Origin of the sequence: Brachybacterium sp. (genome assembly GCF_036379615.1) — a bacterium.
GTDB lineage: Bacteria > Actinomycetota > Actinomycetes > Actinomycetales > Dermabacteraceae > Brachybacterium.
This window is the reverse complement of record NZ_DASVGJ010000040.1, coordinates 57672-102104: the sequence shown is the minus strand read 5'-3', so window position 1 is coordinate 102104 and position 44433 is coordinate 57672. Positions and strand designations below refer to the sequence as shown.

The following is a 44433-nucleotide window of genomic DNA, read 5'->3' as shown; positions in this document are numbered from 1 at the left end:
GATGTCCTGGGCGACGGTGGTCAGTTGAGGGCGCATCCAACGGCTGACGGCCATGTCATCGAATCCGATGACAGACATCTGTCCCGGTACGTCGATACCGCGGTCCAGCAGCTCTCCGACCAGCTCAGCCGCCAAGGTGTCGCTCGCCGCGACCACCGCCGAGGGCTGGTCGGGCCGGCCCAGCAGCTGCTCGACCACTCTTGCCGCCGCCCGAGGCTCATGATCCGCGGGCAGTACGCGCACCGTGTCGATCCCTGCCTCCGCGGCAGCCTCACGGAGCCCCGCGAGGCGGTGGGCGACGACACCGTCAGTGGAATTCACAGGACCGGCGAAGGCCAGATGGCGGTGGCCGAGCTCGATGAGGTGCTCACCGGCCAATGCCCCGCCCTGGTGGTCGGCGACTCCGACAGTCCGCACGTGCTCGTCCCGCGAGTAGTTGTCGAGGAACACCAGCGGCCGGGCCTGGGTGCGCTCGAGTTCATTGATCTCATCGGACACCGAGCCGTAGACGATCAGGCCGTCCGTGCGCCAGGAGCCGAGTGTCCGGGCCGTCCCCACGACGTCAGCGCTGGACGCGGTGATGAATGCGGAGCCCGACGCGGAGACCGCCCGCTCGACCGCGCCGACCAGTATCGCGTCGTGGGGGTTCTCGAAGAGTTCGCGACGTTCGTCCGGGTGGTGCACGACCAGTCCCAGCAACCTTGATCGGTTCGTGGCGAGCGACCGTGCCTGCGCATCCGGGACGTACTCGAGGCCGGCGATGACCTTCTGGACTCGCGCGATGGTTGCTGCCGAGACTTTGTGCGTATGACCGTTGATGACGTTGGAGACCGTCATCCTGCTGACGCCGGCGGCTGCCGCGACGTCCCGAAGACTGTTCACACTGGCTCCTCTGGTATCCGTGCGCCGACCTACCGGTCGATGCTTGACCACGTGTGTGGAGGAGCCTACTGTGTGCCTGGTGGACCGGTAAACCTCGTCTGACCTGGCCGACTGGAGGCATCGGGGCAGGGGGGCGTCCACGGGGCAGGCAGTGCCGTCTGTTCCAGCTGCGATGAAGGAGCACCCATGTCGACGCGTTTCGGATCGTCCCGCAGGTACACCTCGCGCCGTGCGCTGCTCGGCGGCGTCGGCCTGGCAGCGTTGTTCCCGGCTCTCGTGGCGTGCGGGGGAGAAGCCCCCGCCGAGAGAGCTGCGAATGATGTCGCTGCCAACTCCGAGGTGCAGCTGCCGACCTATGTCGAGGAGACGGCAGTGACGCCGGACATCCCCGGCAAGAACGGGTCCACGCCCGGGTACACGACCTATCCGGAGGAGCTCCCCCAGACGGTGGATTCCCCTCCGGGATCGGGGAGCAGCTTCGAGCTGATGGTCCCCACCTGGAGCGCGGTGCAGTCGAACCTCGACAACGACTACACCCGAGCTCTCGACGAGGCTCTCGGTGCGACCCTGAGCTATCAGATGACCACCGGCAATGACTACGGTGACAAGCAGGCGGCTGTCTTCGCCTCGCCCGACGACGTGGCCGACTGGGTCTCCGTCTTCGGCTGGAACCCTCCTCCGCGCTTCTCGCAGGCTGTGGAGTCCGTCTTCCAGGACCTCACGCCGTTCCTCGGGGGCGACAAGATCTCGCAGTGGCCCAACCTGGCGAACCTCCCCACGACCGCCTGGGAGTTCGGCGTGTTCGGGGGCAAGCTCTACGGCATCCCCGTGCAGGGCGAGATCGTCACGGATGCGATCTTCTACCGGGCGGATATCTTCGACTCCCTGGGGCTCGATGCGCCGGCCTCGGCCGAGGAGTTCCTCGAGGTCTGCCGGGAGCTGACCGATCCGGGCGCGAATCGTTGGGCGACCAACGATCTGAACGTCGGTGCACCGAATCTGATGTTCGGCGCACCGCCGGCCTGGCGGCTCGACGATGGTGTCCTGGTCTATCGCTGGGAGACCCAGGAGTACCGCGACGCGCTCGAGTTCCAGATCTCGCTGTTCGAGAACGATCTGGTGCACCCCGATGTGGTGGCCGATTCCGGCGATGCCAAGCAGCGTTTCGAGTCCGGACAGGTCGCCATCCATTACGACGGCATCGGTGCGTGGGGGGAGTCCACTAAGCGGGTGCAGGCCTCGAACCCCGACTACCGCCAGGTGCCGATGAGCGATCTCTCGGCGAGCGGGTCGGACCCCGTCCGCTACGCCGGCAATGCCGCGAACTTCTTCAGCTTCCTCAAGAAGTCCGATGACACGGCGCGCATCGAGGAGCTGCTGGGCATCGCCAACTATTTGGCGGCCCCCTTCGGGACGAAGGAATGGGAACTGGTCAACTTCGGGACCGAGGGTGTGCACTTCGAGCGCGGCGAGGGCGGCGTCCCGGAAGCGACGGAGATGCTTGCCGACCAGCACCCCGGAGTGCTGTCCACTCTGGTGACCGGGCCGGTGGCGAAGTTCGACTTCGAGGATCCGGACCATGTCCGCGAGTACTGCGAGTGGATGGCCGGAGAGACCGAGCACATGGTCGAGGATCCGTTCTACGGCTACCAGGTCCCTCGCCCCGCGGAGTACGCCTCCCTGGACCAGCCGATGTACGACCTGGAGAAGGACGTCGTGCGTGGGCGCAAGTCGATGGATGACTTCGATGCGGCGGTGGAGACCTGGCGCTCATCGGGCGGTGACCGGATGCGCGAGTACTACCAGGGCGTCTACGACGAACTCGCGCCGTGACCTCCACACGTTCGGGCCATGGGAGGCCGCACGGTCCAGCAGAGGCGACGCCCGACGCCTCGGCAGCGGGCGCGACCAGACGGCGTGTCCCGCTGTCGAAGCGTCTGCGTCGGGACTGGCCGTTCCTGCTCATGGTGGTGCCTGCAGTCGGGTTGATGATCCTGTTCATGTACGTCCCGATGCTCGGCAATATCATCGCGTGGCAGCACTACTCGCCCTATGTGGCCCTCTTCGAGAACCCCTGGGCCGGCTGGGACAATTTCCTGCGAGTCTTCCGCACTCCCTCGTTCTGGGATGCGGTGGCCAACACGCTGGCGATCACCACGTTCCAGCTGATCTTCTACTTCCCGGTCCCGATCGCCCTGGCGCTGCTGCTGAACTCGGTCCTGACCCCGTGGTTGCGCACCTCGATCCAGTCGATCATCTACCTTCCCCATTTCTTCTCCTGGGTCCTGGTGGTGACGATCTTCCAGCAGATCCTCGGAGGCGCCGGGCTGCTGAACCGTGTGCTGCGGGACGCCGGTATGGAGCCGGTCGAGATCATGACCGATCCCGAGACATTCCTGCTGCTGGTCACTGCGCAGGCGGTGTGGAAGGACGCCGGCTGGGGGATGATCATCTTCCTCGCAGCGCTCAGCACCATCGACCCCGCGCAGTACGAAGCGGCCGCGGTGGACGGTGCCGGGAAGTGGCGGCGGATGTGGTCGATCACGTTGCCCGCGATCCGTCCCACGATCATCCTGTTGCTCATACTCCGCCTCGGCGACGCCCTGACGGTCGGCTTCGAGCAGCTGATACTGCAGCGGGGAGCCGTGGGGCAAGGAGCAGCCGAGGTGCTCGACACCTATGTCTACTACCAGGGCGTGATCGGCGGGGACTGGTCGTTCGCGGCCGCTGCCGGGCTGATCAAGGGAATCGTCTCCCTGCTGCTGGTGCTCGGTGCGAACAAGCTCGCCCATGTCTTCGGTGAAGCCGGTGTGTACCGGAAGGAGTCCTGATGAGTGTCAACGCACCTGGGTCCGGAGTCTCCGATCAGGCGGTTCCCTCTGCACGAAGAGCGCGCGGGGAAACCCGAGAGCCGGGAACCGGGGGATGGCTGGGACGGTCCGGCGGGCCGAGGAACCGGGCCAAGGCGTCTCGCCAGCGGCCCGCGTGGGCTGAAGCGCCCACTGCGGTGGAGAGGGTCGGCAAGAGCCTCGCCGTGGCCGGGATCGTGCTGGTGGTGCTGCTTCCGCTGTACACCGTGGTGCTCACCTCGGTCTCCTCCGATGCCACGATCAACGCAGCCGGTGGCATGGTGCTGATCCCGGGCGAGATCACCTTCTCGGCGTACTCCGCGATCCTCAGCGGGGGAGTGGTGACTCGGTCGATCCTGGTCAGCATCGGCGTGACGGCTGTGGGAACGGCACTGTCGACGGTGGTCTCGGTGCTGGCCGCCTACGGATTGAGCCGCACCAGCACTCTGCTGCACCGGCCGATCCTGTTCCTGTTCATCATCACGATGTTCTTCTCGGCCGGGATGATCCCGACCTATCTGGTCGTCTCCGGGCTGGGGCTGATCGATTCCTATCTGGCGCTGATCCTGCCCGGCGCCGTCTCAGCGTTCAACATCCTGATCCTGCGTGCCTTCTTCATGGGGGTGGACAGCAACATCCTCGAAGCCGCACGCATCGACGGAGCAGGAGAGTTCCGGATCCTGGGTCGGATCATCCTGCCGATGTCGACAGCCGTGATCGCAGTGATCGCCCTGTTCTACGGAGTCGGCTACTGGAACGCCTTCTTCAACGCCATGCTCTATCTGCAGGACAGCGCGAAGTGGCCACTGCAGATGGTCCTGCGCTCCTACGTGCTCGAAGGCGTCGAGCTGCCCGGTTCCGCGCGCACTCCGGCGGGAGTGGGGTCGTCGCAACCTGCCGCGAGCCTTGCGGTGAAGATGGCGATCGTGGTGTTCGCCCTGGTGCCGATACTTCTCGTGTATCCGTTCGTACAGCGGCACTTCACCAAGGGCGTGATCTTCGGCGCGATCAAGGGGTGAACGGGCAGTGCACGGCTGCATCGATCGCGCTCGTCGGGCCTCTACGGTCGGTGGGTTCGACCTGACGGTGGTGCCTTGATACCGTGACTGTTAGACAAGCTAGTGAATTCCTCCGATGACGTCGAAGGGTGTGACAGATGGGGACCCACGACCTCTGGGCCCCGTGGAGCAGTCGGCGGGCCATGGCCGCGCCCGCCCCCTCGAATCGCCCGACTGCCGTCGCCTCGGGACCGGCCCCCGCGGCGCACGGTCCGAGCTGCTCCGTCGTGGTGCCCGTGAAGGACGACGCGCGGCATCTGCGGCACCTGCTCGCCGATCTTGCCGCGCAGACACAGGCGCCTGCCGAGGTCATCGTCGTGGACAACGGGTCCAGGGACGACAGCGCGGAGGTCGCACTGCGGGCCGGCTGCCGGGTCATTGTCGAGTCGGCACCTGGAATCCCGGCAGCGGCGGCCGCGGGGTACAACGCTGCGCACGGCGACCTGATCCTGCGCTGTGACGCCGACAGCAGGCTGCCGCAGGGGTGGATCGCGGCCCATCAGCGCGCTCACAGCACCGGCGGGCGCTCCGTCGCACTGGTCACCGGTCCGGCGGTGTTCCTGCTGCCGCGCCACTGGGGGACTGTCGCCGCGATCGCCTATCTCGGTGCGTACATGCTGTGCACGGGGGCTGCCCTGGGCCATCTACCCGCCTTCGGCAGCACCATGTCGATGCGCAGAGTCTGGTGGGAGCGGGTGCGGGGCGAGGTGTCCTCGGACCCTGGAGTGCACGACGACATGGACCTCTCGTTCCGGGTGGCTCCCGAGGAGGACGTGCTGCTGGACTGGCGAGCGTGGGTGGGGATGTCCCCCCGGGCGCTGCTCCCCGGGCACCTCGCGACGCTGCGCGGGAAGCGAGCGCTGAGCACCCTCCGACGGAACTGGATCCGGCAGCGGCCGTGGGAGCGATGGGCCGAGCGTCTGCACCTCGACCGAGCCGCTGGCGGCGGCGCGGCGCGCAGGTCGATCGACAGGCAGGCCGTGCTCGCCGAACGGACGTCGATCGTCGATCAGGCAATGGACGTCCGGTGAGCGCCGAGCTGCGCGACGAAGCGGGGGGCGGGTCCACGGTCGAGGATGGCCGGGCGTGGGTCCGCGCTCTCGCCCTGTTGCCGGTGCGATGGTCGGGTCTCGCCCTCGCACTCGTCTTCGCGGCGCTCGGCATGTGGGTGGAGTGCGCGGTCTCGATGCTGGTCGCACTGGCGCAGGTCGTCGCCTGGCGCTCGTCACTGACTCTGGCCTGGGAGATCAGCAGTTCCGCCGTCTGCCTGTTCGCCGCGGTGAGCTCGTTCCTTCTCCTCTTCGAGCGGATCTCCTGGTGGGATGTCCCCACGCATCTCGCAGCGAACGGTCTGGTCGCGGTGCTGATCGCACGTGTCCTGAGCTTCGGGGAGCCCTCGACCGCGGCCATCGTGCGGTGCGGCATCGCGGCGGCCGTGGTGTGGGAGGGGATGGAGTCCGCGGCCTCGAGGTGGGTGGACTCCTCGATCTACACGGCGCCGGCGGACACGGCCCTCGACATCGCTGCGGGCGTGTCGGGGTCCATCCTCGCAGCGTTCCTCTGGCGGCGCGGCCGGGCTCGCAGACTCGGCGGGCCGTGACGGTCTACGCCTCGCGCCACCGCGCCCATCCCGCGTAGCTGCCCTCCAGCTCGGCGACGTCGTAGCCGGCGCGGCGCAGCGCGGAGGCGGCCACGGTGTTGCGCAGTCCGGACTGGCAGAAGGTGATGATCTGTCCCGCGTCCGGCTCGGGCAGCTCGCTCTGGCGGAACAGCACCTTGCCGGAGGAGAGCTGCTGCGCGCCGGGGATGGTGCCGCCGGCGTGCTCGGTGCGGGTGCGCACATCGATCAGCGTCCCCGCCTCGCCGGCCTCGATCAGCTCCGCCAGCTCGGCGGGGGAGATCACCGACGGGGCGACGCTCGGCAGGCCCTCGAGGGTGGGGAGGTACCCGATCAGCGCGTCGATGCCCACGCGCACGAAATGGTCTCCGTACTCGGCGGCACGGGCGGCGTCCGGTGCGAGCACCACCAGCTGCGCCTCATCGGTGTCGGGGTCGAAGGCCCAGGCGAGGTGGCCGGCGGCCTTCGACAGCATCGGGATGTGCAGCGCCCCGGGCACGGTGCCGGCGTGGACCTCGGCGACGGGGCGGGTGTCGACCAGAGCCAGGTCGCCGCTGTCCATGCCGCGCGCCAGTTCCTCGGCGGAGACCTCGCGCGGGGTGACGCGCTCGCCGAGCAGGGCCGGGCCCTCCTGGTTCTGGCGCTTCATGCGGGCGAAGTAGGCGTGGGCGTCGGGCTGGCCGTCCAGCAGCTCGTCGAGGAAGCCCTGCTCGTCGTCGTTCTTCAGGTGCTTGCCCCACCAGGCGAAGTGCCGCTCGTAGCCCACGGAGGTCGAGGGCAGGGAGCCGATCGCCTTGCCGCAGGCGGAGCCAGCGCCGTGGCCGGGGAACACCTGCACGTGGTCGGGGAGGCGCAGGAACACGTCCCGCAGCGAGGCGAACAGCTGCTTCGCGCCGGTGAAGCGGGTGTTCTCCATGCCGACCGCCTCATCGAGCAGGTCGGGCCGGCCCAGGTCGCCGGAGAACACGAAGTCGCCGGTGAGGATGTAGCCGGGCTCGTCCGCGAAGGCGCCGTCGGTGACCAGGTAGCTCAGGTGCTCGGGGGTGTGGCCCGGGGTGTGGCGGGCGGTGAGCGTGATCTGGCCGAGGGCGATCGTGTCGTGGTCCATGAGGCGCTCGGCCTCGAAGCCGTACTGCCAGTCCTCGCCGCCGGTGCCGGGCACGTAGGCGGTCGCCCCGGTGGCCGCGGCGAGCTCCCGCACTCCGGAGAGGAAGTCCGCGTGCAGGTGCGTCTCGGTGACCGCCACGATCCGCAGACCGTGCTGCGCGGCGAGGTCGAGGTACACCCGGATGTCGCGTCGTGGATCCACCACGATCGCCTCACTGCTGGCCTGGCAGGCGATCAGGTAGCTGGTCTGGGACAGGTCCTCGTCATAGATCCGTTCGAGAAGCATGATTCCTCCTGGACACGCGGCGGGCCCGGCACGGTCGGGCATGTTCCGAGGGTAATCCGTCGTGCTGGGTGGGCGTGTGCGCTGAGCTGTCGTGATGTGACCTCGCCGTGCGCCTGCGCCGTGTTCGCGCCGACGCGAACGGGTCCGGCGGGCGCCGCGGCCGACACGAACGGTGTCAGGTGGAGCGCACGTCCAGCAGCGAGTCGAAGGCAGTGGCCAGAGTGTCGGCCTGGGAGAGCACGTCACGGAGGAGCAGCGCGAAGGCCCTGCTGTCGTCCTCCAGGGTCGTGAGCACGTCAGGGCGACGGTCAGCGATCGGGTGCTGAGCGTAGTATTCGTCGACGCCGATGAAGAACGTCTCCCGCAACTCCGGGGGGAGGTCGGGGAAAGTCGATTCCAGCCAGACTTCTGCTTCAAGTCGCTCGCTGAAGGTGCTCACTGCTCGTGCCCTTTCGAATGGGGAGGTCACAGGATACCTTTCGCTCGGTGTCCGGGAGAAGTACTCCGCAGCGCGCACTCGCGGAGGGCAGACGGCTGCACGCGCCGTGACGCCATCGTGCGCCACGGACGCGGCTCTCCTACAGCTCGCGGGTGCGATAGGACGCGGTGGAGGTGCCGAGGGCGATCAGGAGTCCGAGAGCTCCGATACCGACGCCGACCGCGACGAGGGCGGCGGTCGGTGCGGGGGCGAAGATGTCCAGCAGGGGCGTGTGCAGCCCGGTGGCCTGGAGGACCCAGGCACCCCCGGCGATCACGATCGTCGGAGCGTAGGCCATCAGGCGGCCTCGCGAGTAGCCGATGCGGAAGAACACCGGCAGCTGGAGCGCCAGGGAGATCCCGACGAACCCAGCCCCTGCCGCCAGCGCGAGCAGGAGGATCGAGGGCGAGATGCTGCTGCCCCGGACGGCGGCGACGGCGACTGTCGCACCGACCGCCAGCGTGGTGGCGACGAGGTAGTAGACCACCAAGGACAGAGCCCGCCCGGCGACGATGGAACCCCGCGAGACAGGGAGGACCCCGTACAACGTGTCGAGACGTCCGCGCTCGTCGCCCAGGAAAGGCGTGGAGACCATCAGGGACGTGACGAGGGCGGCGGCGATGATCGCCATCCCGGGGAGAGGGAGGATGATGCCGACGGCGACGACCAGCAGCAGGGTGAGCAGGGTCTGTCGACGGGGGAACCAGGACTGCAGATCGAAGCGCAGGAAGACGGGGATCATGCGGCAACCTCCTCGGTGGCGTCGGCCAGATGGATGATGACGTCGTCGATGCTCGCGTCATCGATCACGGCGTCGGCGCCGAGCTGCGCTGCGTCCTGTCTCCGGAGCAGAGCTGACCAGCGCCCGCCCGAGCGCTGCAGTCCCAGGAGGGGGCCGGCGGGGGCCGGACCCGACCCGCGGACCAGGGCGAATTCCTCCGCCACGCTGTCGAGGGTGCCGTGGTGGGCGATGGTGCCGCCCACCATGACCACGAGGTCATCGGCCAGATCTACGAGGTCGGTCGTGATGTGGGTCGAGAACAGCACCGTGTGCTCCGGCTCGACCATGAACTCCCGGATCAGATCGCCGATCCGCCGCCGAGAGGCGGGATCGAGCCCGCTGGAGGGCTCGTCGAGGATCAGCAGGTCCGGGCTCTGGGCGAGGGCGGTGGCGACGGAGAGCTTGACCCCCTGGCCCCGCGACAGATCTCCCACCCGACGCGCGGACGGCACGGAGAGCTCGGCCAGCAGTGCGGAGAATCGCGCCTGATCCCACCGGGGATAGAACGGGCCCAGGCGACGACCGAAGCTGTCGACGGACCATTCGGGAGCGGCGGTCGGTTCGTCCAGGGCGATGCCGGTGGCGACCAGCGCCTCCCGGGATCCGGGGGCGTGGCCGAGCACCCGCAGGGAGCCTGCATCTGGTGTGAGCAGTCCGAGCAGGGCGCGGATGGTGGTGGTCTTCCCGGCACCGTTCGGGCCGACGAGGCCGAGCACTTTTCCCCGAGGCACGGAGAGCGAGAGGTCGCGGATCGCGAACCCTGGGCGCTCGATCGTCATGTCGTCGATGCGGAGTGCATGGTCGGTCATGGTGCTCCTGGTCTCGTCGGGCGGCAGCTCTCTCCGAGCTGCAGTTCTCTTCCTTCAGTCGACACCCTGCCCCAGGAGGACGGACACGGCATTGACCGCAGGGCGCTCGTGGAGGGCGACCTTCGACGGCCCTGCGAGGTGACGTGTCGTGATCGACGATCGTCGGTTGACCTTCCTGCACGACCATGTGCTTAGAAAGGCTACGTATATCATCACTGCAGTTGCTCATAGGCGGAGCGAGCTCGAGAAACTTTCGGTGTCGAGGAGGACTTCATGGTTCCCATGAATAGCGTGACCACCAGAGCGATTGACCACGCAAGGGATAGTGCAGAGGGGATTTTCTCTGAACGCGTGGTGCGCAACGGCCCCCTGCAGCAGACCGTGGTGGCGCTGAGAGAAGGTGCGCGCCTGGCGGAGCATGACTCGGATGTGCCTGCGTCCCTGTACATCATGGCGGGAGCGGTGCGCGTCGAGGCGAGTGAGCCGTTCGTGCTGCAGAGCGGGGATCTGCACGAGATGCCGTCACGGCGCCGCGGCGTCACGGCAGTGATGGACACGGTGATGTTGATGAGTGCTGTCACCAGCATTCCGAGTGAAGACTCGTCGGGGAGCGATCTGCACGATCACGTGCTCCCTCCCGCGTAGCCCGTCGAAGCCCTCCTGACCTCGAGCAGACGCCGAGGTTCCCGAGTCCGAGGCCATGACCATATGGTCGGCGCGCGTCTGCGATCTCCTCCCGGCGTGCGCCGACTGACAGGGTGGACCCATGAACGATGCGCAGAATCCTGTCCCGTCGGCTCCCGCACACGGAGTCACGGTGCTGCTGGTCGCCGATCCCGGCCTTCCCACCGCGCGGGCCCGCACCGTGGAGGACACGCTGGAGCGTGAGCTGAACAGCATCTACGGGCCGCCGATCGATCTCCAGGTGCAGACGGCCACCCTCCGGCTGCAGCCGGACGACACCCTGGATCTCTCCCAGGCGCTGGAGCAGTCGAGAACATTCGGGGATCCCGATGCAGTGCTGCTGCTCACCGAGATCCCCCGCGTGCACGACGGCGCGCCCTTGATCGCCGAGATCTTCCCCGAGCACAACATCGCAGTGATCTCCTGCCCCACTCTGGGGGTGTTCACCACCCGGCGCAGAATTCTGGATGCTCTCCTGAGCTGCACGCTGCGCATGCGACCCACGCACGAGCCGCGCGACAGCTCACGCTTCGAGCGCGGCTGGGCGCACTGGCAGGACGCGGACGATGCTGATGACCACCAGAAGCTGACGGGCTCCCGAGTCGTCGGCGGTGTGCGCACCGTGGCTGGCATGGTGCGCGGCAACGAGCCCCTGAGGACGGTGCCGAAGCTCTCCAGCGCGCTGGCGGCCGCCTCGGCGACCGGAGCGTTCGGTGTCTTCTACAGCTCGATCTGGTCCATGTCGATGTATCTGACCACTCAGCGCCTGCTGAGCATCGGCGTTCTCGCCGTGCTCGCGATCACCGGCTGGCTGATCATCGGCAACCGGCTGTGGGATGCGCCGAAGAATCAGGGCCTTGCCCGCGTGGTTCTGCTGTACAACCTCTCCACCGTGCTCACGCTGCTGATGGTCGGAAGTCTGCTCTACCTCGCTCTGGTGGCGGTCATCTTCCTCAGCGCCGTCATCGTCATCGATCCGGACTATCTCGCAGAGATCCTCCAGCGGGACGCCTCAGTGGTGCGCTATCTGGACATCGCGTGGCTGAGTGCAGCGATGGGCGTGGTCGCCGGCGCCCTCGGGGCGAGCTTCGACGAGGACGCGGACCTACGCACTCTCACTCACGGCCAGCGCGAGAGGCAGCGCCGATACGCGGAGGACGAGTAGCGGCGACGTCGCTCGTGCCGCATCGCCCCGGCGACGAGGGTGAGGCCGGGCCGGGCCTCCGGGCGGAGAGGGCCGACTCCTGGTGGACGCAGAGACCCGGCATGACGACAGGGTCTCTTGACGCTCCGTCATCCGCGGCGGCGTCGTCGTAACAGCGCGTATTTCGCCCGCTGGGTGTCGGTGGCCCTGTTCGCCACCCTCTCCTTCGGGTCCAGGGGGTCTTCGCCCAGGACGGGATCGTCCCCGCTCTGGTACCGGTCGGTCCAGACCTGGATCAGCGTCCACGCCATGGCGGTGTAGGGGACCGCGAGGATGGCCCCGAAGATGTTTCCGATGATGGTGCCGATCGTCAGGGACAGCAGCACGATGAGCGGGTGCAGGCTCAGGGTGCGGCCCATGACGACGGGTTGGAGGAGGTTGCCCTCGATCTGATTGACGGCGATGACGATACCGATGACGATCAGGGCTTCCACGGGCCCGGTGGTGACGAGGGTGACGGCGGCGGCCAGGATTCCGGCGACGGTGGCGCCGACGATGGGGATGAAACCGCCGATGAAGACGATCACGGCCAACGGCACGGCCAGCGGCACCCCGACGATCGCGAGCCCGATACCGATCAGCACCGCGTCGACCAGAGCCACGATGGCGGTTCCGCGCACATAGCCGCCGAGGACTCCCGATGCCCGGTCGACGGACTCGGCCAGCTTCGCTCGCGTCTCAGCCCGGAACCATCGCAGGACGAAGCTCCAGATCGTCGAGCCGTCCTTGAGGAAGAAGAACAGCAGCACGATGATCAGCACGATTCCGGTGAGCAGCTCGGTGGCCGCGGTGACGCCGGTGAGGGTGCTGGTGGCGAAATCGTCGCTGGTGACGTAGTCCGTGACCTGCTGGGTGGCATCGTCGATCATCGAGATGTCCAGAGGCAGAGTCGTGGAGCTGATCCATTGCTGGAGCTGCTTCCAGGCGGCCACTGCGGAGGATACGAGACTGTCCCATTCGCTGCGGATCGCGAGCACCACCCCGGTGACGACTCCTCCGACGACGAGCACGATGGCCGAGAACGAGGCGAGTGTGGCCCAGAGGCGTGACCACCCCTTGCTGATCAGCCACTTCACCAGAGGTGCCACCGCAGAGGCGAGGATCAACGCCACCAGCACGGCCACCACCACGACGCGCACGCGCAGCAGCAACCACACCACCCCGGCGACCACCGCGGCGATCAGGAGCAGCTGACCGGCGCGGGACCCGGCCCGGCCCAGATTGTCGGACCAGGGATTCTGCGCCTGGCCGGAGTCCGCCCGATGCGATGGGGACATCATTCTGATCTCCTGCGTAGTAGTGACTGCTCGACCATGTCGGCGAGGCCCGAGGGGCATCTCCTCCGCGGGCCGGCGAGGAGTGGATCCGTCGCCAGGTGATGGCGTGAGCCTGGAGGGTGTTCAGGCTCGTCGCCCGCCTCGTGCGCACGGGCGCGAACGGGTGGGAGGTGTTCTGAGGGGTCAGACATCGTCATCGGCGCGATGCAGCGCCGCCTGCAGTCTCTCAAGAACCTCCAGCTGCGAGGCGGTGAGGTGCTCCGCGCCGTGCTTCCGGAGTTCGGTGTCGGTCAGGACAGGCAGGCCTGGTGCGTCCTCGGTGGTGAGCTCCCTGAGGATCGGCGCGAAGATCTCTGTGAACTGCTCTGTGAGCTGGTCGATCTCGCGTTCAGCGGCGGCGTCGCCGAGGGTCGCCCATGCGGTCATGGCCGCCGCCGTGGTGCGGGCATGTTCGGGCCGACTGATCAGGGTGTACACCGCGGTGACGTATGCCTGGCCCCGGGCGCCGAGAACCTGCGCCAGGATCAGGGAGTGGTCACGGTCGGCCGCTGCGGCGATCTCGGACAGCCCGGACCGCCGAAGCGCGCTATGGGGGGCGGCGATCTCCGGCGGGAGGTCTGGGGGAGCTCCGTGGCGCTTGAGCAGTGCCAGGTGTTCCCGTTGGCGGGTGAGGTGGTCGATCTGTGCGGAGAGCTCCGCCTCCAGGCTGTCGTACAGCTCGTTCTGAGTGGGCTGGCTGTCGTGAAGGATGGTGGAGATCTGTGCCAGCGAGAATCCCAGCTCGACCAGACGACGAATCCGCAGCAGGGTCACCACGGCGGCGGGCTCGTAGTCCCGGTATCCGTTGGAGGACCGGGCCGGCTCCTCGAGCACGCCGACGTGGTGGTAGTGGCGCAGGGTGCGGGTGCTGATCCCGGCGAGGCGGGCGAGGTGGCTGCTACGCACTCGGGGCCACCTGGTGACCATCCTGGGTGTCGACGACGGGCGCCTCGAGGTTCCGCATCGCTCGGGTGAAGAGCGCGATCACGAGCCCCAGTGCCCATCCGGAGGCGAGGATGATCAGCGCCATGTGAACCCCGGTCGCTTCGGTGATCGCACCGGCGAGGAAGATCCCCAGCGGTGAGGCCGCCGTGACGAACGTGTTCTGCGTGCCCAGCACCCGGCCTCGCGTGCGCTCCGGGATCCGTTCGATCGACAGCATCCCGATCAGCGCTCCGAACAGGCCGACGGAGAAGCCGAGGACGAACGCTCCGGCGAGCAGCACCCACACCGACCACAGGGTGGCCACGATGATCAGCCCGGCGATGTTGCCCAGTACCCCTGCGACGAACCACATGCGGCGCGAACCTCGCGTCCCTGCGACCGCATAGATGCCACCTCCGACGAGGGAGCCGGCCGCGATGGCACTCATGACCAGCCCGATCATGCCGGGCTCGCCGATCTGCGTGAAGTAGAGCGGAAGGATGATTCCCTGCAGTCCGCCGATGGCGGTGACGGCCACGATCGTGATGAGCGTCGTCGCGCGGACGAATCCATTGCTGAGCATCTCCGACCACCCTTCCCGCAGCTGTCCCCACGCCCTGGAGGCCTGTGCGCCTGGTGTCGCTGGGCCCTTCTCGAGGTCACCTACTCGGCGAGGGATCGCCAGAGTGATCAGGGCTGCCGCGAGCGACGTGGCCGCGGTGATCCAGAGTGCGGTGGTTCCGCCCCATACTGTCACCAGAACTCCCGCCGCAGCAGGGCCCACCAGGATGGCGACGGCGCCCAACGCTTCCCGAGCACCGGTGATGCGCTCGGCCGAGACCGTCCCGTGGCGGATGATTCCCGGCAGCAGCGCTTCCCGCGCGGTGATACCGGGGACGTCTCCGATGGCGCCGATGATTCCGAACAGCACGAACCAGCCCACGGTCAGGCCTGTGACCATATCGACGATCGGCAGAGCAAGCATGGCCGCGGCAGAGATCAGATCCGTCACGACGGACGAGGTCCGCCGGTTGATGCGATCGATGACCACGCCCATGAACAGTCCGGCGAGGACTGCGGGGATGATCGTGGCCGCGGCCACTGTGCCCGCGGCGAGAGCGCTGCCCGTGGTCTGCAGCACCACCAGGGGCAGAACGATGGCGGCGATGGAGTTCCCCAGGGCCGAGAGCGTGTAGGACGCGAGATAGGCGGTCGGTATCAGTCTCATGGTGCAAGCAGAAACTACGACGCCACGTCGGGGTCAAGCGGCGGCGGACGGCATGTCGCACGGCGAGAAGGGGTACGTCGCCCTAGTTCCAGGCGTACTGCGTGTCTCCGCTGCGCACCACCGTCCAGGTGCCGCAGAGGTGTCCTTCCTCGGGCAGCGACTCCGGCAGCCAGTCGGCCTCGATGCGGGGCTCCGTGGAGACGTCGTCCTCCGTGCAGTGCTCCGAGGTGAACGCCGTCGGGCTGGTCCACCGGAACACGCTCTCGTCGCTGTCGAGCTGTGCGACGAGTCTGATGTCGGTGGCATCGTCGGGCAGGAAGCCCTGGAAGCGGAAGGACTCCTCCGACTCCTTCGCCTCGGCGGCGGTGTCGAAGGTGTATTCCCTCTCTCCCACCTGGAAGGCGTCCTGGAAGACGGTGCAGCCGCTGAGGAGCAGGGCGGCGGCCGCCCCTGCCGCGTAGAGAGGAGCGCGTCGACGTCGGGTGGTGATGGTGTGCCTCCGTGCTGTGTGAGAGAGAGGGGCCCCTCGCTGCGGTCGCGAGGTGACGGGTGGGACGGCGCGGCGCGCCTTCATGCCGCCAGCCCGAGGGCGGGCGGGACGCGGCCGGCGTTCCACATCGGGATCGCCGCGGCCGCGATCGCTGCGGCGATCACTGCCAGGAACAGCACAGCCAGCGTTCCGAGAGGGGGGACCCCGACGGCCATGCCCAGGATGTGGAGGGCCAGGATCCCGAAGAGACCTCCGACGCCGACCCCGGTGCTCGCACCGACCGCTGCGGCGAGGGCGGCCTCGGCACCGATCGCACGGCGTGCCACGGCCCGGGACAGGCCCAGCGCTCGCAGCAGGGAGATCTCCTGTCGACGCTCGGTGACCGAGAGGGACAGGGTGACCATGACGCCGATCAGCGCGACCAGGAGGGTCACCCCGATCATCGCCCCGCCGACGGCCTGGCCGATGAGGATCATCTGGTCGATCCCCGACTGCACATCGGCCGCCCAGAAGACGTCCGTGCCGGGATCGATGGTCCCGAGCACCGCCGACCGCAGCTCGTCGTCGCTCGTTCCCGGGGTCGCGTCGATGAGGATGTCGAGGTCCTCGATCCGTGCGTCGACGGCGGGGTGCTCGTCGAGCTGAGCGACGAGGGCGTCCGGGTCCTCGACCAGGTCGGTGGGGATGATCGCCGGTGCAGGGAAGTTCCGGGCGACACCGTCGCGGGCGTCCTGCGTGGCGCCCGAGACTCCCACGGTGAGCGCTGCGGTGAGGCCCACGCCGAGCGTGAGCACGGTGGTCATCGCGGCGGTGCGCCGTGACGCGCGGCGGGTGTTCGCGACCGCGAGGCTCATCGCCGGGGAGCGGGACGCGAGCGGTCGCAGCATGGCGGCGGCGATGCTCACCAGGAGCGGCCCGAGGAGCACGAGCGCGAGGAACACCAGTGTGCCGCTGAGCGCCGCGAGGGCCAGACCGAGGAACTCCTGCTCGGAGGAGACGAGCACGCCGAGCCCGGCGGCGGCCGCGGCCGTGAGGACGAGAGCAGCGGCGAGCATGAGGCGCGGCCCTCGCCGCACCGGGCGTGCCTCGGTGGCTCGCGAGCTGCCCAGAGCCTCCACGGGAGAGGCCTGTCCGGCGGTGCGGGCGGCAGGCACCGCCGCAGCCAGTGAGGCCGTTGCGGCGAGGGCGACGCATCCGATCAGTCCTGTCACGGGCGCGCTGAACGGGGCGGTCAGCAGTCCCGCATCGCGTGCGATCGCGATCATGACCGCACCGATGCCGGTGCCGATGCCCACTCCGAGGACCCCTCCGATCACCCCGATGCACGCGGCCTCGACGAGCACGAGCCTGCGCACCTGCGCGCGGGACGCTCCGATGCAGCGCAGGAGGGAGAGCTCCGTGGCACGGCGGACGAGCAGGATACGGAACGTCGAGCTCACGATCACCACGGCAGCCAGCATCGCCAGCGCGACGAACAGCACCAGACCGCCAATCACTCCGACGAGGGTGTCGGTCACGGTCCGGGCCTCGGCGTCCCGCTTCTCCTCGCCGCTGGAGATCACGCTGTGCGGTGCGAGGGCCTCGAGATCGGTGAGGGCCACATCGCCGGTCACGAAGATCTGGACCGGGATCATCACGTCTCCGAGCGCGGCGGCGTCCTCCTCGCGCACGAGGGCCGCGTCCCTGCCGAACTCGTGCACCGGGCCGATGCCGGCCACGGTCAGCTCTCGCCCGTCCACGATCATGACGTCCCCGACGGACGCCCCGGTGCGTGCGGCGGTGCTCTCGCCCAGCACCACCTCTCCGGGCTCCGGGGCGCTGCCGGAGGTCAGCTCGGGCACGGCACTCAGCGGGCCCGAGCCCGGATCGCTGCTCAGCTTCCACGTCGAGGTGGTCCCCCCGATCTGCACCTCCGCGTCTCCGAGGGATTCGACGACGACCTGTTCGGTGCCGGGCAGTGCCCGGAGAGTTTCTGCCGTGCGGTGGACCTCCTCGGCGTCGACGTCTCCGCGGGGGACGATCACGGCATCCGCCGCCTCCGGGGTGGTGATCCCGAACGCTTCGAGGGCGGTGCGCCCGTTGGTGGCGAGCAGGAGCGCTGTGGCGGCGAAGGCCGTGGCAGCGACGACGGCGATCCCGATCAGGAGCGCCTGGCGCGGGCGCCGGAGCGCGCTCAGGAGTGCGGTGCGCAGGATCATCGCCCGGCCACCTCCTGGCCGAGCGCTCCGTGGCCGACCCGCTCCAGCACGCTGTCGCGGCTCGCGGAGGTGAACGCGTCGACGGCGCGCCCGTCCTCCAGCAGGATCACCTCGTCGGTGAACGCCGCGGCGGCAGGGTCGTGCGTCACCATGACGACGCTCTGCCCGTAGTCATCGACGCATCCTCGGAGCATCTCCAGCAGCTGCCGGCTCGAGGTGCTGTCGAGAGCGCCTGTCGGCTCGTCGGCCACCACCAGATCCGGGCGTCCCAGCAGTGCGCGGGCGACGGCGACGCGCTGGCGCTGCCCGCCGGAGAGCTGCGAGGGCAGATGGCTGAGCCGGTCCGCGATCCCCAGGCGCTCGACGAGCTCTGTCCGCCAGGACCTGTCGGGACGCCGTCCCGACAGCGAGGCGGCCAGGTCGATGTTCTCCCCGGCGGTGAGGTGCGGGAGCAGGTTGCCGTCCTGGAAGACGAAGCCGATCCTGCGTCGGCGCTCGGCGGTGAGTGCGCGATCATCCAGCGAACCGAGCTCCGTGCTGCCCAGCAGGACCCGTCCGGAGGTCGGCTGGTCGAGGCCTGCCAGGCAGTGGAGGAGGGTGGACTTGCCCGAGCCGGAGGCCCCCATGATCGCGGTGAAGCGCTGCGCCGCCACCGCGATGCTCAGGCCGTCCAGGGCCCGGACCTTTCCGGTGCCGGATCCGTACTCGCGCACGACGTCGAGCACACGGACGGCGTAGCGCGCGTCCGCCTCGTCGAGGGTGTTCAGCTGGTCGGTCATCAGAGGTGCCATGTCCTCATGATGCGCAGCGGGTTGCCGTGCCCGCCTCGACCGCGGGAGCGATCCCTGCCGCGCCCCGTCGTCCTTTCGGACGAGAATCGTGCCGCACCCACCTCTCCTCGGGGCCTCGACCCGCCTCCGCTCTAGACTGCTCGCGTGGCAGAGCGGATCCGGACAGAGCAGACGCGGCGGTCCCCTCGCCCGCTGTGGCTCCGGGGTGCCGCGGTGGTGGCCGATCTCCTGCTGCTCGGCCTGCTCCTGGCGATGGATTTCGAGCTCGGAGTGCGTCTGCTGCCCCCGGATCCCGGCATCGACGCGATCGGAGGGTCTCTGGCGACGGCGCTGGTCGCCGTCATCGCCGCGGTCATCGCGCTCCTGCGCCGGGTGCTTCCCCCGCGCGCCACCGTGGGCACGATCCTCGCGCTCTCGCTGCTCGCCTCGCTGCTGGCCCTGTTCACCGACCACCTCTCGCCGTCCCTGACCGAGGCCGCTGCGCTGCTCGTGGCGACAGCGGTCGGGATCCGGGCGGAGCGCTCCCCGCGCGGGGCGATCGTGGTCGCCGCCGGGACGCTCCTCGCCGTCCTCGCCGCCGTGCTGCTGCGTCTCGCGCCCGATGCCACCGCCACGCTGCTGGGCATCGTGGTGTGGGGGTGCGCGGTGACCGCGGGCATCGCGGCGCGGCACCTCCGTTCGACGCGGGAGACGGCGCTGGAGGACGCCCGACGGGCGGAGCGGATGGAGCTCGCACGGGAGCTGCATGATGTGGTGGCTCACCAGGTCAGCGGCATCATCGTCCAGGCCCAGGCAGCGAATGCCGTCGCGTCCGGAGATGCTGAGCGTGCGGCCGCTGCGTTCTCCGCGATCGAGGCGGCCGGCGCCGAGGCCCTCTCCGGCATGCGACGCATGGTCGGGGCGATCCGCGACGACGCGGAGCACGCCGCCCCGCTCACCGTGCCCTACGGCCTGGCCGATGTCCCGGCTCTCGTGGACAGCTTCGACCCGTCGCGGGAACGGACGTTGCTCACCCTCGAGGCGACGGACGACGCTCTCCCCTCGGGGCTCGGAGAGTCCGCCTACCTGATCATCCGGGAGGCGCTCACCAACGTGCGGCGGCACGCCCCGGGAGGACGCACCCGCATCGACGTGCGCCGGATCGGCTCCGAGCTGGTCCTCGAGATCCGCAACGACGGCGTCCGACACCCTCCCCGGGGCCCCAGGACCACCGGCTACGGACTCACCGGGATCGCAGAACGGGTCGCGATGCTCGGCGGACGCCTGGACGCCGGGCCGGACGCCCCGGGGACCTGGACCGTGCGAGCCCACCTCCCGACAGGAGCGGCACGATGATCGGCGTCGTCCTGGCCGACGACCACGAGATGGTCCGCACCGGCTTCCGCATGGTCCTCGACGCGGAGGACGACATCGCCGTGATCGGCCTGGTCGGCACCGGGCAGGACGCCGTGGACGCGGCGAGGAGGCTGCGCCCCGACGTGGTCCTGATGGATATCCGGATGCCGGGGATGAACGGTCTGGATGCGACGCGGCTCATCACCGCGATGCCGGACGCGCCGCGCGTGGTCGTCGTGACCACCTTCGATTCCGAGGAGTACCTGCGCACCGCGATCCACGCAGGGGCCTCCGGCTTCCTGCTCAAGGATGCCGGCCCGCGGCTGCTCATCGAGGCTGTCCGTGCGGCGGCCAGCGGTGATGCCCTGGTCTCTCCGTCGATCACGGTGAGACTGCTGGGAGAGATCGCCGCCTCCCACCCGGCGACCAGCGCCCCGCACGACCTGTCCGCACGCGAGCTCGAGATCGCGACCGCCATCGCCCGGGGTCGCACCAACGAGGAGATCGCCGCCGACATGTTCATCACCCTCTCCACCGTGAAGTCCCATGCGCGCAACATCAGCGTGAAGCTCGGGGCGCGCAACCGCGTCGAGATCGCCGCGTGGGTCTGGCGCGCACGGCTGATCCGCTAGGTCCAGCGGTGACCAGCGGCCGCTAGACGATGCTCGAGATCACCAGGGGAACGACCAGCGCCAGGGCGTTGTCGACCCCATGGAGGATGACCCCGGGCCAGATCGATCCCGACCACGCGACCAGCGGGGCCGCGAGCACACCGACGACGAGAGCGGCGAACGCCCCGGGGCCTGCGGGGTCCTACAGCAGCAGCTGCTGGAGCGGGTGGACGAGGTACCGCAGCGAGTACGCCTCCCAGAGCGCACCGATGATGAGCAGCACCAGGGCGGGAAGGGCGAGCAGCCCGATCTTCTGCAGGCCGCGCAGGTAGCTCCGGCGGCGGTTCGGCGCACCGGCGGTGCGGGGGAGCAGCCAGTGCGTCCCGTGGAGGTACGCGCCGAGCGACAGCAGGATGTACGCCTGGAACTCGAGGACGATGGTGAGCGAGTGCGGGATGAGCGCCACCCAGCCCGAAGCATCGGTCGGGGCCAGGGTGATGCCGGTCTGGACGCTCCAGGCGCCGAAGAGGGCCAGTCCTGCGAAGGGGAGGATCAGCGAGGGCAGCACGATCGTCAGGAGGCTGAGCCGGAGCACGTTGACGGCCAGAATGGTGAGTGCGAACAGCGGCGGGATGCTCACGAGCCAGGTCACGAGATCGGTGGTGCCGTCATCGACCATCGCGGAGGTGCGTGCTGCGACGAGCTCGGGGAAGGCCAGACCGAGTGCGAACCCGATGAGCCCCAGGCCGTAGGCGGCCGCATTCATGAGCAGATAGGCGCGTCGGTTCTCGCGGATGATCTGGAAGGGTCGTCGTCGCAGGGGGACGCGCGGGGCAGGAGGGAGAGGAGCCGGTGTGGAGGTCATGTCTCCATCGGACGCCGGTGGGGTGCTCGTCGGCAATGCTCCGGTGTCATCGGCCGGGATGACGCTGTGTCACTGTCGCGCGACCGCGAGCGATGGCACCGTAAGGGTCATGAAGATGCTCGATGCCCTGCTGAACCTCGTCCTGGTGGTCTCCGTGACCGTGTTCCTCGCGTATGTGGGGCTGCGCTATTTCGATCACGGGCTCTTCACCGTGCTGCCCGCGAGCGTCGTCGAGTTCTTCACGAGCCATGCGGCCCTGGGCTGGGTCGCGCTCGGCCTGGTCATCGCGACCATGATCGCCAAGGTCCCCGTGGGGCGCGCGATGACTCGAGCGGCCGACGGGAGACGGAGCTGACCATGGCGGGGGACGCCCCGGTCGGCTCGCCGAGCGACCTGCGGATGCGGCGGATGGCGATGGCCACCGCCGTCGCCGCGATCGCGCCTGTCAGCATCCTCGGCGTCGCGCTGACGGCATCGTCCTGGTGGGAGGGGCTGACGATATCGATCGGCTACCTGCTCACCCTCGGTGTGCTGCGCGAATGGAGTCTGGAGGGGTACCCGCGCCGGGCGGTCTTCGCCCTCATGTTCACCGCCGTGGCATGGGGCGTCGGAGCCCTGACCGCCGCCAGCCCGATCAGCTTCGTCCCGCTGTCCCTCGTGGGCGGGCTGCTCGTCGCCCGCACCGGGCACCGCATCCTGTGGATAGGGGCCCTCACGGCGGGTGTCACGGCGATCGGGGCGAGCGCCTTCGCCGCCCACCCGGTCACCGGAGCTCTCGCCGCGACCTACCTCCTCACCCCGTTCCTCGGCACGCTGTCCATCGCCGGGGTCCTCCTCGCCAGCGAGCAGGCCTGGCACGTCGTGCGACGGCTCGAGAGCGCCACCGAGATGGAGCGGGAGCTCGCCGTCGCCGGTGAACGGATGCGCTTCGCCGGCGACCTCCACGACATCCACGGCCAAACGCTCCATGCGATCAGGCTGCGGACGGTTCTCGCCCGTCGGCTGGTGCGCACCGACCCCGACCGTGCCGAGAGCGAGCTCGACGAGATCCGTCGGCTCGCCGAGGCCGCCATCGCCGACACCCGGTCCCTGGCGCATGCCACCTACGCACTGAACCTGGTCGCGGAGATCGAGAACGCCAAGCGACTGTGCGAGGCCGCGGGCATCACCGTCGAGACGCGAATCGAGGACGGGGCCGGCACCTCCGCGCATCCTCTCCTGGCGCAGGTGCTCCGGGAGGCCACGACCAATCTGCTCCGCCACGCACGCCCCACGACGGTCACGATCACCGCCTCGCCGGGTGCGGTCGAGATCGTCAACGACGGCGTGCACGAGAACGGCGAGAGCGTTCTGAACGGCCTGGCGCGGCTGCGCCGGCGTGTGGAGGACACCGGTGGCGAACTGCGGATCGATCGCGCTGCGGGCCTGTTCACCGTCGGCGCGAGGGTCGATCCCGTCTCCGCCGGCACGGCGAGCGGAGCGACACGATGAGCGACAAGGTCCCGATCCGGATCCTTCTGGCCGACGACGAGCACCTGCTGCGTTCGGCGCTCGCAGCACTGCTGCCGCTCGACGGGACCCTCGAGGTGGTCGCGCAGGCGAGCCATGGCGTCGAGGCCGTGGCAGCGACCCTGCAGCATCGACCCGATGTGCTGATCATCGACCTCGAGATGCCGGAGATGGGCGGCCTCGAGGCGGTCGCCGCGATGAGGGTCGAGCTGCCGGAGCAGAAGGTCCTGATGCTCACCCGGCATGCCCGGCCCGGCGTCCTGCGACGCGCCCTGGGGCTCGGCGTGCAGGGATTCATGAGCAAAGGAGCCGACCCCGAAGAGATCGTCCGGGTGGTCCGCGCACTGCACGAAGGGCGCCGATGGATCGCCCACGACGTGCTCGAAGCCTCTGTCATGGACGACTCACCGCTGACCGAACGTGAGGTCGAGGCCCTCCGCGAGACGCGCGAGGGCTACTCGGTGCGGGAGATCGCCCGACGCCTGCACCTCGCACCCGGGACCGTGCGCAACTACCTCTCGAGCTGCCTGCACAAGACCGGCACGACCACGCGTCATGACGCGGCCAGGGTCGCCCGGGACCGCGGCTGGCTCTGACCCACCCGGGCGCTTGCCACGCGTCGAAAGCGTGGTGCGGGATCGCCACCCGCTACGACAAGCACTCGCGCTCTCCGTCCGTCGGCCGTGGGCATTGCCCGTTGCCTTCGACACTGGCGGAGCGATCCAGGGTCCGGAGAGCCCGGTCGAGCCCGGTCTCTGCAGGGCCAGGCCGCCGGACCCGAGTCTGCGACGGCGAGGGGATGAGCGCTCCCCAGACATGACGACATCGCCCCCACCCAGACCGTGAGGCCAGGATGGAGGCGTTCCGCGAACGGCGTATCCAGGGGGTTTCATTCGCTGGGCTAACCATCCCTGACTGTGCACCCTGTCCGAGGTCCATCGGCGTGGAACGGTGCCTCGTGCTCCCAGGAGCCGCATCACGTATCGAGTCGAGGACCCTCACGATCTCGGCCAGAACTTTCGGAGCCACCATGCTCACCGGATTGGACACGACACTGTGCGGTTCGAGACACGAGCTGGGTCCTTCCCCCGCGTCGCGCCGTGGTCTATCTTCCTGCTAAGTCCGGAGGAGTGAGAGTGCTTGGACTCGCGGTGGCGGACAACGCGTCGGCCGGATCCGCCACTCACCCTTGGGAGTCTGCATGGACGCACACTCGCTTGAACTCTCCGATCCAGATCGGGACGGGTGCACCATCCATCACGACGCTGCTGGCGTATGGGTGACCTGCACCAGTGAGGCGATCGAAGTGACCGTCGGTCCGCTGCCGCTGGATGCACTCCGCGAGTGGATCCTCGCGCCCCGGAGTGTGTGAGCCGTGAGGACGGCATAGGTCCAGCTGCGGGCCGACGTCATCGGTGGAGGCGCCGCACGCCGTGTAGCGACACTCTCCAGCGCCAGCTCGCACCTGATCGCGCATCAGTCTTGTTCAGCTGATCGTGAGGACTGTGGTGGCGCTTCTCTGTCGGGTCAGGATCGGGAGGGAGGGTGCGATCGAGAAGGTGATGACGTTCTCTGTGAAGCGATGGCCCAGCGCGTCCTCCATGTCCGGCACGACGCGTTCCATGATCGAGTCCACAGCGCTGGCGAAGTCCGTGCCGGCGTGCATCGTGACCTCGGCGTCGAGGCGCGGGGAGTGCGGGGGCCCCTGGATTTGAAACTGCGCCGTGGCGATCGCCGGCACAGCACGCGCGCGACGCCTTCCTCGACGGGAAGTGCGCCTGATGGTCCGCTCCCACGCGAGTTCCGGTGCGGAGTCAGCGCGCCGCCTGCCGATGAACGGGGTCGCCGAGGGCGAGCCTGGAAATGCGCCGGAGGCTGCATCGGGGATGCCGGCGAGCGGGGGTGCGGCATCGGCAATGGTGCTCATGAGTCCTCTTCGGCCGGGGGGCTCGACGCCCGCTCAACTGGTTGATAGCCTAACTGTTAGCCAGGCTATACGAGTCGTGGACTGGCGGTCAACAGAAAGTTCGGAGGGGGATGTTGACATGAGTGCGGCGATGTCGCCTGATCAGGCGTCCAGTGGCTATTGGTACGCGTCGGAAGGGTCGGAGACCGCGTCATCGGTGGAGCTTCTCCATGAGCTGCGCCGGTACGTCGAATCCAACGCCCGGATGCGGTCGCGGGTGCGCGATGACATGGGTATGGGGGAGAAGGATCTGCTCGCCCTGAGGATCCTGCTGGCGGCCGACTCGACCGGCCGCAGAGTCCGGCAGCGCGAGCTCGCGGTGCAGCTGAACATCACGGCCCCCTCGGTCAGCGCACTGGTGGATCGACTGGTGCGCGACGGATATGTCGAACGCATGCCTCATCCCTCCGATCGCCGGTCGATCGCCGTCGTCCCTACTCAGCGAGGGCACCAGGAGGTTCGGGAGACCCTGCAGGCGATGCATGCGCGGATGATGGACGTTGCGGAGACCTTGACTGCTCGGGATCGCGCAGTGGTGGCGTCGTTCTTCCGGAAGCTCAACCACTCGCTGGAAGTTCTCGGTCCTCACGGCGGCCAAGGTGAGAACCCGGACGCCATCGCACCGGAGGCTGTCCCGGGGCGCGTGGGGGAGCAATGATGCAGCTTCCTCAGGCCCTGGTGGGGTTGTTCGACGCGGAGAATCGGCGTGACTGGGAGGGCCTGGCCGCGCTGCTCCACCCGGACGTCGAGTGGACCGTGACCCCCAGCCGGCGCGGTCGGACTGTCGGCATCGATGCGTACCTGGAACGGCTCGAGGAATCCTACCGGGAGAGCGGCGAGGCCGTGTTCAAGATCCGCCGCATCGTTCGCGGGGATGATGCACTGACGGCGACCGAGCTGGTCGATCAAGCAGGCAACATCTCCCTGGAAGTGTTCGAGCTCGATAACGGTCTGGTGCGTCGCGCCTGGTCGTATCTCTTCGAGGCACCGATCACGGAGCCTCCCGACAGCGACCTTCTCGTCCCGACCCCCGCCTGATGTCGCCGGGAGCAGTCGTCCCACTCAGCGCAGCAGGAGCAGCTGGCGCAGCCACGGCACGTGCTCACCGATCAGCGCGTACACGCCGTCGCCGAGCACCGCGATCCCGCACAGCGCGAGCAGCATCGCCAGCGCCGTCTGCAGGGCGCGGCGGCGCGGGCCGACGACCTCCATCACCCGCGTCACCAGCTGCTCGTGCTTGCCGAACATCGCGGCGGCGATCACCGCGACCAGCGGCGCCTGGTAGAGGAGGTTCCACGCCACCAGCAGCGCCACGTGGCGCAGGAGGTGCTGCTCCTGAGAGGCCATGCCCACGGCGATCGTGAACCCGGGATCGGCCAGCGCGGTCCCCGCGAAGCCCACGCCGGCCAGCGCGAGCGGGGCGATGGCGAGGCGCTTCGGGGTGGCGCGCTGCTCGAGCCGGCCGTGCGGGGTGGGCGGCCGGGAGGCGGCCCGGAACTGGTGCAGGCTTACGGCGAGCAGGGCGAGGCCCACCACGATCTCCACCACGCCGATCGCGTTGTTCGAATCGAGCACCGGCCGCAGCCAGCGATGCAGCAGCGACAGCAGCGGACGCAGGATCAGCGTCGCCGCGATGATCACCGCCGTGTACCCGCCGGCGAAGGCCAGCAGGTGCCGCACCGTGCCGCCGCGCAGCATCACGCTGATCGCGATCACACCTCCCAGCACGTCCACCGCCACCACGGCGAGCCCGAAGAAGGCGAGGATCCCGGCGAAGGTCATGGTGAGAAGGGTATGAGAGGCCGCGGTGCGGAGACGATGGGGCAGACCCCGGGATGGGGGTGGGGATTCCCGCACGGCGCTTCGCGATGGCTCCGCCTGCGCGAGGATGAGGGCCGGCCGGGCGAGGGCCCGACGGAGAGCGAGGACGAGATGAGCGAACCAGTCCCCTTCGAGGTGTACGAGGAGGGCGTCTACCTCCATGGCACCAGGGCCATGCTGGCGCCGGGAGAGCTCCTCACCCCGACCCAGCCCTCGAACTACCGCGAGGACGCCCCGCTGCGACACGTGTACTTCACCCAGACGATGCACGCCGCGGCCTGGGGTGCCCAGCTCGCCCGCGGCGACGGAGTGCCCCTCGTCTACGTCGTGGAGCCGACGGGGGAGATCGAGGACGATCCGAACGTCACCGACAAGCGGATGCCAGGCAACCCCACCCGCTCGTACCGGACCCTCGAGCCCGTGCGGGTGGTGCGCGAGGTCGGGGACTGGTCGCGGCACAGCGAGGAGAGAGTGCGGACGATGCAGGAGGGGCTGGCGGAGCTGCGGGAGGCGGGGCGGAACGAGATCATCGAGTGACGTCCACGATCTGCGTGGACGGTGAGCGAGCACAGGAAGGTCTCGATCCTGTGTGCATTTGGGTACTTTATTGAAGAGTGACTGAAAGTGGCAGGTAGAATTCCGCCGAGCCGTCTACCTGACGCGCACCTGTAGAAGGAGGACTGTGCCGAGCCCACGCAACGTCGTGCGCAATGCGCGGCTCCTCCTCCAATCAGCCGCACAGCACCTGGTGGACGATCCGGCCCTGCTCGTAGTCCAGGCGAGCCGACGACTTCCGTTCCGACTCCGGGTTCGCGCCGGCAGGGTGCTGCAGAACGTCGCAGGCCGGCTCTCCGGCGGGCAGGGGGTTGCTGCCCTGGGTGCCTTCATGGCCGGGAACACGGCTACGGCACACGAGCTCGTCACGCACGCCCCTGCATCGAGGTCGAGGATGCGCGGCGAGGTTGCGGTTCTCCTCGGGCGCTTCGATCTGCTCTCTTCGGCATCGGCACCGTCGACAATAGCGCGTGCCGCATGGAGCCGCGGCGACCTGAGCGGTGCGGCGGAGATCCTGGATCGTGCTGGCCGAAGCGACTCACGCTATGCCCGGCGCCTACGCAGTGAACTGCAGCTCCTCACGCCTGGCTATCGACTGCCAGTCTCCGGCGCACCTCGGCCGATCCGTGCACCCCGCGCCGCAGGCGATCCGATGCGCGTGCTGCACGTGCTCACCAACTCCCTCCCGCACACACAGTCCGGCTACTCGCTGCGAAGTCACCGGATCCTCATGGCGCTGCGGGAACAGGGCATCGAATCCGTCGCTCTGACGCGTACCGGCTATCCCGTGATGGTGGGGAAGTTCCTGGCGGGCGACGAGGATGTGGTCGAGGGGATCCGGTATGTGCGCAGCCTGCCGGCCACACTGCCCCGCACCCAGGAGGAGCGACTTCTGGCGGAGGTGGATCGCGCACTCGAGCTGGTCGAGGAGTTCCAACCGCACATAGTCCATGCCACGACGAACTACCACAACGCACTCGTGGCTCAAGCAGTCGCCGATGCCGCCGGCCTGCCCTGGGTTCTTGAGGTCCGCGGGCTGATGGAGCAGACGTGGATCGCCTCGCACGCCACCGAACAGGCTCAACTCGAGGCCGCTTCCTCGGAGAAGGCGCGAGTGATCGCGGCGCGCGAAGTGGAACTCGTCTCCGAAGCAGACGCCGTCGTGACCCTCAGCGACACGATGGTCGCAGAGCTCGCACGGCGCGGGGCCGCTCCGGAGGCGATCACCGTCGTGCCCAACGGGGTCGATCCGGCTCTCCTGGCCCAGAACTTCTCACCGTCCGAAGCCCGTGCCTCCGTGGGCTTGGACCTGGAGGGGGCTTTCGTCGTCGGAGCCGTCAGCGCTCTCGTGGACTACGAAGGATTCGACACGCTTCTGCGGGCAGTGGCGCTGCTGATGGAGGACCCGGACACCGACGCCGAGCTGCGGGAGCGCCTGCACGTGATTCTGGCAGGTGATGGAACTGCCGCACCTGCCTTGCGCAAGCTCGCGCATGATCTGGGAATCGGGGGGCGCGTGATCATGCCGGGCCGGATCTCTCGCGACAGCGCACGGCACTGGGTCCAGGCGCTGGATGTGGTGGTGGTGCCTCGGCAGGACGTCGAGGTGGCACGCTTGGTCACCCCGCAGAAGCCGGTCGAAGCGCTGGCGCTCGCACGTCCTGTGATCATCTCCGATCTTCCGGCCCTACGGGAGACGGTCTCCACCGACTCAGGCCGCCTGGAAGCCTTGACGTTCCCCGCAGGCTCGGCCCGCAAGCTGGCAGAGAGCATCGATGCCGCATATTCGAGTGGAGCTCAGGCTGCGCAAGCGGGCCGGACGATCGCCGCAGGTCGCACGTGGACTGCCCTCGTCCAGCGATACGGCAGTATTTACAGCAATACCCTTGCCCGGACTGAGGAGGACTGCACGCGTGGCCGATGACGCCAAAGAACCGCAACTGATCGCGCAGGCCCTTCGTGACCGCGGGCTCGACCCCACAGGACTCACGCCGATTGGTGTGCGCCCTCCGCTCCCGGCCTACGTGCGGGGGATCTGGGACCGGCGCCACTTCATCTGGATGGATGCGCGGCACCGGGTCGCGACCTCGAACACCAGGAACCTGCTGGGACGCTTCTGGTTGGTGCTGCGGCCGATGCTGGAAGCCGCGATGTACTACGTGATCTTCGCCGAGATCCTCGGCATCACGCGGGGGATGGAGAACTTCCCCGGATTCATCATCATCGGTGTCCTGATGTTCCGCTCCACGATGCGCGCGATCAGCTCCAGCCCTGCCCTCCTCCCCTCGAACAAAGCGATGATCAGGGCATTCGTCTTCCCACGGGCTTCGCTCGCGGTTTCGGCTGAGCTCCGGGAAGCCATACAGATGGTGTACACGACGGCCACCATGATCGTGATGATCATGGTGGTGCCGTTCCACGAGCGCCCCGAGTGGACCTGGCTCCTCGTGCCGGTGATCTTCGTGTTCCAGTTCTTCCTGAACCTGGGGATATCGCTGACCCTGGCACGGATCGGCTTCATCTTCCCGGACATGTCCAACTTCATGGCGCTGACCGGTCGACTGTTCATGTACGGATCAGGCGTGATCTTCCCGATCGAGAACTTTGTGGACAACAATCCGCTGATTGCCTCGCTCATCCAGGTCAACCCGATCTACCACATGCTGGTGATGTACCGAGAGGTGCTCATGGACGGAACGATCCCGGCTCCGGAGCATTGGATGACCCTGGGGACATGGGCTGTAGGACTCACCGTCTTCGGGCTGCTGTTCTTCTGGCGGGGAGAGGAGACGTACGGTGCCGAGCAGCGCTGAGACAGAACGGTGGATCGCACCGACGGAATCGCCCCTGACGGTGGTCGCGCACAATGTGAGGGTGCGGTACAAGGTGGTCCGCACGGACCGCGCACGGCGCACGAGCCTGATCGGCAAGTTCCGTCGCAAGCAGCTCGTTTCCGTCGCCGCCTTGCGCGGGGTGTCCTTCACCGCACGCGCAGGGGAGTTCATCGGCATCATCGGGAGGAACGGCTCGGGGAAGTCGACGCTCCTGCGGGTGCTGGCGGGGCTCGAACCACCGAGCTCGGGCACCGTGATGACCAGTGCGAGCCCGATGCTCCTGGGCGTGAACGCGGCACTGATCCCCGACCTCACCGGGGCGGAGAACGTCAAGCTGGGCGCGCTCGCCATGGGACTGTCACCCCAGAAGGCTGACGACATCTTCGAAGAAATCGTGGAACTCTCGGCCCTCGGTGACGCGATCGACCTGCCGATGCGCACCTACTCCTCCGGAATGGCCTCCCGCCTGAAGTTCGCCATCTCTCTCGCAGCGGACCCCTCGATCCTCATGATCGATGAAGCGCTCGCCACCGGGGACGCGACGTTCGCCGAGAGGTCCAAGCGAGCAATGGACGGCATGCTGGAGAAGGCAGGGACGGTCTTCCTGGTCAACCACGCGGCGCAGACCATCGAGAACATGTGCTCGCGCGCGATCTGGATGGAACGCGGCCAAGTGGTGCTCGACGGCGACGCCGTGGACGTGGCGCGGAAGTACCGATGGTTCGCCCACAACCTCGCCCAGGGCAATGAGGAGAAGGCAGCGGGCCTCCTTCGCGACGCCATGGATGAAGGCCTGGAGCAACGGCGCGAGTCGGAACTGCTACCGGCCCCGTCCACGCGGAAACCACTCGATACTGCACAGGCTAGACGCGACCGCTCTGCTCCCGAGCTCGAACCGGATCCGTTCATGAAGATCTTCAGCCAGGATTCGGAAGCCCGGAGCTTCCCCAACGCTCCGCACACGTCGTACAAGAACGACTGACCCCCTCAGCGCCGCACACCACCGACTGACCCACTCAGCACCGCACACCACCGAAGGGAACATCGTGGCACTTCGCATCATGACCATCTACGGCACGAGGCCCGAGGCGATCAAGGTCGCCCCGATTGTCAAAGCCATCGAGCAGGACGCCGACCTCGAGAACATCATCGTTGTCACGGGCCAGCATCGAGAGATGCTCGATCAGGTGAACACGATGTTCAACATCGTCCCGGACCATGATCTGAACATCATGGCTGCGGGACAGAGTCTCAACGGCATCGTCGCCAAGGTGATCAGCGGCGTCGACACGATCCTCGAGAACGAGAAGCCGGACGCGGTGATCGTGCAAGGCGATACGTCCACCGTCATGGGCGCAGCCGTGGCCTCGTTCAACCGCCAGATCCCGGTGCTCCACCTGGAGGCGGGCCTTCGCTCCGGTGACATCAACTCGCCCTTCCCCGAGGAGGCGAATCGTAAGCTCACCAGCCAGATCGCCGCTCTGCATCTCGCGCCGACGTCCACCAGCAAGGCGAACCTCACGCGTGAAGACATCAGCGAGAACGACATCGTGATCACCGGCAACAGCGTGATCGATACTCTGCTGTTCGCCACCGCGAATCTGGATGTCACCTTTGATGACCCTCGCCTCGAGGAGCTGCAGCAGAAGGCAGCCACCGCAGGTGCCGGCCGCATCCTGCTGGTCACCGCACACCGCCGGGAGAATCTTGGCTCCGCCATGGAGGACATCGGCAACGCCGTGGCAGATCTGGCACGCAAGTACCCGGATATCACCGTGGTGTTCCCGATCCACAAGAACCCCAAGGTGCGCGCCTCCATCCGCCCTGCCGTGGAGGATCTGGAGAACGTGCTTCTGATCGAGCCACTTCCCTACGCACAGTTCACTCGCGCACTCAGCCTGGCTCACGTTGTCCTCACGGACTCCGGAGGCGTCCAGGAGGAAGCTCCGAGCCTCGGCAAGCCTGTCCTGGTGATGCGCGAGAACACGGAGCGGCCTGAAGCAGTCGTGGCCGGGACCGTGAAGCTCATCGGCACTCACCGTCAGCGTCTGGTCGATGAGGTGTCGCTGCTGTTGGATTCCGATGAGGCCTACCAAGGCATGGCCAACGCTGTGAACCCGTACGGTGACGGAGACGCTGCCCGGCGAACGATCGAAGCGATCAAGTGGCGCTTCCTGAACGGGGCCCGCCCGGAAGACTTCAGAGACCAGCTCAGCTGATCCAGGCCGCGAAGGCACAGCACACCACAAAGGAATGAGTCGAGGGAGCCATGCGAGCACTTCTACGCACCGCAATCATCATCGGCGGAGCGGCGGCCCTCGCCGTCGTGGTGCTGCTTGCCCTCGCGGCGGTGACGGGATCCTGGATCCCGGCGGTCGCTGCGGCCGTACTCGGCGCGGCGATGGCCATCGCGGGAGTGCTCGTCGCTGCACGCGTAATCGACCGGTTCGCAGCGGTGACGAGCGGGACGGCGACGCGGCTGAGGAACTTTGAGACTCGCGCGGCCGGGCTGGCCGGGCGAGCCACTGAGCTTGAAGAGCTGGCCGGGCGACGTGTCGAAGAAGTCGCTGTCCTTGCCGCCGAAGTCGAGCGGATGGGTGTGCGACTGGGCGCAGCAGCTCACCGCCTCGACGGTGCAGAGTTTGACGCAGCGGGCCTGCGAGTGGATCTCAACGGCGCGGGCGAAGCGATCGCACGCACTCGCGAGAGCGTCGAAGAGAACCAGCACGTGACCGATGGCCTTCGTGCTGCTCTCCGCGAGGTCGTAGATGATGCGGCCTCGATGGCGTTGCGGATCGATGAGGGTGCTGCGGAGACGGTGAGCGTGCGCAGGAGCGTACAGAACCTCGATGCTTCTCTCACGCGCACTCGCGGGCGCCTCGAACCAGTACGGCGTGACGTGCGAAATCTCCGTGAACGCGTGCCGTCGGGCTTCCTCGATCCGGTGGAAGCGCGGGTGGCGGACGTCAGCGTGACGGCCGCCGCCTCGCTCCGCATGGCGTTCGAGACCGGCATCCAGCAGAAGCGAGATCCCCGGAGCCTGCTTACGCCGAAGCAGGCGAGGAAGCTGTTCGACGAATACCTGCAGTCCGAGCAGTATCTCCAGCTCAAGCCACTTATCGAGAGCTTCGATCTGCTCTCCGCACTGAATCTCGCCACGCTGCGCAGCTTGTACCGGTTCTATCGCACCGCCGGCTACTGGAACCTCGCGCTGCGCGCCGCCACCACCCTCCACGAGAAGTCCGGCAGGGAGAACGACGCACTTGCTGCAGCGAAGCTCCGGAGCGAGATCGCGGTGTTCTCCGAGCCCGCGCTGGTCACCACCCACCTGCCCGACGGCGATGCCTACGACCCGACGGGCCCGATTCTCCATATGGTGGGTCGTGTTCTCCCGGAAACGCAGACCGGGTACACGTTGCGCACGCAGTACACCGCGCAGGCCCAGGCTCGGAAGGGCCTACCCGTCGCGATCGTGGGCCAGGCCGGCATCACCGACCGCAGCATGGACGACGTCGAGCCGTATACGTATCAGGGAGTCGACTACTTCCTGCTGCCCGGACCCGCGCGGAGCAAGATGCTGCTCGAGGACTGGGTGCGGGCGAATATGGTCCAGCTCGCTGAACTGGTACGGCGGCAGCGTCCGAGCGTCCTGCAGGCGCATTCCGATTTCTTCAACGCCCTCATCGTCAGCGCAGTGGGCAAGAAGTACGGGATCCCGACGGTGTACGAGTCCCGCGGCTTCTGGGAGGAGTCCTGGCTGTCGAGAACGATCACCTCCCACCAGTGGACTGATCCCGAGACGCTGTTCTCGATGTACGGGCTGCCGGAGGCCTACACACTGCGCAAGCACGCGGAGGAAGTCGCTCGCCTCCTGCCCGATCGTGTATTCACCCTTGCCAACGTCATGCGGGAACACATCATCGAGGCATCGAACGGGGAACTCGGCGAGCAGTCGGTCGCTCTCGTTCCCAACGCCGTCGAAGCGCAGAACTTCCCGGTGCAGGAACCGGATCGGGATCTCGCCGCCCGGATCGGCATTCCAGATAGCGCCGTGACGGTCGGCTACATCTCCTCGATCGTGGAGTACGAGGGGATCGACACCCTGATCGACGCGTTCCAGCTGGCAGCTGCGAAGGCCTCAACCCCGATGTGCCTTCTGCTGGTAGGAGATGGCAACTACCTGCCCGTCCTGAAGAATCAGGTCGAGCGGAAGGGCGTCGAGAACGTCTTCTTCACCGGGCGGGTGCCCCACGAGGATGTTCTGCGCTACTACGGCTTGATCGACCTCTTCGTCGTACCCCGCAAGCCGTCACGGGTCGCGGAGCTCGTGACACCGCTCAAGCCGTTCGAAGCATTCTCCACCGGCCGCGCCGTGATCGTCTCCGACGTCGGAGCGCTGCAGGAGATCGCCGACCAGTCGGGAGCGGTCGAAACGTTCCGCGCAGGATCCTCGCTGGACCTCTCGCAGAAGCTGACTGCTCTCATCGAGAACGAGGTTCATCGCCGCCAGCTCAGCGAGAGGGCCGCACGGTGGGTACGCAGCCATCGCACCTGGGACAGTAACGCCAGTGAGTACTACCGCGTCTACAAGCAACTTGGCTATGCCGGGCCCCGAAACCCTGTTATCGAAGCCGAAAGCGCGCTGAACGAGCGGGGATGCCACCCCGGCGAACTACTGAGAGATCTGCAGGAGGCTGACGTCCCGGCTGCCACGGGATGGTTCTCCATCGAGCAGAACTCTCAAACGGCAAGCGAAATCCTCAACGACGGCTGGCAGCTGCCGTCCCATGATCCGGTGCGAGTCACTCAGATCACCGACTGGTCGCAGTACGGCAAGACGCACCGATCCTGGGGTTTCCATCTGCAATCCTGGGAGTTCCTGGACCCTCTGATCCACGCTTATGACGTCAGCGGCGAGCAAGGGTGGCTCGACGAAGCAGTGCGGATTGCGACGAACTGGATCGATGCGCATGTAGACGAGCCGGATGTCGACGAATCCATGGCGTGGTACGACATGTCCGTTGCCCTGAGAACGCCGCGTTTGATTTCCGTTGCGCTGCGTGCGTCGCGGGTCGAAGCCTTGCGCGATCAGACCATTCGCTTCGCGGAGACCGTCACGAGGCACCTTGATGAGCTGTATAGCGACCGTGCATTCAACCCCAGGAACAACCACGGGTTCTACACGGCAGTCGCTCAGATTCATGCGGCCAAGCACATGTGGATGCTCCCGGGAACAGACGATACGAGGGTGCAGGGCCAGGCGCGTCTCGCCCATATGGCAGCGTCCCAGTTCGCTCCCGACGGGGTGCATACAGAGCACTCGCCGGATTACCACCGCATGCTCCTCATGTCCTTCGAAGCCGCTCTCACCGAAGGTTTGATCGACGATGAGGAGGTACAGGCGCGGGTGAAGCGTGCTGCTCACGTATTGGGCTGGATGATCCAGCCCGACGGCACGCTCGTCCAATTCGGTGATACCCGTGAGACCCAGGTCGTGACATCAACTGCCGACTCCACCGACACTCACACTCGGTATCTCCTCACCGATGGCGAGCGGGGGGAGCGGCCCACCGAGGAGCTGGCTGTGTTCGCGGACGGCGGCTACGCGTTTGTGCGTTCACCACAGCCGGAAGGAAGGGGGACGCTGCAGAACAGCGGGTACTTGGCCTTCAGTGCTTCTTTCCATTCACGGGCGCACAAGCACGCCGATGATCTCAATGTCGTGTGGTACGACCGCGGCCAGCAGATCCTTGTAGATGGTGGCCGTTACGGGTACGGGGAACTTTTGGCGCCGGATTCGCCTCTGCGCAGCAAGGGTTTCTACTACGCGACGCCAGAACGTCAGTACGTCGAGAGCACGATGGCTCACAACACGCTCATGATCGACGGGCGAGATCACGAACGCCGAGCTCGCGAGCCCTACGGTGCAGCGCTCGGCGAGTGTGTGGACAAGCGGGGGGTGTTTGACTTGTCGGCGCGCGTCCAGCACTCGGATTACATTCATCGCCGCCGTGTGATCTATCGGCCGGGGCGAGAACTGCAGCTGAGGGATTCGGTCTTCTCGCATCTCACCGAGGTAAGAGAGGCGACGCTGTGGTTGAACATAGACGGAAGCTTCCAGCTCGAGAGCGCGGGAGGAGAAATAGTTCTCGTGCACCCGGAACGGGGACTTCGGCTCACGATCAGCAGCGATGCCGCGACCAGTGAGCCCATCCGAGCTCAGGAAGAACCACTCCGCGGGTGGCGGTCGCGAAATGAGGAGACTCTTGAACCCGCGTGGTCCTTGGCTCTTGGCTTCACCGTCACTGAGCGCTCATCCATCGACACCTACCTACGCATTGAGAAACTGTGAGTTGAAGCTTTCCGGGTCTCGTTCCGTAGTTCTCGGCACGAGTCCGACGGGCCTCCTCGATGAGCACCTCGTTACGAATTGCCCTGGCCAATGCCGGGCGCTGCTTCGCGGTGCGGTAGCCGCGAGAGGTGAGGAACGCGCGTTCTGTCGCGCCGAGGGCGCGGCAGATGGCCTCGGTCCGGAAGCGAGCGCGATGCCTATCAATGAAGGCGATCATCTCGTCGTGGGGTGGTCGAATTCCTTGGCCAAAAGCACTGAGACGGCCTTCAAGATCTCGTTAGCCTGGCGGGTCTCGGCGAGCTCTCGAGGCAGACGGAGTTCGCCTCCTTGAGCGACTCACCGATGCCAGGCGACGCTTCAGCGGGGCCGTAGCGGTTGCACCAGATCCTCAGCGTCTCCACGCCAGCTCCGAACAGGCGTGCGCACGGTTCGACTCCGATTTCGGACCATCTTCGAGTGCCTGCCGGTCGTAGGTCATGTACACGGCACGGTGCCGCAGCTCTGGACTGAACTTCTTGGGCATACTCCGATTCTCCTTGCTGAGACCCGGAACGGAACCCGGGGCGCTTCAGTGAAGCGGTGACACAATGCGGAGCTACGGGGCCGCTCGGGGATGAGAAGATGGACTGGTCGTCCATTGGATCCGAGGCGAAGCCGGCGATAGGGAGAGCAACATCATGGGAATGCGCGAGTACCGATTGGGCTTCATCGGTGCCTCCAGGCGGCGAAAATTTGATGTGCCGCCCTTTCTTCACGCATGGAATAGAGTGCTCACCCAAGGTTTCAAGTTCTTCATCCACCCTGAAGCCCAGCTGTATCGCCTGCAGGATTCTTCGGGCCGGGTCATTCTCGTGATTGGAGACGTCCTTGTTGCGCACGGCGGTCGGACGCTCGACGAGAATCTATTGGCCATCGCTTCCGGTGATCGGGAATCGCTTGACGACTTGACGGGCCGATTCACAGTGGTCGTCCTGGACGGCGACGAGGGCCAGGTCATGAATGACCCATTGGGGTCGCAGGCTGTCTTCCGTACGCTCGGGGAGTCGCCAGTCTTCTCTTCCCACGCATCTCTGATCGCCGATTGTATGGATCTAGGGGTCTCGCGCCGAATCAAGAAGTACATGGCCAGCGATGAGTATCGCGCTCGCGTAACGCGGTTCCTTCCTGGGGATTTGACGTTGTATGACGATGTCGTTCACCTGATCCCAAACAACGAGTTAGATCTCCGCTCTGGCGAGTCGACGAGGTACTGGCCGCGCGAAAGCGTGGCGTCATCCTCGTTCGAGGATCTTCTCTCTGTCTGGGACGAGTATTTCCGAGCTTACGTCGAATACATAGAGCCGCGCTATGTCCCTGTCATCGGTCTCACGGGAGGGCTCGACTCCCGGGCGGTGATTGCCACGGTCCATAGTATGTCATTGCGGGCGCAGTATTTGACGTGGGACAAGATGCCTGTAGAAGAGGCTGCGCGGATTCCAGTGTTGGCCGAGCATTTGGGAGGCGGACATTCGTGGGTCCGCATGGATGAACGGCCCACGGGTGACGAAATCGACGAGATCAGGCAAGCGGCCAAGTCCGCCACCGGTCTCACTCGCGGCACTCCTTTGCTGCCTGCACAGATCGCGCAGGTCACGGGTTCACGGAGTCTCTTCTTCAAGGGTCTCGGAGGTGAGGTAATGCGCGGCCCGTTCAACTCGCGCATCAAGTCGAACCTACCTTCCGACGACGTCGAGACGCTCGGTTACGCCTTGTACGCAGGCACCGTTAGGCGCAGTGCCGGTGCCGAGTACGAATCAACAACCCGGTCAGCCATTAGTGGCTATCTGGAGCGCGCCAACTATGGGGCTGACCTGCACGGGTTAGATCCCGGTGATCTCATTTATTGGGAACAGCGGATGGGAACCTGGACAGCGATCCAGCATGCGGAGTTCTCGGTCGTCCTCAACTCGCACTCAGCTATGAACAGCCGGCGCATCTTCAGCACGGCCTGGGGACTTCCCGATGCGGAGCGCTTCGGCCCAGGCTTGCTCCAGCGTCTCATCGAACACTACGACCCCGAGTTTGCCAGGATCTGAAGGCACGAAAGCTGGGTTGAGATTTTGGTCATCCAGCTGCAGTCCGCACTCCGCGAAGTTACTCGCAAGAACAGCTACCCTTCATTGGGTGGTGAGCGATGTGAATATTCACGATGTGCATTGCCCAGGTCAAGACGCTGGCGGTCACCCCAGCGAGATCTTCACTGCCATGAACGGCGGGCTCCCGATCGACATCCGTTACGAGCCCCACGGCTATGACATGATCACCGTATTTTTCCACGTGGCACTGGCAGGCGGCACCTACAGGTACCCCGTCCTCACCGGTGCAGGGATCAGCGAAGATCTCGCTCCCAATCGGTGGACCGGCGATGCGCACGCTTGGCCTCGAAGATGTGCGGCGGTGATGGCGCTCGTAGGTTTTCCCCAGAGTTGCTCGGTGAAGTTCCCCGGGTCGCGGGGCTAGGTTAGCGGAGGTTTGTGCCGGTGGGCCCTGGCGAAAAAAACCCGAGGCCACATGAAGTTCCTCCGCATGAAGTTCCTGCGGAAGTATGCCAAGTTCTCGTTACTAGTGATTGATGAGTGGCTGCTGGACCATCCCGATGACGGCATACGCGCGATGCTGCTGGAACTACTCGAGCGCCGCTATGACACCGGCTCGACGGTGTTCTGCACCTAGTACGCAAAGAAGGACTGGCATCCACAGTTCGGCTCGGGAGTCCGCGCTGACGCGATCATGGACGGATCGCCCACAACGCCATCTGGATCGACACCGGTACTAAGAACATGCGCGAGCACGCCGCCATGATCCAGTGATACGACGCCGGCGGGAGTCACTGGCCCCCACCGCGACGGCTACTGGCCCTCGCCGGCACGATCGGTGGCCCCCGAAGACAATATCGGGTGGCTCTCACGACTGCGAATACTCACAAATGCATCAAGTCAGGTCTCGGGCCGCTCACCATGGGCAGGAACTATCATCGCTAGTCACGCCTTACTCTGCGCTCTCCCTATCCTCGCCGGATAGGTCACCGGACCTGCACCTGACCGCCCACGACCTGGGACCCCCGGCCCGGAACCCCGGCCCCCGCGACGACACGCCGCGCACCTAATTGCCAGTATCACCCCATCAACACCGGCAACGACGCCGACGAGCCCTGCTCACCTGCCCCACATAAGTTCGAGGCTCATCTGCGAAGAGCATCTTTCAGATGCTCGCGGTATTCTGCGTCATAGAAGTCCGCGACATACTTTTCGACGGGCCGAGCCACTCCATATGTTGGATAGCGGTGTAGGTCTGTTGCCGGAGTGGTGTTTACCTCAATCACATTCACGGTCTGCGGATCATCAACATTGTCGACGAGCAAATCTATCCCAGCAATTTCAAGGTGAGGTATTGCGCTTGTAGCGCGCACCGCAATGTCTTCGATCCTCTCGTGGAGCCTGTCGGTCACATCAAAAAACAGCCCACCAAGCGCCGTCGACTTAAAGTATCCGACGATCACTATGTCGCCTTCAGTCGGAATTGAGGTAGAAGTATAGCCAGCGTTCTCAATCGCAGACCAGCCAACGGCGAAGTTCGACCTGATTTTGCGGTTGACGTCTCGAGCCTTTTGATCGAGGTCGATAAGCTGGCTGATATTTCTTTTCCCGTCACCCACGATGAACGGGGGTAGGCGCACAACCGCCGCGACAACACGCTTGTTAACCACGAAAGCGCGCACTTCTAGACCCTCAACAAATTTCTCAACCAAAACGCGCGTATGCTCGTTGCCTGATTCTAATGCTCTGTCCCAGGCAGCTGCAAACTGCTTCTCCGAGACCACCCCGACCGTAACCCCTTCAGAGGAAGCCGCATTCGTAGGCTTTACTACTGCAGGTTTGGGCAGCTTCGCAAAATACTCCGCGCCGATCGCCTTCTCGGTCGGCAGGAATTCAGTTCCGACGGGATTGGCGATACCTGCGAGGTCGAACATCTTTTTCGTGAAGTGTTTAAACCGACAAATTCTGGTCGTGGTAGCCGGGTGGCGAGTTGCGGAGAGGCCTTTTAGGGTCACTACTTTGCGGCCGCTGGGATCAAAAAGCCGAAAGTGCGTCGGCCGATCGGGAACGGGCTCCTTCGTCCAACCATATTTTTCAAAGTACTCGAGGTAACTCAGGTGAATGGGCTTCGTTGCAGGAACTGATGCATAGTTTAAGCGCGCATCAACAATTTCTCTCCTAATAAAGTCTTTCTCATGTTCGAAATTCACTGACAAGGCTCACTCCTTTTGTGCGTAAGGCTATAAAACTTCCACAAGGTTGATCGGTGGAAACTGAAGCTTTGTGCATCTCTGGTCGGCGAGCTTTTTGGGCGCTCGCAACCAATCCGAATCGCCGACCGCGGTCGGTACTCCGCTACCGTCATTCATTAGAAAATCAGGAAAGTTGGACGACGTCAAACTGGATCATGTGTCGGACATGCTGGCCTTCTATGGTCTGAAACAGCGGATCGAACTCAACTGATCGGCTCCTTTGTTCCGAAGGTCTAAGCTCCGAGATCCTCGCCGGCGGCGAACGCCGCCGTGATCACGTACGAGGCGTCTTGGTGGCCGGGGGCGTTCGCGCGGGGACGGCCGCTCTGCTCCTGGACCTCGAGAAGGAAACGTCGCGTCCGCGTGAGTATTCGCGCGTCACCAATGATCTCCTGGACCGTGGAACTGCTCACTGCGCGCGCGGCCATGGAGTAGAAGAGGGAGAAGGCTTGGCGCTGGTGGCGCTTGTCCGCCTCGCCTTCGCGTAGGTCGGCGAACACGCGTCCAGGCGCCCCGTGAATCTGTGCCATACGCCGTGCGGCATCGCTGGGCGTATGGCGCTTCGGCGCCTTTGACGGGTCGTCATAGGGCAGGTTCTTGAGGCCAGGGACGAGGCTGTCCATCAGGTCGAAGTAAGTTCGCCGGTCATCGGCATCCGGACGATCTGCGATGTCGTCGACGAGGATGGAGTTGAGCGGCGAGAACGTGGTGCGCGTCTGCGGGGCGTGGCCGAAATGGAAGCGGTTCCTGAACTCGCGATAGTGGAGCTTCTGCGGGTCGACATCTGGACGGAGTGCGCTTAGGGCTTCGAGATCGTCGAGAACGATGGAGGAGTATTCCTCGAACGTCCCGTCTTCGAAGTTGTTCTTCGTGGACATCAGGCGATTCCTCAACGAGGTGCCAGTAAAGATGTCGCGGAAGGTGCCGCCACCGGCGCCGTGGCAGCGGACGCTAAGCGGATCGAATACGTGGGGGCTCAGATAGGCGGGCATGTAGACACCGAGACTGTGGTGCTTCCAGTTCTCGATCGCGCCTTCAGGACTCGTTGGCGTCCTCATCGGTTTCGCTGCGCCATTGAGGTTCACGCCGTGTTCCCTGGCGATCGTAGTCGCTGCGGCGAAGTCCTTGGGCATCCGCTCCTGGGAGGCAATTTGGACGCGATCACTGCCGTCGGCGAGGACTCCTGAGGCGTGGACGAAGGCGAAGACAACGCGGGAATCGAGCCCGCCGCTAAGGTCCGCGACGAACGTCGTGCGTGGATCGGAGGTGAGAGTGGCGAACCGCGAACGCCACATGAAGAGGTGCTGGGCAAGAGCTTCCTCATAGCCGGAAGAGGCGTATCGCGAGGGGAGTGGGATGATCTGAGGCCCGGTCTCGTCGATGTGCACAGTACAGAACGACGGGACCAGTTCGATCTCGTGAAAGATCGTATGGGTCGAGTTCAGCTGCGCGGTGAGAGCCTGCCGGACCCCCAGTGCGCGCAGGACGGCGAGATTGGGGGTCAGCGCCGCATGGTGGACGCGCAGGTGCGACACCAGGTCATGGAGCGAGGAGCCCACAGCCCACGAGCCGCCCTCGCGATACAGGTAGAGCTTCTGGAGTCCTCTCGCATCGGTGCCGGCTTCGTAACCCGAGGAGGTCCGGCGAAAGATCGTGTAGCAACCGTCCTCTCCGGGGCCGATGGATCCGCCGCTAGAACGGAATCGGGTGCACCCCTCCGACTCTGCGATGAAATCGGCCCCGACAAATGCGTATCCGTCGAAGGACTCATCGGCGACGGCCGAGTAGCTCGATACAAGCATGGGAGAACCTCTGTGCTCAGTAGGCGATGATGGCGGCCTTCGTGGTGGATCGGTGTACGACGAGGGCTGCTGGTCCCTCGTTGGAGATCTCATGGACGACCCTGAGCCGATCACCGCAAGAATCCGACAGGAATCCTTGGATTCTCGATTGTGAACTAAGTAGGCGATGATGAATGAGATGGTCGATCGCGGTGAGACTCCGATCTGCCGTCACTGTACGGCACACTTCATCTCCGTTCAGCTGCTGCACTGCTGTCCGCGTTGAAACTCGGCTTCCTTCGCGATTGATCCTGGGATCTGTACACAAGTTCGCCGGGGTCTGGTCGCGGGACCCATTGCTGATAGTGCATGACGTGAGATGCGTGGTGGACGCGACGCCGAGATCATCGGTGAGGCCGGTGAAGATGGGGAACGACCCTTCTACCGCGGACACCGTCTCACCCGGTTCCACCACGATCGGGTGCTCGGAGTCTGCCGTGACCAGATGATATGGCTCATCGTCCGGCGTGATGACACTAATCGTCGCCTTGAGCGACAACTCCGCATCGCCGTACTCGGCATCCCAGCTTGGAGCATTGATGCTTGCATTGCATCGATGACGGCCTGGAGTTTCCACATCGTAGGAGAGCAGCTGAGTCACCTGACGAGTCATCTGATGTGTCAGGTTCTCCGTGCCGCTGACCGACTGAGTATTCGTCGGACCGTCGATGCTTCCGCAGGACATGCCCACGATCGTGTAGAGGGCGCGTTTCTCTCCGGTGCTTGCAGCGAAAGTTGTGCCCACCGATAGTCCGAGGAGCGTCTTACCTTGCTCCAGAACCTCGAATTCGAAGGAGACCACTTCCGATTCCGCGGGGAGTTCCAAGGTCAACGCGCGAGTAACGCTCGTCGATGCTTCCGGCTGCGTCGATATTCGGGACCGTTCGGTTGTGCCGTCGCGGTGCGGTGCGACACAGAAAATGAGCACGAGTACTGCGACCACGAGGACAGCAGCCATCGCGAGCAGTTTCCTGAGACGGCTCCGGGAGACTGTCGGAGGGGTCATGGGCTCTCAGGCCACCTTGCGAATGTTCGCGTGGTCGTGCGCAAGAAAGGGGGCACTCACCTGGTCAGCTCAGCGTACGCGTCTGCGATGAGCATCGAGATTCGTGACCAGTCACGGTTCTCCACGACCCAATTGCGAGCCTGGTCTCCGATGCGACGGGTGTGCTCCTTGTCGTTGAGCAGTGTGGTGAGCTGTTCGATGAGCGACTCCGTGTTGCCCTTCTCGTGGAGGTATCCGTTCACGCCGGGAGTGACGATCTCCTTGAGCGCAGCGACGTCGGAGGCGACGACAGCCTTCCCCATCGCCATCGCTTCGAATGGCTTGAGGGGAGAAACCATCTCGCACACGGGCAACGGGAGGCGTGGGAACGGCGTGATGTCCACCAGGGAGTAGTAGCGCTCGACTTCCTCGTGGGGCACCCGGCCGGTGAAGGTGACGACATGCTCGAGCTCGTGCTCCTGCACGTGATTCTGGAACCGCTCGAGCTCGGCACCGTCGCCGACGATGAGCACGTGGAAGTCCTCGCGGGAGCGGTTGAGCACTTCAGCCGCTTCGAGGATCAGCTCGATTCCCTCGTAATCCAGGACCGAACCGACGTAGCCGACGACCGTCTTCCCGGCGACACCGAGCCTCGTTGCGAGTTCTTCGTCCCGTGCGATCGGAGTGAACCGTGACGTGTCGACGCCATTGGGGACGACACGAATCTTT

General features: G+C 66.2%; 41 protein-coding genes (1 of these 41 cut by a window edge). 23 read left to right on the top strand and 18 right to left on the bottom strand.

The annotated features are described in order from the left end of the window. The coding region (locus VF289_RS07885; protein ID WP_330882806.1) for a LacI family DNA-binding transcriptional regulator at positions 1-882 on the bottom strand (882 nt) is incomplete at its 3' end. Positions 883-1068: 186 nt separating this feature from the next. On the opposite strand from VF289_RS07885, the gene VF289_RS07880 reads away from it, so the two are divergent. The 5 genes from VF289_RS07880 (at position 1069) to VF289_RS07860 (ending at position 6389) form a co-directional block, all read left to right on the top strand. Next, the gene (locus VF289_RS07880) at positions 1069-2715 is read left to right on the top strand and encodes a sugar ABC transporter substrate-binding protein (RefSeq protein WP_330882804.1); all 1647 of its coding nucleotides are present in this window, start codon (positions 1069-1071) and stop codon (positions 2713-2715) included. 92 nt (positions 2716-2807) lie between these two features. Further along, positions 2808-3713, top strand: a complete 906-nt coding sequence (locus VF289_RS07875) for an ABC transporter permease (RefSeq protein WP_330882814.1) — start codon at positions 2808-2810, stop codon at positions 3711-3713. Next, positions 3713-4750 (top strand): carbohydrate ABC transporter permease, encoded by a 1038-nt coding sequence (locus VF289_RS07870; RefSeq protein WP_330882802.1) that lies wholly within the window; start codon positions 3713-3715, stop codon positions 4748-4750. Before VF289_RS07875 ends, VF289_RS07870 begins: the two co-directional genes overlap by 1 nt. Positions 4751-4932: 182 nt before the next feature. Then, positions 4933-5820, top strand: a complete 888-nt coding sequence (locus VF289_RS07865; RefSeq protein WP_330882800.1) for a glycosyltransferase family A protein — start codon at positions 4933-4935, stop codon at positions 5818-5820. After that, positions 5817-6389: a hypothetical protein gene (locus VF289_RS07860; RefSeq protein ID WP_330882798.1), complete on the top strand. Its 573-nt coding sequence runs from the start codon at positions 5817-5819 to the stop codon at positions 6387-6389. Before VF289_RS07865 ends, VF289_RS07860 begins: the two co-directional genes overlap by 4 nt. Positions 6390-6393: 4 nt before the next feature. On the opposite strand, the gene VF289_RS07855 is transcribed toward VF289_RS07860, so the two are convergent. The 4 genes from VF289_RS07855 to VF289_RS07840 form a co-directional block, all read right to left on the bottom strand. Further along, positions 6394-7800 (bottom strand): MBL fold metallo-hydrolase, encoded by a 1407-nt coding sequence (locus VF289_RS07855; protein WP_330882796.1) that lies wholly within the window; start codon positions 7798-7800, stop codon positions 6394-6396. 175 nt (positions 7801-7975) lie between these two features. Further along, entirely contained in the window at positions 7976-8239 is a 264-nt protein-coding gene (locus VF289_RS07850) for a hypothetical protein (RefSeq protein WP_330882794.1), read from the bottom strand. Positions 8240-8378: 139 nt separating this feature from the next. Next, entirely contained in the window at positions 8379-9020 is a 642-nt protein-coding gene (locus tag VF289_RS07845; protein ID WP_330882792.1) for an ABC-2 transporter permease, read from the bottom strand. Beyond that, positions 9017-9868, bottom strand: coding sequence for an ABC transporter ATP-binding protein (locus VF289_RS07840; protein ID WP_330882790.1), 852 nt, complete (start codon positions 9866-9868; stop codon positions 9017-9019). The genes VF289_RS07845 and VF289_RS07840 overlap by 4 nt, the downstream gene beginning before the upstream one ends. Positions 9869-10141: 273 nt before the next feature. Between VF289_RS07840 and VF289_RS07835 the strand changes: the two genes are divergently transcribed. Further along, complete coding sequence (locus VF289_RS07835) at positions 10142-10513, top strand: hypothetical protein (RefSeq protein WP_330882788.1); 372 nt, start codon at positions 10142-10144, stop codon at positions 10511-10513. Between the two features lie 121 nt (positions 10514-10634). Continuing rightward, positions 10635-11717 carry a hypothetical protein gene (locus tag VF289_RS07830; RefSeq protein ID WP_330882786.1) on the top strand — a complete coding sequence of 361 codons (1083 nt, stop codon included), beginning with the start codon at positions 10635-10637 and terminating at the stop codon, positions 11715-11717. Between the two features lie 128 nt (positions 11718-11845). Here VF289_RS07830 and VF289_RS07825 read toward each other — a convergent pair whose 3' ends face one another. The 6 genes from VF289_RS07825 to VF289_RS07800 all read right to left on the bottom strand — a co-directional run bounded on the left by VF289_RS07825 (position 11846) and on the right by VF289_RS07800 (position 18703). Then, positions 11846-13036 (bottom strand): AI-2E family transporter, encoded by a 1191-nt coding sequence (locus VF289_RS07825; protein WP_330882784.1) that lies wholly within the window; start codon positions 13034-13036, stop codon positions 11846-11848. 180 nt (positions 13037-13216) lie between these two features. Further along, positions 13217-13978 (bottom strand): MerR family transcriptional regulator, encoded by a 762-nt coding sequence (locus VF289_RS07820; RefSeq protein ID WP_330882782.1) that lies wholly within the window; start codon positions 13976-13978, stop codon positions 13217-13219. Continuing rightward, positions 13971-15224 (bottom strand): MFS transporter, encoded by a 1254-nt coding sequence (locus tag VF289_RS07815; RefSeq protein WP_330882781.1) that lies wholly within the window; start codon positions 15222-15224, stop codon positions 13971-13973. The genes VF289_RS07820 and VF289_RS07815 overlap by 8 nt, the downstream gene beginning before the upstream one ends. An 82-nt stretch (positions 15225-15306) precedes the next feature. Further along, a complete protein-coding gene (locus VF289_RS07810) occupies positions 15307-15618 on the bottom strand; it encodes a hypothetical protein (protein WP_330882779.1) in 312 nt (103 codons plus the stop codon). 176 nt (positions 15619-15794) lie between these two features. Beyond that, positions 15795-17912 (bottom strand): FtsX-like permease family protein, encoded by a 2118-nt coding sequence (locus VF289_RS07805; RefSeq protein WP_330882777.1) that lies wholly within the window; start codon positions 17910-17912, stop codon positions 15795-15797. Next, complete coding sequence (locus tag VF289_RS07800; RefSeq protein WP_330882775.1) at positions 17909-18703, bottom strand: ABC transporter ATP-binding protein; 795 nt, start codon at positions 18701-18703, stop codon at positions 17909-17911. The genes VF289_RS07805 and VF289_RS07800 overlap by 4 nt, the downstream gene beginning before the upstream one ends. 144 nt (positions 18704-18847) lie before the next feature. Between VF289_RS07800 and VF289_RS07795 the strand changes: the two genes are divergently transcribed. Further along, entirely contained in the window at positions 18848-20038 is a 1191-nt protein-coding gene (locus VF289_RS07795; protein WP_330882774.1) for a sensor histidine kinase, read from the top strand. Further along, complete coding sequence (locus tag VF289_RS07790; RefSeq protein WP_330882773.1) at positions 20035-20670, top strand: response regulator transcription factor; 636 nt, start codon at positions 20035-20037, stop codon at positions 20668-20670. Before VF289_RS07795 ends, VF289_RS07790 begins: the two co-directional genes overlap by 4 nt. Positions 20671-20851: 181 nt before the next feature. On the opposite strand, the gene VF289_RS07785 is transcribed toward VF289_RS07790, so the two are convergent. Beyond that, positions 20852-21514, bottom strand: a complete 663-nt coding sequence (locus VF289_RS07785; protein WP_330882771.1) for a hypothetical protein — start codon at positions 21512-21514, stop codon at positions 20852-20854. 109 nt (positions 21515-21623) lie between these two features. Between VF289_RS07785 and VF289_RS07780 the strand changes: the two genes are divergently transcribed. The 3 genes from VF289_RS07780 to VF289_RS07770 are packed head-to-tail and all read left to right on the top strand — an operon-like array spanning position 21624 to position 23619. Continuing rightward, on the top strand, positions 21624-21869 hold the full coding sequence (locus tag VF289_RS07780; protein ID WP_330882769.1) for a hypothetical protein: 246 nt from the start codon (positions 21624-21626) through the stop codon (positions 21867-21869). Positions 21870-21871: 2 nt separating this feature from the next. Next, entirely contained in the window at positions 21872-23005 is a 1134-nt protein-coding gene (locus VF289_RS07775; RefSeq protein WP_330882767.1) for a sensor histidine kinase, read from the top strand. Beyond that, complete coding sequence (locus tag VF289_RS07770; RefSeq protein ID WP_330882765.1) at positions 23002-23619, top strand: response regulator transcription factor; 618 nt, start codon at positions 23002-23004, stop codon at positions 23617-23619. The genes VF289_RS07775 and VF289_RS07770 overlap by 4 nt, the downstream gene beginning before the upstream one ends. Positions 23620-24509: 890 nt before the next feature. Here VF289_RS07770 and VF289_RS07765 read toward each other — a convergent pair. Continuing rightward, entirely contained in the window at positions 24510-24950 is a 441-nt protein-coding gene (locus VF289_RS07765; protein ID WP_330882763.1) for a hypothetical protein, read from the bottom strand. A gap of 118 nt (positions 24951-25068) precedes the next feature. Between VF289_RS07765 and VF289_RS07760 the strand changes: the two genes are divergently transcribed. Together VF289_RS07760 and VF289_RS07755 are read left to right on the top strand one after the other, a co-directional pair. Beyond that, a complete protein-coding gene (locus VF289_RS07760; protein WP_330882761.1) occupies positions 25069-25647 on the top strand; it encodes a MarR family winged helix-turn-helix transcriptional regulator in 579 nt (192 codons plus the stop codon). Continuing rightward, positions 25644-26027, top strand: coding sequence for a nuclear transport factor 2 family protein (locus VF289_RS07755; protein ID WP_330882759.1), 384 nt, complete (start codon positions 25644-25646; stop codon positions 26025-26027). Before VF289_RS07760 ends, VF289_RS07755 begins: the two co-directional genes overlap by 4 nt. A gap of 24 nt (positions 26028-26051) precedes the next feature. Here the strand turns inward: VF289_RS07755 and VF289_RS07750 are convergent, their stop codons facing one another. Next, positions 26052-26771 carry a hypothetical protein gene (locus tag VF289_RS07750; RefSeq protein ID WP_330882757.1) on the bottom strand — a complete coding sequence of 240 codons (720 nt, stop codon included), beginning with the start codon at positions 26769-26771 and terminating at the stop codon, positions 26052-26054. A 150-nt stretch (positions 26772-26921) separates the two neighbouring features. On the opposite strand from VF289_RS07750, the gene arr reads away from it, so the two are divergent. From arr to VF289_RS07705, 9 genes are all read left to right on the top strand, one after another. Continuing rightward, the gene (gene arr, locus VF289_RS07745; protein WP_330882755.1) at positions 26922-27347 is read left to right on the top strand and encodes an NAD(+)--rifampin ADP-ribosyltransferase; all 426 of its coding nucleotides are present in this window, start codon (positions 26922-26924) and stop codon (positions 27345-27347) included. Between the two features lie 145 nt (positions 27348-27492). Further along, positions 27493-29289 (top strand): glycosyltransferase, encoded by a 1797-nt coding sequence (locus VF289_RS07740; RefSeq protein WP_330882753.1) that lies wholly within the window; start codon positions 27493-27495, stop codon positions 29287-29289. Next, positions 29279-30178 (top strand): ABC transporter, encoded by a 900-nt coding sequence (locus tag VF289_RS07735; protein WP_330882751.1) that lies wholly within the window; start codon positions 29279-29281, stop codon positions 30176-30178. The genes VF289_RS07740 and VF289_RS07735 overlap by 11 nt, the downstream gene beginning before the upstream one ends. Then, positions 30162-31181 (top strand): ABC transporter ATP-binding protein, encoded by a 1020-nt coding sequence (locus tag VF289_RS07730; protein ID WP_330882749.1) that lies wholly within the window; start codon positions 30162-30164, stop codon positions 31179-31181. Before VF289_RS07735 ends, VF289_RS07730 begins: the two co-directional genes overlap by 17 nt. Positions 31182-31260: 79 nt before the next feature. Continuing rightward, positions 31261-32418 (top strand): non-hydrolyzing UDP-N-acetylglucosamine 2-epimerase, encoded by a 1158-nt coding sequence (gene wecB, locus VF289_RS07725; RefSeq protein ID WP_330882747.1) that lies wholly within the window; start codon positions 31261-31263, stop codon positions 32416-32418. 50 nt (positions 32419-32468) lie between these two features. Beyond that, the gene (locus VF289_RS07720; protein ID WP_330882745.1) at positions 32469-36551 is read left to right on the top strand and encodes a glycosyltransferase; all 4083 of its coding nucleotides are present in this window, start codon (positions 32469-32471) and stop codon (positions 36549-36551) included. Between the two features lie 683 nt (positions 36552-37234). Continuing rightward, positions 37235-38626: a hypothetical protein gene (locus VF289_RS07715; protein ID WP_330882743.1), complete on the top strand. Its 1392-nt coding sequence runs from the start codon at positions 37235-37237 to the stop codon at positions 38624-38626. 91 nt (positions 38627-38717) lie between these two features. After that, positions 38718-39050 carry a hypothetical protein gene (locus VF289_RS07710; RefSeq protein WP_330882741.1) on the top strand — a complete coding sequence of 111 codons (333 nt, stop codon included), beginning with the start codon at positions 38718-38720 and terminating at the stop codon, positions 39048-39050. A gap of 51 nt (positions 39051-39101) precedes the next feature. After that, positions 39102-39263, top strand: coding sequence for a hypothetical protein (locus VF289_RS07705; RefSeq protein WP_330882739.1), 162 nt, complete (start codon positions 39102-39104; stop codon positions 39261-39263). Positions 39264-39771: 508 nt separating this feature from the next. On the opposite strand, the gene VF289_RS07700 is transcribed toward VF289_RS07705, so the two are convergent. From VF289_RS07700 to VF289_RS07685, 4 genes are all read right to left on the bottom strand, one after another. Beyond that, on the bottom strand, positions 39772-40836 hold the full coding sequence (locus tag VF289_RS07700) for an ATP-grasp domain-containing protein (RefSeq protein WP_330882812.1): 1065 nt from the start codon (positions 40834-40836) through the stop codon (positions 39772-39774). Positions 40837-41111: 275 nt separating this feature from the next. Beyond that, positions 41112-42680: a hypothetical protein gene (locus VF289_RS07695; RefSeq protein WP_330882737.1), complete on the bottom strand. Its 1569-nt coding sequence runs from the start codon at positions 42678-42680 to the stop codon at positions 41112-41114. 16 nt (positions 42681-42696) lie between these two features. After that, positions 42697-43677, bottom strand: a complete 981-nt coding sequence (locus VF289_RS07690; RefSeq protein ID WP_330882735.1) for a hypothetical protein — start codon at positions 43675-43677, stop codon at positions 42697-42699. Positions 43678-43781: 104 nt separating this feature from the next. Further along, positions 43782-44433, bottom strand: the 3' portion of a protein-coding gene (locus VF289_RS07685; RefSeq protein ID WP_330882733.1) for a glycosyltransferase. The gene runs 1487 nt beyond the window's last position; 652 of the gene's 2139 nt are visible here — the last part of the coding sequence; its start codon lies off the right edge, out of view; it ends in the stop codon at positions 43782-43784.

What these genes read in the sequence shown, in the direction of transcription:
- VF289_RS07880 (WP_330882804.1), top strand. Translation starts at nt 1,069, where the DNA reads ATGTCGACGCGTTTCGGATCGTCCCGCAGGTACACCTCGCGCCGTGCG.
- VF289_RS07870 (WP_330882802.1), top strand. Translation starts at nt 3,713, where the DNA reads ATGAGTGTCAACGCACCTGGGTCCGGAGTCTCCGATCAGGCGGTTCCC.
- VF289_RS07865 (WP_330882800.1), top strand. Translation starts at nt 4,933, where the DNA reads ATGGCCGCGCCCGCCCCCTCGAATCGCCCGACTGCCGTCGCCTCGGGA.
- VF289_RS07855 (WP_330882796.1), bottom strand. Translation starts at nt 7,800, where the DNA reads ATGCTTCTCGAACGGATCTATGACGAGGACCTGTCCCAGACCAGCTAC.
- VF289_RS07845 (WP_330882792.1), bottom strand. Translation starts at nt 9,020, where the DNA reads ATGATCCCCGTCTTCCTGCGCTTCGATCTGCAGTCCTGGTTCCCCCGT.
- VF289_RS07840 (WP_330882790.1), bottom strand. Translation starts at nt 9,868, where the DNA reads ATGACCGACCATGCACTCCGCATCGACGACATGACGATCGAGCGCCCA.
- VF289_RS07835 (WP_330882788.1), top strand. Translation starts at nt 10,142, where the DNA reads ATGGTTCCCATGAATAGCGTGACCACCAGAGCGATTGACCACGCAAGG.
- VF289_RS07830 (WP_330882786.1), top strand. Translation starts at nt 10,635, where the DNA reads ATGAACGATGCGCAGAATCCTGTCCCGTCGGCTCCCGCACACGGAGTC.
- VF289_RS07825 (WP_330882784.1), bottom strand. Translation starts at nt 13,036, where the DNA reads ATGATGTCCCCATCGCATCGGGCGGACTCCGGCCAGGCGCAGAATCCC.
- VF289_RS07815 (WP_330882781.1), bottom strand. Translation starts at nt 15,224, where the DNA reads ATGAGACTGATACCGACCGCCTATCTCGCGTCCTACACGCTCTCGGCC.
- VF289_RS07805 (WP_330882777.1), bottom strand. Translation starts at nt 17,912, where the DNA reads ATGATCCTGCGCACCGCACTCCTGAGCGCGCTCCGGCGCCCGCGCCAG.
- VF289_RS07800 (WP_330882775.1), bottom strand. Translation starts at nt 18,703, where the DNA reads ATGGCACCTCTGATGACCGACCAGCTGAACACCCTCGACGAGGCGGAC.
- VF289_RS07790 (WP_330882773.1), top strand. Translation starts at nt 20,035, where the DNA reads ATGATCGGCGTCGTCCTGGCCGACGACCACGAGATGGTCCGCACCGGC.
- VF289_RS07785 (WP_330882771.1), bottom strand. Translation starts at nt 21,514, where the DNA reads ATGACCTCCACACCGGCTCCTCTCCCTCCTGCCCCGCGCGTCCCCCTG.
- VF289_RS07780 (WP_330882769.1), top strand. Translation starts at nt 21,624, where the DNA reads ATGAAGATGCTCGATGCCCTGCTGAACCTCGTCCTGGTGGTCTCCGTG.
- VF289_RS07775 (WP_330882767.1), top strand. Translation starts at nt 21,872, where the DNA reads ATGGCGGGGGACGCCCCGGTCGGCTCGCCGAGCGACCTGCGGATGCGG.
- VF289_RS07770 (WP_330882765.1), top strand. Translation starts at nt 23,002, where the DNA reads ATGAGCGACAAGGTCCCGATCCGGATCCTTCTGGCCGACGACGAGCAC.
- VF289_RS07765 (WP_330882763.1), bottom strand. Translation starts at nt 24,950, where the DNA reads ATGAGCACCATTGCCGATGCCGCACCCCCGCTCGCCGGCATCCCCGAT.
- VF289_RS07760 (WP_330882761.1), top strand. Translation starts at nt 25,069, where the DNA reads ATGAGTGCGGCGATGTCGCCTGATCAGGCGTCCAGTGGCTATTGGTAC.
- VF289_RS07755 (WP_330882759.1), top strand. Translation starts at nt 25,644, where the DNA reads ATGATGCAGCTTCCTCAGGCCCTGGTGGGGTTGTTCGACGCGGAGAAT.
- VF289_RS07750 (WP_330882757.1), bottom strand. Translation starts at nt 26,771, where the DNA reads ATGACCTTCGCCGGGATCCTCGCCTTCTTCGGGCTCGCCGTGGTGGCG.
- arr (WP_330882755.1), top strand. Translation starts at nt 26,922, where the DNA reads ATGAGCGAACCAGTCCCCTTCGAGGTGTACGAGGAGGGCGTCTACCTC.
- wecB (WP_330882747.1), top strand. Translation starts at nt 31,261, where the DNA reads ATGACCATCTACGGCACGAGGCCCGAGGCGATCAAGGTCGCCCCGATT.
- VF289_RS07720 (WP_330882745.1), top strand. Translation starts at nt 32,469, where the DNA reads ATGCGAGCACTTCTACGCACCGCAATCATCATCGGCGGAGCGGCGGCC.
- VF289_RS07715 (WP_330882743.1), top strand. Translation starts at nt 37,235, where the DNA reads ATGCGCGAGTACCGATTGGGCTTCATCGGTGCCTCCAGGCGGCGAAAA.
- VF289_RS07705 (WP_330882739.1), top strand. Translation starts at nt 39,102, where the DNA reads ATGAAGTTCCTCCGCATGAAGTTCCTGCGGAAGTATGCCAAGTTCTCG.
- VF289_RS07695 (WP_330882737.1), bottom strand. Translation starts at nt 42,680, where the DNA reads ATGCTTGTATCGAGCTACTCGGCCGTCGCCGATGAGTCCTTCGACGGA.
- VF289_RS07690 (WP_330882735.1), bottom strand. Translation starts at nt 43,677, where the DNA reads ATGGCTGCTGTCCTCGTGGTCGCAGTACTCGTGCTCATTTTCTGTGTC.